Raw genomic sequence first — 52,590 nt, 5'->3', positions numbered from 1 at the left:
ACCGAGCTATTCAATACCCACAGCTTTTTGCAAAGCCTCAAAGATCAGTCGAACCTTGCAGCGCTTCAGGGTTCACAGCAGGGGCGTCATGTATTTATCTCTATCGTTGTGTACCTACAGACACAGGTGCAACGTCTGAGCTCTTATGCAAAATAATCCCCGGAAACAGGCCGCACCGCCTGTCCGGACCCGACCACCCGGACTATCATGCCGATAGCCCAATCCCTTACCGCAAGGAGCCGCTCGGAACGCCGATGCGCCAGATCTGGAAATCTTTTCGAGCCCTTTATTTCGCCTCTTTGATGATGCTGATTGGCTCCGGCCTGCTCAGTACTTACCTGGCCTTGCGCCTGGCGGCAGACAATGTCGACAGTTTGTGGGTCGGTGCGCTGATGGCCGCCAACTATTTTGGCTTGGTACTGGGCGGCAAGATCGGGCATCGCCTGATTGCCCGCGTTGGACATATTCGTGCCTATGCGACTTGCGCCGGAATCGTCGGCGCGGCAGTGCTGGGTCATGGCTTGATTGATTGGCTACCTGCCTGGATCGTGCTGCGGATAATCGTCGGCCTGGGGATGATGTGCCAGTACATGGTTATCGAAAGCTGGCTCAATGAACAGGCGGATGCCAAGCAGCGTGGCGTAGTGTTCAGCGGCTACATGATCGCGTCCTACCTCGGGTTGGTACTGGGGCAGTTGATCCTGGTTATGCATCCTCACCTTGGGCTTGAACTGCTGATGTTGGTCGCGCTGTGTTTTGCGTTGTGCCTGGTGCCTGTGGCCATGACCCGACGCATTCACCCCGCGCCCCTGCACCCGGCCCCGATGGAGCCCCGTTTTTTTATAAAGCGTGTGCCACAGTCTCTCAGTACGGTGCTGGGCGCGGGCTTGATCGTTGGGTCGTTCTACGGTTTGGCGCCGCTCTACGCGTCTCAGCAGGGGCTGACGACTGAGCAAGTCGGCTTGTTCATGGGGAGCTGCATTTTTGCCGGCTTGGTCGTTCAGTGGCCGCTGGGATGGCTATCGGACCGCTATGACCGCGCGCTGTTGATTCGCTGCTTTGCGTTGTGCCTGGCCGTAACAGCGTTGCCGCTGGCGATCATGACTCAAGTACCGCTGGAAGTGCTGTTTGTGGCAGGCTTCTTCTGTTCGCTGGTGCAATTCTGCCTTTACCCATTGGCAGTGGCTTTTTCCAACGATCATGTAGAAGGTGATCGTCGGGTTTCGCTGACGGCCATGTTGTTGGTGACCTACGGCATAGGCGCCAGTATCGGCCCACTGCTGGCGGGCGTAGTGATGAAGTTGTTCGGCAGCCAGATGCTCTACGCGTTTTTCAGTTTGTGTGCGTTGATCCTGGTATGGCGCATCCGCCCCAAAGCAGTGACCAACCTGCACCAGGTCGACGACGCCCCGCTGCATCACGTGGCGATGCCTGACAGCATGTCCAGTTCACCGCTGGTAGCAGCGCTAGACCCACGGGTGGATGAGCAAGTGGTACAGGAGCAGATGCAGGTCACTGTCCCTGACCCGGAACCCGAGCCAGACCCGGTAACTGATGAGCCAGCCAATGAAGAGCCGCAGGAGCCGGTGGACCCGGATGAACATCCCCATGACTTGAGCAGGGCACGCCCCTGAACGAAAAATGGGCAGTTCCTATCAGGAACTGCCCGTTTTTTATTTCAGCGTCCAAACCTTAAAGATCATCGTCCTTGTCGAAGCGCCGAGCCTCGCGCTGCAGCTGGTAGACAAAACGCTCCACCTGGCGCTGCACCAAACCACTCATGTTGTGAAAGCGCACGCCAGCAAAGGTCGTGTTGATCTTGTCTTCGAAGTGCAGGTAGCGCAGTTCGACGGAGGTGGTCATGCTGCCAAAGGGCAGGGCGGCGATAAAGCGGTCATAGACCTGGCCCAACTGCAGGCGCTCGGAGATATCGCCCTCAAAGCGCAATTTGCAGCCGGTGGCGGAAATGTCCAGAAGTTTGCCGCTGATCGGTGCCTTGAGCTTCTCGCCGCCCAGTTCGATATTCACCAATTGCGCAAGTTTCAGCGCGGCGCGAAATGCATTGCGCCGCTGATGGTAAACCACTTCATCAGGCATGCTGCCGCTATAGATACGGTGGCCGTCTTTTTCGCTGATATTCAGCGTGCCATTGCTTTCCCAGGCAACCCGTACACCTTCATGGAAGCCTTCGATACGAAAGGGTTCGCCGTTCTCGAGGTAGCGCTCACCGTCTCGGGGGATCATTTCATCCAGGGCCAGCGTTTTGCTGTCCCGATCAATATCCACCAAATAGCTTTGAAAGCGCTGGCTGCGTTCGTGGAAAGTGATGATCAGCGGATCATGGCTTTCTTGCAGCATCCGTAATGTGCTGGCGACTTCCAGAGGCGTAGTGAGCACCTTCGGTGGCTGCGGTGCATCTTCCGCATTAGGGGCGTTGAACACGGTTCTTCCATCTCCAGACAAAGTACGACTACACGCAAGAACCGGCATTTTGCCAGTATGTAGCGCTCCTTGGATAGGTCGCGCTGTAAACCGGTGTCAGGCTTGGCTGCGGGTACTTGGCTTGACCAGGCGAGAGGTGGAGCCTTGGGCGTTGTACAGGGCCGGAGGCTCACCACCGTGCAGTATGCGCAACTGATTGGCGGTCGTGGCTTGCTGAAGCTGGATTGATTGGCCGTTGAGCAGGTTGGCTTCCTGGCACTGGGCAAGCAATTGATTGAGTTCTTTGCTTTGCGCCAGTAATTGATCACCGACCGAGGAATGGCTGGCCAGTTGTGCCAGGCCTTCGTGATCGGCAGGCAGGCCCAGGCTGATGAGTATCTGGCTGCGCTTCTTGCCGTGTTGTTCGAGCAACACAATCAGCGACTGCTTGCGCGCCAGGATTTCTTCGAGCAAGGGCATGTCCCGGCCGTACAGGGCCAGGGATTCTTCCTTGAGCAGCTCAAGCAACTGGTGCGTGGGCGCCAGATCATCAATGATCAGTTGAAGCAGATGTTCGTCGTGGTGCATGGCTGGCCTTGGGTTTTAAGCGTCCAAAAGCCCTGCGCAGGCTTTTGCCTAGCGCTCGGCTTCGAAGTTAAGCAGCTTACTGGCTACACGGCTGCTGTCGACTTTATAGCTGCCGTCGGCGATGGCCTGTTTCAACTCAGCCACGCGAGCTTTATTGACAACCGGCTGATCACGCAGCGAGTCAGTGACCTTCTGCAACTGTTGAGCCTCATTGCTCAGGTGTACCGATTCCCCGCTCTGGCTGGCGCTGGCCTGCTCTGCCTTGGCGGGCAGGGGCTGGGACTTGGCTTCTACGCTGTCCTTGGCACCGTTGGTGCGCGTATTGCCCGGCAAAGCCTGGGTGCTATTCAAACGACTGAAATCAATGACCATGGTGAAAAAAACCTCTGGGTATTTGGACGCTTGCCATGTTTTCGGCCATACCCGGGCAAACTTTAGGCTCGATTGACAATAAACCTGTACCGCTCGACATCCAATACACAGTGTAGGAAAAGCCGGGCTGTGATTCCAGTGATCTATAAAGCAACTTCGACCTGACCTGGCGCCGTGACCCGCGCCTTGATCACGCGATTGGAGTTGAGGTTCTTGACGCGAATCTGTTCGCTCATGCCGCCGTTGGACAGTGCCTCCCCTGGCATCCTTACGTTCAGCCCGCCACTGCTGGCAGAAATCACCACCTGGTCACCCTTGCGAATCACTTCGGCCTGTTCCAGATGAACCAGTGTGATGACTTGATCGGTGACCATTGGTCGGGTGAGTCTCTGCCCGATAGCCTGATCCACTGAGGTCAGGTAGCCCTGGTTGATCAGGCTGATATCGCGCTCGCGCAGGGCCACATCCTCGTAGCCGATGATGCCGGTGCGTTTCAACGGTCGCGCGACCACTACCACATCGCGGAACAGCTTGACCTGAGCCGGCACGAATACCGTCCAGGGCGAGGCGCCTTCACAGCGAACTTTTACCGTTACGCGTCCGATGGGCTGGGCAGGGCTTTCCAGCGTGGCTGTCAATTCCTTGTCGCACATCGGCATGCGCAAGCGCGGGTCCAACTGGCTGACCTGAATTTCATAACGTCCCGGGGTCTGCGTGGTCGCCAGATAATCTTCTACAGTGAATTCAAGAAAACCCTGGGTGACGCCGATAAGGAGATCAGGCAGGGTGACATTGTCGGCGCGTGCGGTAGCGCCAATGCTCAAGGCAAGCAGCGCCATCACGGTGCTGAACAGCCTGCGGTGGCTAGGGCGTCGGGAAACTGTCGTTTTAATATCCATGTTTAATAAATAGCAAAGCTCGTGCCGTTTAGTGTTGGGTGCGCGTCGTACCCCCAGGATTTAGGAGTCAGGGCATGGCAGGTGTAATGGATTCAGTAAACCAGCGCACACAGCTGGTAGGGCAGAATCGCCTGGAGTTGTTGCTTTTTCGCCTGGATGGCAAGCAGTTGTACGGCATCAACGTATTCAAAGTGCGGGAGGTGCTGCAATGCCCCAAGCTGACGATCATGCCCAAGTCCAGCCCAGTGGTGTGTGGCGTAGCCAACATCCGTGGTGCAACTATTCCCATTCTTGACCTGGCGATGGCCACGGGCTCGGCGGGTTTGCAAGACCGCCAGAACCCCTTTGTGATCATCACCGAGTACAACACCAAGACCCAGGGTTTCCTGGTGCGCTCGGTGGAGCGTATCGTCAATATGAACTGGGAAGAGATCCACCCGCCGCCCAAGGGCACGGGGCGCGATCACTACCTGACGGCGGTGACACGGGTCGATAACCAGTTGGTCGAAATCATCGACGTGGAGAAAATCCTCGCCGAAGTGGCGCCCACTTCGGAAACCATCTCTGTGGGTGTGGTGGATGCCGAGACTGCACACAAGGCGGTGTCTCTGCGCGTATTGACCGTGGACGACTCCTCAGTGGCGCGCAAGCAGGTCACACGCTGCCTGCAGACCGTTGGTGTAGACGTGGTGGCCCTCAATGATGGTCGTCAGGCCTTGGATTACCTGCGCAAGCTGGTGGACGAAGGCAAGAAGCCCGAAGAAGAATTCCTGATGATGATCTCCGACATCGAGATGCCGGAAATGGACGGCTACACGCTCACGGCCGAGATACGCAACGATCCACGCATGCAAAAACTGCATATCATCCTGCATACTTCGTTGTCGGGGGTATTCAACCAGGCAATGGTCAAGAAGGTTGGTGCTGATGACTTTCTGGCCAAATTCCGTCCTGATGACCTCGCATCCCGGGTAGTCGACCGGATCAAGGCAGCAGATCACGGCTAGGGGATTTCCCCCGGCGATCACACGATTTAAGAGGCGGTATCATTGTCTACGGGTAATTTGGATTTCGAACAGTTCCGGGTCTTCCTGGAAAAAGCCTGTGGCATATTGCTCGGTGAAAACAAGCAGTACCTGGTATCCAGCCGTCTCAACAAACTGATGGAACAGCAGGGCATCAAGTCCCTGGGTGAGTTGGTCCAGCGGATCCAGGGGCAGCCGCGCAGCGGGCTCAAGGAAATGGTGGTCGATGCCATGACCACCAACGAAACCCTGTGGTTTCGCGATACCTACCCCTTTGAAGTGCTCAAGAACAAAGTGTTGCCGGAAGCCATCAAGGCCAGTCCTGGCCAGCGCCTGCGTATCTGGTCGGCGGCTTGTTCCTCGGGGCAGGAGCCGTACTCGATCTCGATGTCCATCGACGAGTTCGAGCGAACCAACATGGGCCAGTTGAAAGCCGGCGCGCAAATTGTTGCTACCGACTTGTCCGGCACCATGCTCACCAACTGCAAGACCGGTGAGTACGACAGCCTGGCCCTGGGCCGCGGTTTATCCCAGGAGCGCCTGCAGCGTTACTTCGACCCCAAAGGCGCCGGGCGCTGGGCGATCAAGGCACCGATCAAGAATCGCGTGGAGTTCCGCTCGTTCAACCTGCTCGACAGCTACGCCAGCCTGGGCAAGTTCGACATGGTGTTCTGCCGCAACGTGCTGATCTATTTCTCGGCCGAAGTGAAGAAAGACATCCTGTTGCGTATCCACGGCACGCTCAAGCGCGGCGGTTACCTGTTCCTCGGTGCTTCCGAAGCGTTGAATGGCCTGCCGGACCATTACCAGATGGTGCAGTGCAGCCCGGGGATCATCTACCAGGCCAAGTAAGTCGCACGCAGTTAAAGTGTGGGAGGGGGCTTGCTCCCGATAGCGGTGGTTCAGTTGATGTCTTTATCACTGATACACCGCTATCGGGAGCAAGCCCCCTCCCACATTTGTTTCTGCGGCAACGTTGAAGAAAGCGGCAACTCCCCATTGCCGCTTTACTGTCACTACGTGGAAAACGCTTGCCGCTTTTCTGGCATAGTCGCCGGCAACTACCCTCGAAACCCTTGATATACGGGCCTCCGCAAGATTGGCACGCGCCTTGCTATAACCCTGCTAACGAACAGCAGGTCAGCCTAAAGGTTTCCGCCATGAGCATCAGCTTCGATAAAGCGCTCGGTATCCATGAACAAGCCCTGGGCTTTCGCGCCCAGCGTGCCGAAGTCCTGGCCAATAACATTGCCAACGCCGATACCCCGAACTACAAGGCTCGGGACCTGGACTTCTCTGCCGTGCTCGCCGCACAGCAAGACAAGACCAAGAACGGCACCTTCGCCTTGAACATGACCAACAGCCGTCATATCGAAGCGCAAGGCCTGAGCAAGGGTGACGAGTCGTTGCTGTATCGCACGCCGATGCAGCCGTCGATCGACCAGAACACCGTCGACGCGCAGTTGGAGCAATCGAACTACGCCGAGAACTCGGTGAACTTCCAGGCCAGCTTTACCCTGCTCAACAGCAAATTCAAAGGGCTGATGTCAGCCCTGCGTGGAGAATAAGCCATGTCCCTGTCCAGTGTTTTCAATATTGCCGGCAGTGGCATGAGCGCGCAGACCACGCGTTTGAACACCGTCGCCAGTAACATCGCCAACGCCGAGACCGTCTCTTCGAGCATTGACCAGACTTATCGTGCCCGTCACCCGGTGTTTGCCACCATGTTCCAGGGTGGCCAGGCCGGTGGCAGCGATTCGTTGTTCCAGAACCAGGACGCAGCCGGCTCCGGCGTGCAGGTGCTGGGTGTGGTCGAAGACCAGAGCAACCTGGAGGCCCGTTACGAGCCCAACCATCCGGCCGCGAATGAAAAGGGTTACGTCTACTACCCCAACGTCAACGTGGTCGAGGAAATGGCTGACATGATCTCCGCCAGTCGTTCGTTCCAGACCAATGCGGAAATGATGAACACCGCCAAAGCCATGATGCAGAAGGTCCTGACCCTGGGTCAGTAATAAGGGGCGCCAAATAATGGCCATCGTTGATACGTCAAACAACACGGCAGTCCAGGACCTGTTCAATTCCAAGGTCAAGGACGCTTCGAACAATGTCTCGAATGTTTCCAAAGCGGCCACTGGCAACCAGTCGCTGGGCAAGGACGCATTCCTGCAGTTGCTGGTAACCCAGCTGAAAAACCAGAACCCGCTGTCGCCCCAGGACAACGGCGCGTTCGTGGCCCAACTTGCCCAGTTCAGCAGCCTGGAAGGCATCAACACCCTGAACGACTCGGTGAATAACATCTCCAGCAACTTCAGCTCTTCGCAAGCGCTGCAGGCTTCATCGCTGGTGGGGCGGTCGATCATTATCCAGACCGACAAAGCCATGGTTGATACCAGCAAGAGCATGAACGGTTCGGTAGAGGTGCCATCGGCGGCGGGTAACGTTTCCGTCAAGATCACCGACAAGGACGGCAACGTCGTGCGCACCGTGGATATGGGCGCGCAGAGTGCCGGCAGCCAGAGCTTTATCTGGGACGGCAAGAACGACAAGGGCGAGGTCGCCCCAGCCGGCACTTACACCTTCAATGCCAGCACCAAGAACGACAAGGGTGACTCGGTTTCCCTGGCCACCTCGCTGCCAGCCACCGTAACCAGCGTGACCTTGAGCAAGACCGGCGGCGAAATGCTGCTCAACCTTGCAGGCGGCATGGGCAGCGTCAAGCTGTCGCAAATTCAGACTATCGGTACATAGAGCCGGCTAAATACGGCAGAGGGAGAGAAACATGTCTTTTAATATCGGCCTTAGCGGCCTCTATGCGGCCAACAAACAACTGGACGTGACCGGCAACAACATCGCCAACGTCGCGACCACCGGCTTCAAGTCATCCCGTGCGGAATTCGCCGATATCTACGCGGCTTCCAAGTTGGGCACCGGCCAGAACAGTATCGGCAACGGTGTGAACCTGGCGGCAGTGTCCCAGCAGTTCACCCAAGGCGATGTCAATGGTAGCGGTGGCATCCTCGACATGGCGATCCAGGGCGGTGGCTTCTTCGTGCAGAAGGGCAGCGACGGCTCGCTGGAATACACCCGTAGCGGTGCCTTCCGAGCGGACAAAGACGGCTATATCACCAACAATACCGGCACCTCGCGCCTGCAAGGCTATGCCGCGGACGAGAATGGCAAGATCACCAAGGGTGGCCTGGTCGACCTGCAGCTGAACCTGGCCAACCTGCCCCCGAAGGCGTCTACCAAGGTGGACTCTTCCAGCAACCTGAACTCCTCGTCGCCGGTGATCGATCAGTCCAAGAACCCGTTTGATCCAACCAAATCCGAAACCTTCACCACGCAATACAGCACCACCTTGTACGACTCCCAGGGCAACGCGCACCCGATGGTGCAGTACCTGGTGAAAACCGATGCCAACCAGTGGCAGGCCTACACCTTGATCGATGGCCGCAATCCTGATGGTTCGGCGCCGACCGGTACCGGGGCTGATGTGAAAGCGCCAGTGCCGTCGACCCTGGCTTTCGATGGTGCCGGTAATCTCAAGAGCATCGTGACCGGTGGTGTTGCCGGCAACACCCTGACCATTAAGGATTGGGTACCCGGTACAGTGACCGACGGTGTCTGGAAGGCCAACGATGCGTCAGCGAACAAGGATGGCATCGCTATCAACATGGGCAACGTCACCCAGTACAACTCGGCCAGCTACCGCAACCCGCCGGTCACTGACGGTTATGCCACTGGCCAGATCACCGGCCTGAAAGTCGACGGCAGCGGTGTATTGTTCGCGACCTTCAGCAACCAGCAGAGCAAAGCCATCGGCCAGATTTCCCTGGCCAGCTTCAACAACGAGCAAGGCTTGCAGCCGGCTGGCGGTACTACTTGGAAAGAGACCTTTGCATCGGGCCAGCCGGGTTACGACGCGCCGGAAGCTGGCACGCTGGGTTCTATCAAGGGCTCCTCTCTGGAAGCCTCCAACGTCAACCTGACCAACGAGCTGGTTGACCTGATCAAGGCCCAGAGCAACTACCAGGCGAACGCCAAGACCATCTCCACCCAAAGCACCATCATGCAGACCATCATCCAGATGACCTGATAGGTTAGTGCTTCAAAATGTGGGAGGGGGCTTGCCCCCGATAGCGGTGTATCAGCCAAGTATCCATTGACTGAGACCACCCTATCGGGAGCAAGCCCCCTCCCACATTTGCATCTGCTTCACGCTGCCAATCCAGTTATTGACCGAACCGCAGTACCGCAACAAGGGCTTTATGCCCGCCCAAGAAAAAGCCCCCGATACACCCTAGGTGTATCGGGGGCTTTTCTGCCTTAAGTGGTTAAACCCTCGGCAGGTTCAGCTTATTGGCAAGCTTCGCAATCCGGCTCGTCAATCGCGCAGGCCTTTGGCACAGGTGCCGGACCGGCAGGAGCTGCGAGAACCGAATCATCACCATGGTTGCCGCTGGAAACAGCGTTCAACTTACCGGTGTTGATGGTCGACTTCTCGGTGCTGGTTGCGGCCAGGGCACGGAGGTAGTAAGTGGTTTTCAGGCCACGGTACCAGGCCATGCGGTAGGTCACATCCAGCTTCTTGCCCGAAGCGCCGGCGATGTAGAGGTTCAGCGACTGAGCCTGGTCGATCCACTTCTGACGGCGGCTGGCGGCGTCAACGATCCACTTGGTATCCACTTCGAAGGCGGTTGCGTAGAGCTCTTTGAGTTCTTGCGGGATGCGTTCGATCTGCTGCACGGAACCGTCGTAGTACTTCAGGTCGTTGATCATGACCGAGTCCCACAGGCCGCGGGCTTTCAGGTCGCGAACCAGGTATGGGTTGATCACGGTGAATTCGCCCGACAGGTTCGATTTCACATACAGGTTCTGGTAGGTCGGTTCGATCGACTGCGACACGCCAGTGATGTTGGCGATGGTGGCGGTCGGTGCGATGGCCATGATGTTGGAGTTACGAATACCCTTCTGCACGCGGGCACGAACCGGCGCCCAGTCCAGGGTTTCGTTGAGGTCAACGTCGATGTACTTCTGGCCACGGGCTTCGATCAGGATCTGTTGCGAGTCCAGCGGCAGGATGCCTTTGGACCACAGCGAACCCTGGAACGTCTCGTAGGCGCCGCGCTCGTCGGCCAGGTCGCAGGACGCCTGGATCGCATAGTAGCTCACCGCTTCCATGGATTTGTCGGCGAACTCGACCGCAGCATCGGAACCGTAAGGGATGTGCTGCAGGTACAGCGCGTCCTGGAAGCCCATGATGCCCAGGCCAACTGGACGATGCTTGAAGTTGGAGTTCTGCGCCTGTGGCACCGAGTAGTAGTTGATGTCGATCACGTTATCGAGCATGCGTACTGCGGTGTTGACGGTGCGTTCCAGCTTGGCGGTGTCCAGCTTGCCGTTGACGATATGGTTCGGCAGGTTGATCGAGCCCAGGTTGCAAACGGCGATCTCGTCCTTGTTGGTGTTCAAGGTGATCTCGGTGCACAGGTTCGAGCTGTGGACCACGCCCACGTGCTGCTGCGGGCTGCGCAGGTTGCATGGGTCCTTGAAGGTCAACCAAGGGTGGCCGGTTTCGAACAGCATGGACAGCATTTTGCGCCACAGGTCTTTGGCCTGGATGGTCTTGAACAGCTTGACCTTGCCTGGGTACTCGGTGAGGGCTTCGTAGTACTCGTAGCGCTCTTCGAAGGCCTTGCCGGTCAGGTCGTGCAGGTCCGGCACTTCGGATGGCGAGAACAGGGTCCACTTGCCGTCATCGAAGACGCGCTTCATGAACAGGTCAGGGATCCAGTTGGCGGTGTTCATGTCGTGGGTACGACGACGGTCATCACCGGTGTTCTTGCGCAGCTCGATGAACTCTTCAATGTCCATGTGCCAGGTTTCCAGGTAGGCACACACAGCGCCTTTGCGCTTGCCACCCTGGTTAACGGCGACGGCGGTGTCGTTCACCACTTTCAGGAACGGTACAACGCCCTGGGACTTGCCGTTGGTGCCCTTGATGTAAGAACCCAGTGCGCGCACCGGGGTCCAGTCGTTACCCAGGCCGCCGGCGAATTTGGACAGCATGGCGTTGTCGTGGATCGCGTGGTAGATGCCCGACAGGTCATCCGGCACGGTGGTCAGGTAGCAGCTCGACAGCTGAGGACGCAGGGTGCCGGCGTTGAACAGGGTCGGGGTCGACGACATGTAGTCGAAGGACGACAGCAGGTTGTAGAACTCGATCGCACGGTCTTCTTTGTTCTTCTCTTCAATCGCCAGGCCCATGGCCACGCGCATGAAGAACACTTGCGGCAGTTCGAAGCGGATACCGTCCTTGTGGATGAAGTAACGGTCGTACAGGGTTTGCAGGCCCAGGTAGGTGAACTGCTGGTCGCGCTCGTGGTTGATCGCCTTGCCGAGTTTTTCCAGGTCGAAGGTGGCCAGGATCGGGTTCAGCAATTCGAACTCGATACCCTTGGCGATATAGGCCGGCAGGGCTTTGGCGTACAGGTCAGCCATCTCGTGGTGAGTGGCGCTGTCGGCGACTTTCAGGAAGCCCAGGCCTTCGGCACGCAGGGTGTCCATCAACAGGCGCGCGGTCACGAACGAGTAGTTCGGCTCGCGTTCAACCAGGGTACGGGCGGTCATCACCAGCGCGGTGTTGACGTCGGTCAGGGCCACGCCGTCGTACAGGTTCTTCAGGGTTTCGCGCTGGATCAGGTCACCGTCGACTTCTTCCAGACCTTCGCAGGCCTCGGTGATGATGGTGTTCAGGCGGCCCAGGTCCAACGGGGCAAAGCTGCCGTCAGCCAGGGTGATGCGGATCGACGGGTGCGCTTGTACGGCAGCTTCTTCGGCCGGGGAGCGTACGGCACGTTCCTTGGCGCGCGAATCGCGGTAGATCACGTAGTCGCGGGCCACTTTCTGCTCGCCGGCACGCATCAGGGCCAGTTCAACCTGGTCCTGGATTTCTTCGATGTGGATGGTGCCGCCCGAAGGCATGCGACGCTTGAAGGTCGCGGTGACCTGTTCGGTCAGGCGGGCAACGGTGTCGTGGATGCGCGACGAGGCAGCAGCGGTGCCGCCTTCAACTGCAAGAAACGCTTTGGTGATGGCGACGGTGATTTTGTCATCGGTATAAGGAACGACAGTGCCGTTACGCTTGATCACGCGCAGTTGGCCAGGTGCGGTGGCGGACAGATCCAGATTCGAATCAGCGGCCTGCGGCACGGAGCCTTGCGGGTTCTCGCGAGTTGTGTCGGTTTGCATGGGGGGTTGTCTCCACATTCTATATTTATTTGGGCACCATCAAGGTGCCCACCGTTCCGTCCTGAAGCACTTACAGCAGGCCAGGGCCTGGCATAACAACTTCGGGACAGGAGGAAGGGAGCTCATCGCGCCGCTTCCATGCCGAAGTCTTTGGCTTGGGGCCGGGAGCCCTTCGCCGTATTCCTGCTGGGTGACAGTGGCCTGGTTCAAGCCCTGCAACACCCGTACCGTCTTCAGCCAAGCGGGCTTGAAAACGGCTGCCATCCGCGTGCGCGGTTTGGGCTTTGAAAAAATGCTTTGGTTCAACCAAACGTGAGCAAGAAAGCGCTTGAGTTTCTGGTCTGACTTGTGTTTGGTTTTTTCGCTTAAAACCCTACATGTAGGGTTTTTTTAGCGCCGAGGTACAAGATAATGCGTTTTTGGGGGGTTAGCAACGCACTACCTGTGGATAACGCTGTGAGTAAAATGTGTATGAATCGTGGAACACCCGTGTAGGCCGCATTACTACTGGATCACACCGTTTGTCACCGAATATTCCGAGGTGCAAACCGTTGGTTGGAATTTTGAGGGCGCGAACCCTATCACAAAAAAACGCCATCACCGAATGGAATTCCTGGCTTGTATTTAAGGGTTGGGGCATGGCTACAATCGGGCTTTGTTATGCCCTTAAAACATGACAAACAGGGTATGGGCGGTGGAGGCCGCGTGAGCCAAAGAATTTCTAATAATAATGAGGTGGCGCGTGGAGCAAGATGCCTGGCAGATACTGATCATCGAGGACGACGAGCGACTCGCCGAGTTGACCCGTGAGTACCTGGAAAGCAACGGCCTGCGCGTGTCGGTGGAAAGCGATGGCGCCCAGGCTGCGGCGCGCATCATCGCCGAGCAGCCGGACCTGGTGATCCTCGACCTGATGCTGCCCGGCGAAGATGGCCTGAGCATCTGTCGCAAAGTTCGCGAGCGCTATGAAGGCGTGATCCTGATGCTTACCGCGCGTACCGACGACATGGACCAGGTGCAGGGCCTGGACATGGGCGCTGACGACTATGTGTGCAAGCCCGTGCGCCCGCGCCTGTTACTGGCGCGTATCCAGGCGCTATTGCGGCGCAGCGAGCCGGCGTTACCGGCGGCGGGGGAAAGCCAGCGCCGCCTGCAGTTCGGCCCGCTGGTGGTGGACAACGCGCTGCGCGAAGCCTGGTTGCACGATGGCGGGATCGAACTGACCAGCGCCGAATTCGACCTGCTGTGGCTATTGGTCGCAAATGCCGGGCGCATCCTGTCCCGGGAAGAAATCTTCATTGCCCTGCGCGGCATTGGCTACGACGGCCAGGACCGCTCCATTGATGTGCGCATCTCGCGCATTCGGCCGAAAATCGGCGACGACCCGATCCACCCGCGCCTGATCAAGACCATCCGCAGCAAAGGCTACCTGTTCGTCCCCGAAGCCGCTGCCGACATGCCGCTGTGAATTCGATCTTCCTGCGCATCTACGGCGGCATGTGCGCGGCGCTGATCCTGGTGGCGTTGCTCGGCGCCCTGGCGTTGCATCTGCTCAACGACGTGCGCAGCGGCCAATACCGCGAAAGCCTGGCCCACGGCACCTTTGCCTTGATGGGCGATAACCTGCAAGCCATGAACGCCATCGAACGGCTGCGTGCCTTGGCGGTATGGGAGCGTTTGCTGGGCATTCCGCTGGAGCTGCGCACGTTTACAGAGGCGCAACTGGACCTGGGCCAGCGCAACCGCTTGCAACGCGGCCAGGTGCTGGTGGAACAGACCGGCCCTCATGCGGCGCGGGTGCTGCGACTGGTCAGCGAGCAGGAACAGCTGGTGCTCACCGGTGAAGTGCAGCAGATCAGCGAGCAATTGGCCCGTGCAACTATCTACCTGCTGGCCGACGAACTGGTGCGTTTTCCGGTGGCTGAGCAGCCACAACGCCTGGCCGACATCAAGCAGGCCAAGGGCTTTGGTTTTGAGATGCACTTGATGGCCCTCGACCAGGCCGATATGGACGACGACCAGCGCCGTCGCGTGGCGGAAGGCGATACGGTGATGGCCCTGGGCAAGGGCGGCGATTCGATCCGCGTGTTTGCCGGCATGGTCGGTACGCCGTGGGTGCTGGAAATCGGCCCGCTCTATCAAATGAACCCCTATCCGGCGCAGTGGCTGATTCTGATCACCTTGATCGGCCTGACCCTGATCGGCTTGATCGTTTATCTGCTGGTGCGCCAGCTGGAGCGTCGGCTCAAAGGCCTGGAGGCGGCAGCGACGCGGATCGCCAAGGGCAACCTGGAGGTGCGCGTGCCGGCCCGGGGCGCCGATTCGGTAGGGCGCCTGGCGGCAGCGTTCAATGGCATGGCCGAGCACTTGCAGCAATTGCTGGCGATTCAGCGCGAACTGGTGCGTGCGGTGTCCCATGAGCTGCGCACGCCGGTAGCGCGCCTGCGTTTTGGCCTGGAGATGATTGGTGACGCCGCCACTCCCGAGGCGCGGCGTAAATACCTGGAAGGCATGGACGGCGATATCCAGGACCTCGATGGCCTGGTGGATGAAATGCTCACCTATGCGCGCCTGGAGCAGGGCGCGCCGGAGTTGAATTTCCAGCGAGTGGACCTCGATGCGCTGCTTGACCAAGTGATTGGCGAATTGTCGCCACTGCGCTCGCAGGTCACCGTGACTCGCGGTGTCTGCCTGTCATCGGCCCACTGGGAGGACGCCTGGGTCGACGCTGAGCCGCGTTACCTGCACCGCGCCCTGCAAAACCTTGTCAGTAACGCCATGCGCCACGCCAAGGGCCAGGTGCTGATCAGTTATCAGGTCGGCCAGCTGCGCTGCCGTATTGATGTGGAAGACGATGGCCCCGGCGTGCCGGAGAGTGCCTGGGAGCGAATTTTCACGCCGTTCCTGCGCCTGGACGACAGCCGTACCCGCGCCTCGGGGGGCCATGGCCTGGGCCTGTCGATTGTGCGGCGGATCATCTATTGGCACGGCGGGCGGGCGTTGATCAGCAAGAGCAACAACCTGGGCGGGGCGTGCTTCAGCCTGAGTTGGCCAAGGGATCAAGACAAACCCTGACACCGCTATCGGGACCAAGTCTATCTAGCGCCGATGGCCACCAGGCTCAACAACTGCTCCCCTTCCACCCCAAACTGCCCCTCCAACTCTTTGCCATCACCCCATTCTTCAGAAAGATCCGTGAGCAACCGCAGCCGCACATGGCCCGCCTGTGACCACTCCAACAGCTCGGCATGTTCAAAGTAAAAGCGCTTTTGCACGATGGGGTAGAGCGCCTTGAACAGGCTCTCCTTGATCGAAAACGTCAGCGTCACCAGCAACCCATGCAGCTCACGCGGTATGGTCGCCATACGCTGCAGCTCGTTGGTTGTCAGAATTTCCCCGGCCAGGCGCTCCGCCCGCTCCAGAGTCAGCACATTCTCCAGGTCCATGCCCAGCCCGCGCCATTGCGCCTTATGCCCGACAATCGCTGCGGCGTGCCCGGTGCTGTGGGTGATGGAACCACTGATATGCCCTGGCCAGACCGGCGCGCGGTCTTCACCGATGGCTGGAATGCAGTTGAGGTTATCCAGGCGTTGCAGCGCTTCTCGGGCGCACAGGCGCCCTGCGAGAAACTCCGCCTGACGCTTGGCAACCGAGCGCTGGATGCTCGCCGGCGGCGGCACAGCGCTGCGTTGGAAATCGCCCGCGTCCAATAAGGCCGGATCGAATCGGGTGCTCAAAAATACCGTGCCAGGTAAGGCGACAGGCAGCGGCCAATGGGCATCGAGCGGGGTGCAGCAAGAGGGTAGGGGCGTCATGCGCGGTATTTTGCCGAGTTGGCGCGCCAGTGGATAGTCCGGCGCGGTTCAGGTGTGGTTAAGAGCCTGTTCAGGGGGAGTTCAGGGGCGCCTGCGTAGTCTGGACCTCACAGGCCAAACGCATATGAGGTAATGACCATGACTGCGATCAAGAAGCTGATGTTGGCGTTAACCATGCTCGGTGCCACCGCCGGCGTGCAGGCCAGTGATGGCGCCTTTGCGGCCTTTGGCGGCGAAAAAACCAGGAAATCCGGCAACCTGATCCATCGTGTCAGCTTCGAAGACGTCGGCACCCAGGCCGCGCCGTGGGGTCAGGCCCTGGGCGTTACCGCTGCGCAACCCGACTATCGCAGCGGCTACACGCACCTGACGGGCCAGTACAATGGCATTAAACTGCGCCCGCAAGACGTGCAGGGCCGCTATGATATCCCTCTGTCGGACAGTTGAATTGCCTTGGAGAGCCTTATGAAATTGCTGGTGGTGGAAGATGAGGCGCTGCTGCGTCATCACCTGTTTACCCGCCTGACCGACAGTGGGCATGTGGTCGAAGCTGTGGCCAATGCCGAGGAAGCCCTGTACCAGACCGGCCAGTTCAACCATGACCTGGCGATCATCGACCTTGGCCTGCCCGGCATGGGCGGCCTGGACCTGATCCGCCAATTGCGTACCCAGGCCAAGACTTTCCCGATCCTGATCCTGACCGCTCGCGGCAACTGGCAGGACAAGGTCGAAGGCCTGGCGGCCGGTGCCGACGACTACGTGGTCAAACCCTTCCAGTTCGAAGAGCTGGAGGCGCGCATGAATGCCTTGCTGCGCCGCTCCAGCGGCTTTACCCAGTCCACTATCATCGCCGGGCCGTTGCTGCTGGACCTCAACCGCAAGCAGGCCTCCCTGGATGAACAGCCGCTGGCGTTGACCGCCTACGAATATCGGATCCTTGAGTACTTGATGCGTCATCATCAACAGGTGGTGGCCAAGGATCGCTTGATGGAGCAGCTCTACCCTGATGATGACGAGCGCGATCCGAACGTGATCGAAGTGCTGGTCGGTCGCCTGCGCCGCAAGCTGGAAGGCCCCGCCGGGTTCAAGCCGATCGATACCGTGCGCGGCTTGGGTTACCTGTTCAATGAGCGCTGCCGTTGATTCGCTCGCTACGTGTGCGCCTGATGCTGGCGGCCGCCACCCTGGCCGTGCTGTTTATGCTCGGCCTGTTGCCGGCCATGCAAGGCGCCTTCAGCCTGGCCCTGCAGGATTCCATCGAGCAGCGTCTGGCGTCGGATGTGACCACCCTGATTTCTGCGGCGCGGGTGGAAAATAACCGCCTGCTGATGCCGGCGCAGTTGCCTGACGAACGTTTCAACCTTACCGACAGCCGCCTGCTCGGCTATATCTACGACCGCGAAGGCCATCTGGTGTGGCGTTCGCGGGCGACCCAGGAAGAAAACATCAACTACAAACCGCGTTACGACGGGCGCGGTAATGAGTTTGCGCGCATCCGCGAGGCCAATGGCCAGGAATTCTTCGTGTATGACGTCGAGGTCCGGTTGCTGGGGGGCAAGAGCGCCGCCTTCAGTATCGTCGCCCTGCAACCGGTGCGTGAGTACCAACTGACCCTCGAAGGCTTGCGCGAGAACCTTTACCTTGGATTCGGCGCGGCCCTGCTGGTGCTGTTGACGCTGCTGTGGCTGGGCCTGACCTGGGGCCTGCAAGCCTTGCGGCGCCTGAGCCAGGAACTTGACCAGATCGAAGGCGGTACCCGCGAAAGCCTCAGTGAAGAACACCCCCGCGAACTGTTGCGCCTGACCGGCTCGCTCAACCGTTTGCTGCACAGCGAGCGCGAACAGCGTACGCGCTACCGTGACTCCCTTGATGACTTGGCCCACAGTTTGAAAACCCCGCTGGCGGTCTTGCAGGGGGTGAGCGAAGACATGGCCCAGCGTCCCGAAGAGCGCAGCCAGGCGTGGGTATTGCAATCGCAGATTGAGCGCATGAGCCAGCAGATCGGCTACCAATTGCAGCGTGCGAGTCTGCGTAAAAGCGGGCTGGTGCGTCACCAGGTACGTCTGGAGCCCGTGCTGCAAAGCCTGTGCGATACGTTGGAGAAGGTTTACCGCGACAAGCGTGTCACCGTCACCTTTGATCTGCCACCTGAGTGCGACGTGCCCATCGAGAAAGGTGCGCTGCTCGAAATGCTCGGCAACCTGCTGGAAAACGCCTATCGCCTGTGCCTCAAGCAAGTGCGAATCAGCCTGGTGGAAAACCTGGACGGCCTTGAGCTGTGTATCGAAGATGATGGCCCAGGCGTGCCACCGGACCAGCGCGCCCGGATCCTGCAAAGGGGCGAGCGTCTGGACCGCCAGCACCCGGGGCAGGGCATCGGGTTGGCGGTGGTCAAGGACATCATCGAAAGCTATCACGCGCGTTTGACGTTGGGGGATTCAGCGTTGGGTGGGGCCGCGTTCAGGATTCATTTTCCGGCCTTGTGATCTGCACTGGCCTCTGAATGTATTCACACATCAGATTTTGTAAACCCGATCAATTGTGGGAGCTGGCTTGCCTGCGAAGAGGCCCTCCCAGGCGCTATACCTTTAACTCTCCTGCGCCCTGTAGGCCCCCGGCGTCAACCCCGTCCATTTCTTGAACGCCCGATGAAACGCCGACGGTTCGGAGAACCCCAACTGTTCGGCAATTTCCTGCAAAGACAAATCCGCCCGCCCCAGGTGGTAGATGGCGATGTCTCGCCGTAACTCATCCTTCAGAGCCTGAAAACTGCTGCCTTCTTCGCGCAGGTGCCGGCGCAGGGTTTGCGGGCTGATGTGCAAATGCTGGGCGACGGCTTCCAGGTCCGGCCAGGGCGTGCGGTCGCGGCTGAGCAAGCGGCGCAACTGGCTGCTCAGGCTGTCGCCTTCATCCGGCCGCGACAGCAAGTCGGCAGGGGAGCGCTGCAAAAAATGCTTGAGAGTGCGTTCATCCTGCAACAACGGCAGGCTCAGGTAGCGGCTGGGAAACACCAGGCTGCTGGTCGGTGCACCGAACACCAAGGGGCAGGGAAACAGCAGGTCGTACTCGCCAGCATGGGCCGGCATCGGGTAACTGAAGGTGGCCTGTTGCAGCCGGATTCGCTGGCCGATCAGCCAACTGCCCAAGCGATGCCAGATCACCAGCAGGCATTCACTGAGGAAGTGATCCGGGTCCCATAATTGTGAGTCATCCAGGCTCAGCCGCGCCATATCGCCTTCTTTCGTCAGCTGCCAGCGTGGGCCCTGTGGGAATAGGCTATAAAACAATAAGCCGCGTTCCAGAGCCTTTTCCAGCGTGCGGCAGTGGATCAGGGCGTGGCACATCATGGCGAAGGTGCCACGCTTGCTCGGGCCTTCGGCGAACCCCAGGTATTCGTCATCCAGCCCCAGCCAGAGCATTTGCAGCAACCGCGTAAATTGCTCCGGAGCGATACGGGCGCGGGGCTCGGTCAGCAGTTCGGGGCTGATGCCCACCTGCTGCAACAGCCCTGAGTAGTCGTAACCCACACGACGCGCACCGCCGAGGGCGGCTCGGGCGTAGTGACTGGCGATGGTACGTTCACGCATGAAAGGGCCTCATCCATGGAGTGGCGGATGGTAGTCAGACCCCGGCGCGACGGCAAGGCGGATATCCGCCAAATTGTAGGACGAGACGGGGTGGGCGGGCGGAAATCCGCCACCTTGTTCCACGGCTCAAGCGCGTCAATAAACGCCAAGCCCCGATGTTGAAGGGCCTTCAGGGTGTTTAAGCAAAGTGGCACGCTGTTTGCGATAGGGATTGCAGCGCAGGCTCTCTCCTACAGGCTTCGCAAACAACAAATCCCTCCAGTGCAGGAGGGTTCGCAATTCAAGTGTCGTGGGCAATGGCGGATATTTGCCACACGGGACGATTGAGGAACTTTGCAATGACGACTCGTCAGCCAATCTACAAATCCCTGTATTTCCAGGTGATCGTTGCAATCGTTATCGGTATTTTGCTCGGCCACTTCTACCCGCAGACCGGCGTGGCCCTCAAGCCACTGGGTGACGGCTTTATCAAGCTGATCAAAATGGTCATCGCCCCCATCATCTTCTGCACCGTTGTCAGCGGTATCGCTGGCATGCAAAGCATGAAATCGGTCGGCAAAACCGGTGGCTACGCACTGCTGTACTTCGAAATCGTGTCCACCATCGCCTTGCTGATCGGCCTGGTCGTTGTCAACGTTGTGCAGCCGGGCGCCGGCATGCACATCGACGTCGCCACCCTGGACGCTTCCAAAGTGGCGGCCTACGTCACCGCCGGTAAAGACCAGAGCATTGTCGGCTTTATCCTCAACGTCATCCCGAACACCATCGTCGGCGCCTTTGCCAACGGCGACATCCTGCAAGTGCTGATGTTCTCGGTGATCTTCGGTTTCGCCCTGCACCGTCTGGGTGCCTACGGCAAGCCGGTGCTGGACTTCATCGATCGCTTCGCCCACGTGATGTTCAACATCATCAACATGATCATGAAGCTCGCGCCAATCGGTGCCCTGGGCGCTATGGCGTTCACCATCGGTGCCTACGGTGTGGGTTCGCTGGTGCAGCTGGGCCAGCTGATGATCTGCTTCTACATCACCTGCATCCTGTTCGTCGTGCTGGTGCTGGGCGCAATCTGCCGCGCTCACGGTTTCAGCGTGTTGAAACTGATTCGCTACATCCGTGAAGAGCTGCTGATTGTACTGGGTACTTCGTCTTCCGAATCCGCACTGCCGCGTATGCTGATCAAGATGGAGCGCCTGGGTGCGAAGAAGTCCGTCGTCGGCCTGGTGATCCCAACCGGTTACTCCTTCAACCTCGACGGTACGTCGATCTACCTGACCATGGCTGCCGTGTTCATCGCTCAGGCGACCGACACCCACATGGACATCACCCACCAGATCACCCTGCTGCTGGTGCTGCTGCTGTCCTCCAAAGGCGCTGCAGGTGTGACTGGCTCGGGCTTTATTGTCCTGGCTGCCACCCTGTCGGCTGTCGGCCACCTGCCGGTTGCCGGCCTGGCGCTGATCCTGGGTATCGACCGCTTCATGTCCGAAGCCCGTGCCCTTACCAACCTGGTGGGTAACGCCGTAGCCACCATCGTTGTGGCCAAGTGGGTCAAGGAGCTGGACACCGACAAGCTGCAAAGCGAGCTGGCATCCGGTGGTACCGGTATCTCCGAAACTCGCGAGCTCGATGACCTGGGTGTGGCCGAAGGCCCTGCTCCTGTGGTCAAGTAAGCCGCTGATGGCGTGATCTGACGCTTAGGCAATTGGCAAACGCCCCGACTGGTTCGGGGCGTTTGCGTTTGTGCGCGGCCACTTTTTGATTATTTTGCTTTACAGTAAACGACGATTTTTCAACGCTGGCAGGAAGGTTTGATGGACAGTGTAGATTTGAATGTCCTGCGTAGCGTCCTGGAATGGCGCCGCGCCGGGCAGCGCGTGGTGCTGTACAGCGTGGTACAGACCTGGGGCAGCGCGCCGCGCCCTCCGGGGGCGATGCTGGCCTTGCGTGGCGACGGTGTGGTCATTGGTTCTGTGTCCGGAGGCTGCATCGAAGATGACTTGATCGCACGCCTGCAGGACGGGCGGCTGGCGGACGATGGGCCACCAGTGCAACTGGTGACCTACGGCGTCACCCGCGACGAAGCGGCACGTTTTGGCTTGCCGTGTGGCGGCACGCTGCGCCTGACCGAAGAGCGGGTGGATGATTGGGCCTGGGTCGAGCAACTGTTGGCGCGCTGTGAAGACCACCAGGTCGTCGCACGTGAATTGAACCTGGCCACGGGCGCGGTAACCCTGAGCGCTGCGAGCAAGACTGATGTGGTGAGCTTCGACGGCGAACGCCTGCGCGCCATTTACGGCCCGCGCTGGCGGCTGCTACTGATCGGCGCCGGGCAACTGTCGCGCTACGTCGCCGAAATGGCGCGCTTGCTGGATTTCGAAGTGCTGATCTGCGACCCCCGCGAAGAGTTCGTCTACGGCTGGGAAGAGCAACATGGCCGCTTTGTACCTGGTATGCCCGACGAGGCGGTGTTGAACATCCACACCGATGAGCGCACGGCCATCGTTTGCCTGACCCATGATCCGCGTTTGGATGATATGGCGCTGCTGACGGCGCTGAACTCCGCTGCGTTCTACATCGGCGCCCTGGGGTCGCGGGTCAATACCCAGAAGCGCCGGGAGAACCTGGCGGCGCTGGGCTTGTCGGCGGATGCGATTGCGCGCTTGCACGGGCCGATTGGTTTGCATATCGGCAGCCATACACCGGCGGAGATTGCCCTGTCGTTGATGGCGGAAATTGTCGCGATCAAGAACGGCGTGGCACCGATGCAGAAAAAGCCCCTGGCGGTAGCGGCGCAGTGACCGTTACAGCGATTGTGCTGGCAGCGGGGCAGGGCAGTCGCTTTCGCGCCGAAGCCGGAGCGGATCAAGACAAGTTACTGGCTGCTTGCGTGGGGCTGGATGGCGTTATCCGGCCGGTCATCGAGCAGGTGCTGCGCAACTTGCCTGAGCGTGTTGTAACGCGCTGGCTGGTGACGTCGCCGGGGCGCGGGGAGGTTATCCGCCTGGCAGAGGCTTATGGCTGTCAGGTTGTACTGCTGGACTCGAGCGGGATGGGCGACAGCATTGCGGCCGCGGTCAAGGCCAGCGGTGCAGCGGATGGGTGGCTGGTGGTGTTGGGGGATATGCCGTTTATCCAGTCATCGATTATCGAGCGGATTATTGCCAGCGTGGAGGGCATCACTGTGCCGGTATCTGCCGGGCAGTATGGGCACCCGGTGGCTTTCGATCACACGTTTGGGCCGGCGCTGATGACTCTGAGTGGGGATCGTGGGGCCAAGCCGTTGTTTGCACAAACACAGGTGCGAGAGGTGCAGGTAGATGATCCTGGTGTGCTTTGGGATGTCGATGTGCCGCAACGGTTGAGTTTTACTGCAGGTTAAGTGTGGGAGCTGGCATTCCAAGTAGCCATAAAAAAGCCCCGCCTGATTGCTCAGGCGGGGCTTTTTAGTGGCGGATGGAATCAGACGAGGGGTTTAGGCTCTTCTTCCACGGCCTTGTGCTCTACCGCCTGGGCAGCCGCTGCGGCAGCTGCTTCGGCTTCCTTGCGACGACGACGCACTTCACGCGGGTCGTTCGGCGCACGGCCATTTTCGGTAAGGGCGCTGGCAGGTGCAGCTTCAACCACTGGGGCAGCCACTTCGGCAACCACTGGGGCTTCAACTTCAATCACGGGTGCGGGCTCCACAACCGGCGTCGGCTCAACCACTGGGGCTGGCTCGGCGACGACTTCAGCAACCGGCGTCGGCGCTTCTTCTACCGCAGGGGCAGGCGTTGGCGCTTCAACCGGGGCAGCTGGCTCAGCGGTCCACTGGAAGGCGGTCTGTTCTTCGCGAACTTCACGCACAACCGGGGCGGCTTCTTCGGCAACCGGTGTTTCTACAGCCACTTCAACCACTGGCGCAGGCTCGATAACCGGTGCGGGCTCAACAGCAACCACTTCGGTTTCTGGTTGTGCGTCGCGAACCGGAGCAACTTCCACTTGCGCAACCACTGGGGCTTCGATAGGGGTCGTGGCTTCAACAACTGGCGCTTCCACAACCGGCGCTTCAACCACTGGGGTCTGGACAACGGGTGTTTCTACGGCAGGAGTTTCTTCGACAGCGGCGGTAGCACGCTCGGCTTGCTCGTGAGCCTGGGCTTCAGCAGGTGCGCTGATGACCGAGCTGGCGACGGCAGCGGTAACGGCCAAGCCGGCAGCCAGTTCGGCGCCCGTTGGTTCGTTGCTGGCCGCTTCTGCGTTTTCGCCGGCTTCTTCCGAGCCTTCGATCACGTTGCCGTTGGCGTCACGCTGACGCTCACGACGGTTGCTGCGACGACGCTGGCCACGGGAGCGGCGGCGTGGACGATCGCCTTCGGCGTTGTCCTGGCCGTCTTCCTGCAGTTGCTCTTCGCCGGTCAGTACTTCTTCTTCGCTGGCGGCAGCGGCTTGCTCGGCGCGTGGTTGACGCTCTTCACGCGGCGGGCGCGGCTGGCGCTCTTCACGTGGGGCACGCTCTTCACGCGGCTGGCGCGCCGGGCGTTCTTCGGTGGTTGCGGCAGCGGCAGCAGCGACGGCAGGTGCTGCATCCAGCGGCTCGCGCAGTTCACGCACACGCTCTTCACGCTCGCCACGCGGCTTGCGATCTTCGCGCGGAGCACGCGGGGTACGTGGTGCGCGCTCTTCACGCGGTGCACGTTCTTCACGGGCTACGGCCGGGGCTTCTTCACGGGCTTCGCGAGGAGCGCGCTCTTCACGGGGGGCGCGTTCTTCACGCGGTGCACGTTCTTCGCGTGGCTTGCGTTCTTCGTCACGGCGGCCGTTGCGGTTGCGGCTCTGCTGGCGGCCGTTGCGACGCTCTTCGTTGCGCGCCGGGCGCTCGGTGGCAGGCTTTTCAACCACAACCGGGGCGGCAGGCTCTTCCTTGGTGGCGAACAGGCTGACCAGCGACTTCACCAGGCCCTTGAACAGGCTTGGCTCAGGCAGGGCGGCCGGTGCGGCAACCGGTGCGGCGGCTTCGGTCGGGACCGGTGCGTTGGCACGTGCCGGTGCAGTCTTGACGGCGGCTTCCTGGCGAACCAGGGTGCGGGTCGCGGCCGCTGGCTGAACTTCTTCCACTTCGGCCGCGGCAGCAGCGATTTCATAGCTGGACTGCCCGCTATGGGCTTCCGGGCTGTCATCACGCAGGCGCTGTACTTCGAAGTGCGGCGTCTCGAGGTGATCGTTCGGCAGGATGACGATACGAGCACGGGTGCGCAGTTCGATCTTGGTGATCGAGTTGCGTTTTTCGTTGAGCAGGAAGGCGGCAACCGGAATCGGCACTTGTGCGCGAACTTCGGCGGTGCGGTCTTTCAGGGCTTCTTCTTCGATCAGGCGCAGGATTGCCAGGGACAGCGATTCAACGTCACGGATGATGCCGGTGCCGTTGCAACGCGGGCACACGATACCGCTGCTCTCACCCAGGGACGGGCGCAGGCGCTGACGGGACATTTCCAGCAGGCCGAAGCGCGAGATACGGCCCACTTGTACGCGGGCACGGTCGGCTTCCAGGCACTCGCGGACTTTCTCTTCCACGGCGCGCTGGTTCTTGGCAGGGGTCATGTCGATGAAGTCGATCACGATCAGGCCGCCGATGTCACGCAGGCGCAGCTGGCGGGCGATTTCTTCAGCCGCTTCCAGGTTGGTCTGCAGGGCGGTTTCTTCGATGTCGCTGCCTTTGGTCGCACGTGCCGAGTTGATGTCGATGGACACCAGAGCTTCGGTCGGGTCGATCACGATGGAGCCACCGGAAGGCAGTTCGACCACGCGCTGGAAGGCGGTCTCGATCTGGCTTTCGATCTGGAAACGGTTGAACAGCGGAACGCTGTCTTCGTACAGCTTGATCTTGCTGGCGTACTGCGGCATCACCTGGCGGATGAAGGTCAGGGCTTCGTCCTGGGCTTCAACGCTGTCGATCAACACTTCGCCGATGTCCTGGCGCAGGTAGTCGCGGATGGCGCGGATGATCACGTTGCTTTCCTGGTAGATCAGGAACGGCGCGGAACGGTCCAGGGACGCTTCCTTGATAGCGGTCCACAGTTGCAGCAGGTAGTCGAGGTCCCACTGCATTTCTTCGCTGCTGCGGCCCAGGCCTGCAGTGCGAACGATCAGGCCCATGTCGGCCGGTGCGATCAGGCCGTTCAGCGCTTCGCGCAGTTCGTTGCGCTCTTCGCCTTCGATGCGACGGGAAATGCCGCCGGCACGCGGGTTGTTCGGCATCAGGACCAGGTAACGGCCAGCGAGGCTGATGAAGGTGGTCAGGGCGGCGCCCTTGTTGCCACGTTCTTCTTTCTCGACCTGGACGATGACTTCCTGGCCTTCGCTCAGGACGTCCTTGATGTTCACGCGGCCTTCGGGGGCTTTCTTGAAGTATTCGCGGGAGATTTCTTTGAGGGGCAGGAAGCCGTGGCGCTCGGAGCCGAAATCGACAAAGGCAGCCTCAAGGCTTGGTTCGATGCGAGTAATACGGCCTTTATAGATGTTGGCCTTCTTTTGCTCGCGTGCACCGGACTCGATGTCCAGGTCGTAGAGGCGTTGGCCATCTACCAGTGCAACACGCAACTCTTCGGGTTGAGTTGCGTTAATCAGCATTCTTTTCATGTTGTACCGTCGGTTTCCGGGCTGCCGGAAACGGCGTTCGGCACACACGACTTCTCACGGTCGGTGTCAGGTGCGTCAAGAGTGGTTGGCCACTCCAGTGTCCAGCAAAACCTGCCAATTGGGCCGGTATCGCGACGGACGCGTCCTGCTCGTTAGCGGTGGTGACAAAGGCACCACTTCAACAAAAGCTAAGGTCAGGAGGAGGAATCAACCGGCGACTGTGGACGAGATGAAGCGTCTGAAACAAGCCTAGTGCTACACAGTCCGACGGTTGTGCATCTCCACCCTACACGTATCCCTGATAATTCGGGTGCTGCCGCGCGCAGAATCCGCAGCGGGTTGGCATTTACCGTGGGCTCCAATGGGGAGTCCACGCTCATGGCTAAACAAGACTAGGTGTGGGCGACTGCGCTCTCACTCAGCTCTTAACAGGCGTTGTTTCCGAAGCATCTGCCATGGTCTGGCTCAAGACTGACTGCACTTTGTGAACTGGCCGTAAATATCGGCGCAAAACGCGAGTATTCACTCTGCTTTTTGCACTCGCTTCAGGCCTCATGTCACCTGCGCTTGTTACAATCCCGAGCCTTCCAAGGTGGCCGAAGCCCCGTAGGACGGCCTCGCGTCCTGATGAATTGCGATGGTCAGGGCCGGCAATTTGCCGCATGTCCTCTGCCCAGGCCGCTTTTGGCGGCGTTCGCGACTATAGCAGCAATGATTAAGTGCTTCAATTCCATAAAAAATTGTTATCATCGCGGCCATGACGACTACCACCCCCCCGACCCCCAGCGTCCAGCTGCTTGAGGTCTCGCCGGAATATGCCGGCCAACGCATCGACAATTTTCTCCTGGCCCGGCTCAAAGGCGTGCCCAAGACCTTGATTTACCGCATTTTGCGTAAAGGCGAAGTGCGCGTGAACAAGGGGCGGATCAAGCCTGAGTACAAGTTGCAGGCGGGCGATATCGTCCGTGTGCCGCCCGTGCGCGTGCCTGAGCGCGACGAGCCTGTGCCCTTGGCCCAGGGGCTGTTGCAGCGCCTGGAAGCCTCGATTGTCTTCGAAGACAACAAACTGATCGTGATCAACAAGCCGTGCGGCATCGCAGTTCACGGCGGCAGTGGCCTGAACTTCGGCGTGATCGAAGCCTTTCGCCAGTTGCGCCCGGATGCCAAGGAGCTGGAGCTGGTCCATCGCCTGGACCGTGACACCTCCGGCCTGTTGATGATCGCCAAGAAGCGCAGCATGTTGCGCCACCTGCACACCGCCCTGCGTGGCGACGGTGTGGACAAGCGCTACATGGCGCTGGTGCGTGGCAATTGGGCCAGCTCGATCAAGAGCGTTCGTGCACCGCTGCAAAAGAGCAACCTGCGTTCCGGTGAGCGTATGGTCGAGGTGGACGAGGAGGGCAAAGAAGCCCTGACCCTGTTCAAGGTACTGCGCCGCTTCGGCGACTTTGCCACCATGGTCGAAGCCAAGCCGGTCACCGGTCGTACCCACCAGATACGCGTGCACACACTGCACGCAGGGCACTGCATTGCCGGTGACACCAAGTACGGTGATGAAGGTTTCTCCAAGGAGATCCGCGATCTGGGCGGTAAACGTCTGTTCCTGCACGCCTACATGCTCACTGTGCCGCTGCCCGATGGTGGCGAGCTGAAATTGCAGGCGCCGGTCGACGAGATGTGGGCCAAGACCGTGGAGCGTTTGAGTGTCGCACCCTGACTACAAACTGCTTATCTTCGATTGGGATGGGACGCTGTGCGATTCCATTGGTCGGATTGTCGAGTCGATGCATATGGCTTCGACTCGCTCGGGTTTTGAGTTGTGCAGCGACATCGCGGTCAAGGGCATCATTGGCTTGGGCTTGCCTGAAGCAATCCGCACGCTTTACCCGCAAATTGCCGACGACGAGCTGATAGCGTTCCGCGAGCACTATGCCGATCACTACATTGCGCTGGAGGCCGAGCCTTCGCCGCTGTTCGACGGTGTGGTGCAGTCGCTGGAGGCTTTGCGTGCCGAGGGCTATCAGCTGGCGGTCGCCACCGGAAAAGCCCGTCGCGGGCTGGATCGGGTGCTCAAGGCGCATGGCTGGGAAGACTATTTCGACATTACCCGTGCGGCTGATGAAACCGCCAGCAAGCCCCATCCTCTGATGCTGGAGCAGATCCTGGATCATTGCGGTGTATCGCCGCGCCAGGCATTGATGGTGGGTGATGCGTCTTTCGACCTGATGATGGCGCGCAATGCTGGCATGGACAGCGTGGCGGTCAGCTATGGCGCCCAGGCTGCCGAGGCGTTGCAGCAATACGAGCCGAGGCTCACGATTGATCATTTTTCTGAATTGCAGGCCTGGCTCAGCCGGGCCCGATAAGTCTTTGCTGGGGTTGATGGCATGAGTGACGAGTGGAAAGCGCCCGAAAAGGCCGAAAGCAGTGATGATAAAAGCTGGAAGCTGCTGGAGAAGACCCTCCTGGCCAGTGTCCAGGAACAGCGTCGTTCGCGGCGCTGGGGGATTTTTTTCAAGCTGCTGACCTTTGTTTACCTGCTTGGGATGCTGGCGCTGTTCAGTCCGCTGATGGATATGGAAAAAAGCGCTACCCGCGGTAGTCACTACACCGCCCTGATTGAGGTGCGCGGTGTGATTGCCGACAAAGAGCCCGCGAGTGCCGACAATATCGTCACCAGCCTGCGCGCCGCCTTCGAAGACCCCAAGGTCAAGGGCGTGATCCTGCGTATCAACAGTCCTGGCGGCAGCCCTGTGCAGTCGGGCTATGTGTATGACGAGATTCGCCGGCTGCGCGCACTCCATCCGGATACCAAGCTCTACGCGGTAATTTCCGACCTGGGCGCCTCGGGGGCTTATTACATCGCCAGTGCCGCTGACCAGATCTATGCCGATAAGGCCAGCCTGGTGGGCTCCATTGGTGTGACGGCGGCCGGTTACGGTTTTGTCGGCACCATGGAGAAGCTGGGGGTGGAGCGTCGCACCTACACCTCGGGTGAGCACAAGGCGTTCCTGGATCCTTTCCAGCCGCAAAAGGCGGATGAAACCGCGTTTTGGCAGAGCGTGCTCGATACCACTCATCGCCAGTTCATTGCCAGCGTCAAGCAGGGCCGTGGTGACCGGTTGAAGGATAAGGATCATCCGGAGTTGTTCTCCGGGTTGGTGTGGTCGGGCGAGCAGGCATTGCCGCTGGGCTTGATTGACGGATTGGGTAGTGCCAGCTCGGTGGCGCGGGATGTGGTTGGCGAGAAGGAGTTGGTGGATTTTACGGTCGAGGAATCGCCGTTTGATCGCTTCTCCAAAAAGCTCGGCGCCAGCGTGGCTGAGAAGCTTGCGCTGTACATGGGCTTCCAAGGCCCGACGCTACGCTGATACCCCGAGCCTGCTCTAGATCAAAAGGTGGGAGGGGGCTTTCTCCCTCCCACATTTGGCCGGTGGTGTATTTAAGGGATTTGCACGCCCTCAGCGAGCAGCATATCCACCAGCCGAATCAGCGGCAGCCCGACAAGGCTGGTCGCATCCGGCCCTTCGGTGCTTTGGAACAGGCTCACGCCCAGCCCCTCGGCCTTGAAGCTGCCCGCGCAGTCATAGGGCTGCTCGATCCGCAGGTAGCGCTCAATACGCTCTGCATCCAGCTCGCGCATGGTTACCGTGAAAGGCACGCAGTCGACCTGGCAATGCCCTGTGTTGCTGTTGAGCAGTGCCAGCCCGGTAAGAAAGCTCACACGCTTGCCACTGGCCGCCAACAACTGTTCGCGGGCGTTTTCAAAGGTGTGAGGCTTGCCGATGATCCGGCCTTCCAGTGCAGCGACCTGGTCAGAGCCAATGATTAAATGGCCCGGATGGCTGGCGGCGAGGGCGTGGGCTTTTTCTTCGGCCAGGCGCTTTACCAATTCGATGGCGGATTCGTCCGGGCGGTGGCTTTCGTCGATATCCGGCGAGCTGCAGGTGAAAGGCAGGTGCAGGCGGCTCAGTAATTCCCGGCGATAAACCGAGCTGGACGCGAGTAATAAAGGCAGCATATACGTCTCCTCAAGGCAGTCACCGATTCTAGCGACGCGACCGGCTGACGCACAGGGCTGAATTTCCTTTGACATGGCTGGGTGCATCCCTATAATGCTGCGCCTATGTTGAATGACCCGATTCCACCTCACGTTGACCCGCGCAAATTGGCTGATCGTGGCACCACCCTTCAAGGTGAAGTGCTGCTGGCCGATTTGGAGAGACTCTGCGACCCGCTTTCCGACACTGTCGGTACGGTGCAGGCTAAATTCGTTTTTGAACGAGATGAACGTAAGTCTGTGGTAATCCACAGCTTTATCGACACCGAAGTCAAAATGGTTTGCCAGCGTTGTCTTGAGCTGGTCACCCTGCCGATCCACAGCGAATGCAGTTATGCTGTGGTGAAAGAGGGTGCGAATACCCAGTCGTTGCCGAAAGGTTATGACGTGCTGGAACTGGGCGAAGATCCATTGGATCTGCATGCACTGATCGAGGAGGAGCTTTTGCTCGCCTTGCCCATTGTGCCTGCTCATCATCCGGAAGAATGCCAGCAGCCGGAGGGTCTCGATGACGAGGCCGAGCCGAGCGAGGACGAGGTAACGCGGTCCAACCCGTTCAGTGTATTGGCGCAGTTAAAGCGTGACCCAAACGTTTAGGAGTTAATCAATTATGGCTGTTCAGCAGAACAAAAAATCCCGCTCCGCCCGTGACATGCGCCGTTCGCACGACGCTCTCGAGGCTAGCACCCTGTCCGTGGAAAAGACCACTGGTGAAGTTCACCTGCGTCACCACGTATCGCCAGAAGGCGTATACCGTGGCCGTAAAGTGATCGACAAGGGCGCTGACGAGTAATCACTTGTCTGCCCAAGTCATCGCGATTGACGCAATGGGCGGGGACTTCGGTCCCCGCAGCATTGTTCAGGCCTGCATTGCCAGCCTGTCTGCTACGCCCTCGCTGCACCTGACCCTCGTCGGTCAACCTACCCTTCTTGAAGAACTGATTGCCAGCCATCCGGCGGTGGATCGCGCGCGCCTGACCATTACGCCCGCCAGCGAAACCATCAGCATGGATGAAAAGCCGGCCGCAGCCTTGCGCGGCAAGCCCGACTCTTCAATGCGTGTGGCTCTTGAGCTGCTGCGTGATGGCAAGGTGCAAGCCTGTGTCAGTGCCGGTAATACAGGGGCGTTGATGGCCTTGTCGCGGCATGTGCTCAAGACCTTGCCGGGTATCGACCGCCCGGCGATGGTGGCGGCGATCCCGACGCAGAAGGGCTATTGCCAGTTGCTGGACTTGGGCGCCAATGTCGATTGCAGTGCCGAGCACCTGTTGCAGTTCGCCGTGATGGGCTCGGTGGCCGCTGAAGCGCTGGGCGTAGCCCGGCCAAGGGTCGCCCTGCTGAATATCGGCACCGAGGACATCAAGGGCAACCAGCAGGTCAAGCTGGCCGCCACGTTGTTGCAAGGCGCGCCGGGCTTGAACTACATAGGTTTTGTCGAAGGTGACGGCTTGTACCGTGGTGAAGCCGACGTGGTGGTGTGTGACGGGTTTGTCGGCAACATCCTGCTCAAGTCGAGCGAGGGCTTGGCAACCATGATTGCCACGCGTATCGAAGCCTTGTTCAAGCAGAGCCTGGTATCGCGCATGGTCGGTGCCCTGGCGCTGCCGTTGATGCGCCGCTTGCAGGCCGACCTGGCACCGGCACGGCACAACGGAGCGAGCTTTCTCGGCTTGCAGGGCATTGTGGTCAAAAGCCACGGCTCGGCCGGCGTGCAGGGGTTTCAAAGTGCGATTGCGCGGGCGTTGATCGAGATACAGGAAAACCTGCCGCAACGCCTGCACGGCCGTCTTGAGGATCTGTTGCCTTAGGCGAATTGGCCCGGGAGTGCTTAAATGTGACCGGCCAGTTCAATTGACCATCCAATCTGTCAGTTTCGCGCGCTCCCACCGTTGGAGTGCGCATTTTTGACGACCAGATCATTAGGGGCTTGTTACATGTCTACATCCCTCGCATTCGTCTTTCCAGGGCAGGGTTCGCAGTCCCTCGGCATGTTGGCCGAGCTGGGCGCGCAATACCCGCTGGTTCTGGATACCTTCAAGGAAGCTTCCGATGCCCTGGGTTACGACCTGTGGGCGCTGACCCAGCAGGGGCCGGAAGAGCAGCTCAATCAAACCGATAAAACCCAGCCGGCCATTCTGACCGCTTCGATCGCCCTGTGGCGCTTGTGGCTGGCAGAAGGTGGGGCGCGTCCGGCATTTGTCGCCGGACACAGCCTGGGCGAATACAGCGCCCTGGTGGCGGCGGGCAGTCTGACCCTTGGTGAAGCGGTCAAGCTGGTCGAGCGTCGTGGCCAGTTGATGCAAGAAGCCGTTCCGGCCGGGCAGGGCGGCATGGCCGCGATCCTGGGCCTGGACGATGCGGTGGTAATCGAGGCCTGCGCCGAAGCGGCGCAAGGTGAAGTGGTCAGCGCGGTGAACTTCAACTCCCCGGGCCAGGTGGTGATCGCCGGCGCCAAGGCGGCTGTTGAGCGCGCCATCGAAGGCTGCAAGGCCCGGGGTGCCAAGCGTGCACTGCCGTTGCCGGTGAGCGTGCCGTCCCACTGCGAACTGATGCGCCCGGCTGCCGAGCGCTTTGCCGAGTCTATCGCGGCCATCAACTGGCAGGCGCCGCAGATCCCGCTGGTGCAGAACGTCAGCGCGGCCGTGGCTGCCGACCTCGACACCCTCAAGCGCGACCTGCTGGAGCAACTGTACAAGCCGGTGCGCTGGGTTGAATCGGTCCAGACCCTGGCTGCCAACGGCGCCAACGAGTTGGTCGAGTGCGGCCCGGGCAAAGTCCTGGCCGGCCTGAACAAGCGCTGCGCCGACGGTGTGTCGACCGCCAACCTCAATACCCCTGAAGCCTTCGCTGCCGCTCGCGCGGCACTGGCCTGAATCCCGTACTTAGGAGAAGCCTGCATGAGTCTGCAAGGTAAAGTTGCACTGGTTACCGGCGCTAGCCGTGGCATTGGCCAGGCCATCGCCCTGGAGCTGGGCCGTCAGGGCGCCGTTGTGATCGGCACCGCCACTTCCGCCTCGGGCGCCGAGCGTATCGCCGCGACCCTGAAGGAAAACGGCGTGCAGGGTACCGGCCTTGAGCTGAATGTGACCAGCGATGAGTCCGTGGCTGCCGTATTGGCCGAGATCACTGCACAGTTCGGTGCGCCGGCGATTCTGGTGAACAACGCCGGTATCACCCGTGACAACCTGATGATGCGCATGAAAGACGACGAGTGGTACGACGTGGTCGATACCAACCTGAACAGTCTGTTCCGCCTGTCCAAGGGTGTTTTGCGCGGCATGACCAAGGCGCGTTGGGGCCGAATTATCAATATTGGCTCCGTAGTGGGTGCCATGGGCAACGCAGGCCAAGTAAACTACGCTTCCGCCAAGGCCGGTCTGGAAGGTTTCAGCCGTGCACTGGCACGTGAAGTCGGTTCGCGGTCGATTACGGTCAACTCGGTGGCCCCAGGGTTCATCGACACCGATATGACCCGCGAACTGCCGGAAGCACAGCGTGAAGCGTTGCTGACGCAGATTCCGCTGGGCCGTCTGGGCCAGGCTCAAGAGATCGCGAATGTGGTCACTTTCCTGGCATCCGACGGTGCGGCATACGTGACTGGGGCTACAATCCCGGTGAACGGCGGGATGTACATGAGTTAAATTGTGACGGATCGCTTCAAAAAAATGTCATACGAGCTGTCTAAAATCCGTTATAAAGCTGCAACTTAATTTATAGGCAGGTGGCCGACCGGGTACAGGGTGAAGCTTTCAGTTGAAAAGCTGAAATGGCTTTCTATACACTTACCCACTGGCCAGCTGCCTGAATTTGTCCATTAGGAGTTAAACAAGGTATGAGCACCATCGAAGAGCGCGTCAAGAAAATCGTTGCCGAGCAACTGGGCGTTAAGGAAGAAGAAGTGGTCAACACTGCTTCCTTCGTAGAAGACTTGGGTGCCGATTCCCTTGACACCGTTGAGCTGGTGATGGCTCTGGAAGAGGAATTCGAGACCGAAATCCCGGACGAAGAAGCTGAAAAAATCACTACTGTTCAAGCTGCCATCGACTACGTTACCAGCCACCAGGCGTAATAGTTTGTAGTCGTCGCTTGCTGTCAGGGAAAAACCGCACTGCTGTAACGGCGTGCGGTTTTTTCTTTAGGCGGTGATGAAAAGTAAGCTGCGAATCGAAGTGTCGTCATTAGAAAAAGGAGAGTGCTGTGTCGCGTAGACGCGTCGTAGTCACCGGTATGGGTATGTTGTCGCCACTGGGTACGGATGTGCCGAGCAGTTGGCAGGGCATTCTGGCTGGCCGCAGTGGTATTGGTCTGATCGAACACACGGACCTTTCTGCCTATTCCACCCGTTTTGGCGGCTCGGTAAAGGGCTTCAATGTCGAGGAATATCTCTCGATCAAAGAATCCCGCAAGCTCGACCTGTTCATTCAATACGGCTTGGCAGCCGGTTTTCAGGCGGTGCGCAACGCCGGCCTGGAAGTCACCGACGCCAACCGTGACCGCATCGGCGTGGCCATGGGTTCGGGGATTGGCGGTTTGACCAATATCGAAGAAACCAGCCGCACGCTGCACGATTCCGGCCCGCGTCGAATTTCACCGTTCTTCGTGCCGGGCTCGATCATCAATATGATTTCCGGCTTCCTGTCCATCCATCTGGGTGCACAAGGGCCTAACTACGCCATCGCAACGGCGTGCACCACGGGCACTCACTGCATCGGCATGGCGGCGCGCAACATCGCTTATGACGAAGCGGATGTGATGATCGCCGGTGGCGCTGAAATGGCCGCCTGCGGCCTGGGCATGGGTGGCTTCGGTGCATCCCGTGCGTTGTCGACCCGCAATGACGAACCCACCCGAGCCAGCCGTCCGTGGGACAAGGGCCGTGATGGCTTCGTGCTGTCTGACGGCGCCGGTGCCCTGGTGCTGGAAGAGTTGGAGCACGCCAAGGCGCGTGGCGCCACCATCTACGCCGAGTTGATCGGCTTTGGCATGAGCGGCGATGCCTATCACATGACGTCGCCACCGTCCGACGGTGCCGGTGCTGCGCGCTGCATCACCAATGCACTGCGCGATGCGAAGGTCAATCCTGACCAGGTGCAGTACATCAACGCCCATGGTACTTCGACGCCGACCGGCGACCTGGCGGAAGCCGAAGCCATCAAGTCGGTGTTCGGTGAACATGCCTACAAGCTGGCCGTCAGCTCCACCAAGTCCATGACCGGCCACCTGTTGGGTGCGGCGGGCGCGGTCGAGGCGATCTTCAGTGTAATGGCGATCAAGGATCAGGTCGCTCCGCCGACCATCAACCTTGATGAGCCGGACGAAGGCTGCGATCTGAACTTCGTGCCGCACGAAGCGCAACCGATGCCGATCGACGTGGTGATCTCCAACTCGTTCGGGTTTGGTGGCACCAACGGCTCCCTGGTGTTCCGCCGGTTTGCCGAGTGATGCACAGCTGGGTCGACGGTCAGCCGGCGGGCAGCGTGCCCCTGAAAGATCGTGGCCTGGCGTATGGCGATGGGATATTCGAGACCATCGCCGTCAAGGCCGGGCAGCCGTTGCTGCTCGACCGTCACCTGCAACGCCTGGAAGAGGGTTGCAGGCGCTTGGCACTGGTGGCCGATCACGGGTTGATTCGCAACGAAGTGCTTGGCTTCGCCGCCGCGCTGAGTGACGGTGTCCTCAAGTTGATCCTCACCCGTGGCGACAGCCTGCGCGGTTATGGCATCAACCCTGGCGCCCCGGTGCGTCGTATCTTGCAGGGCAGTGCGCCCGCTGTTTACCCGCCCGCCCATGCAATCGAAGGCATCCGCCTGTTCCCCTGTACCACGCGCTTGGCTGAGCAGCCGCTGCTGGCCGGTCTCAAGCACCTCAACCGCCTGGAGCAAGTGATCGCCCGTGCCGAATGGCAAGATACCGAACATGCCGAAGGCTTGATGCTGGATATGTCCGGACGGGTGATCGAAGGCGTGTTCAGCAACCTGTTCCTGGTGCGCAACGGCTTGTTACTAACCGCTGATCTGACCCGTTGCGGCGTGGCTGGGGTGATGCGCGCCGAACTGCTGGCCCAGGCACAAGCGCTGGGCGTCCCGGTGGTCGTGGCCGACATCAATATTGAGCAGTTGCAGCAGGCCGATGAAGTCTTTGTCTGCAACAGCGTATATGGCATTTGGCCGGTGCGTGGATGCGCTGCGATGAGCTGGCCGGTTGGGCCGCTCACCCGTAAACTGCAGGGTATTGTTCGCGCGCTATTGGATATTTGAGTTGATACGAAAACTGGTGTTACTGCTGCAGATCAGCCTGGTCTCGGCAGCGTTGCTCGTGGGCTTTTCGGCCTGGAAACTCGACTCTGCCCTCAAGCAGCCCCTGAAGCTGCCCCAGGAGCAGTTGCTCGACGTGCCGGCTGGCGCTACCCCAACGGGTACTTTCAATCGTCTGGAAGCCGACGGTGTACTCGACGATGCATTCTGGTTACGCCTGTACTGGCGCTTCAACCTTGAAGGCCAGCCACTGCACAGCGGCGAATACCGCATGACACCCGGCCTCACTGCCGAAGGCTTGATCGGCCTGTGGCAGCGCGGCGAGGTGGTGCAATACAGCCTGACCCTGGTGGAGGGCTGGAATTTCCGCCAGGTGCGCACCGCCCTGGCCAAGCATGAAAAAATCGTGCAGACCCTTCCTGGCCTGACTGACAGCGAAGTGATGGACAAGCTCGGCCATGCGGGTGAGTTTCCGGAAGGGCGTTTCTTCCCTGACACCTACCGTTTTGTACGCGGCATGACCGATGTCGAATTCCTGAAAAAAGCCTACAACCGCCTGGACGATGTGCTCGCCCAGGAGTGGAGCAAGCGTGCCGACGATGCGCCGTACACCGACCCTTATCAGGCACTGATCATGGCGTCCCTGGTGGAAAAGGAGACCGGCGTGCCGCAAGAGCGTGGGCAGATTGCCGGTGTGTTCGTGCGCCGCATGAAGATCGGCATGATGCTGCAGACTGATCCCACCGTGATTTACGGCCTGGGTGAGCGCTACAACGGCAAGTTGACCCGCGCCCACCTCAAGGAAGCCAACCCCTACAACACCTATATGATCGCCGGCCTGCCGCCCACGCCTATTGCGATGGTCGGTCGCGAGGCGATCCATGCAGCGCTGAACCCGGTGCCGGGCAGCAGCCTGTATTTTGTCGCCCGTGGCGACGGTAGCCATATTTTCTCGGATAACCTGGATGCCCATAATGCCGCCGTGCGCGAGTTCCAGCTCAAGCGGCGTGGCGATTACCGCTCCAGCCCGGCGCCGGTGGTGAAACCGCTGGAAGATGCAACCGCACCTGCCGAGGCACCGATTGAGCCCGCGCCGGACAGTACCGCGCCGCAAAGCCCGCAATGACTCTGACTAAGGACTGCCTGTGACTGGCTTGTTTATTACCCTGGAAGGCCCGGAAGGTGCCGGTAAAAGCACGAACCGCGACTACCTGGCCGAGCGCCTGCGTGCGCAGGGCGTCGAAGTGGTGCTGACCCGCGAGCCGGGCGGTACGCCGCTGGCCGAGCGTATACGCGAAGTGCTGTTGGCCCCGGGTGATGAGCCAATGAACCCGGACACCGAGCTGCTGCTGGTATTTGCCGCCCGAGCCCAACACCTGGCCGAAGTGATTCGCCCCGCGCTGGCACGCGGCGCCGTGGTGATTTGTGATCGGTTCACGGATTCCACCTACGCCTACCAGGGCGGTGGCCGAGGCTTGTCAGTAGAGCGTATCGCCACCCTTGAAACCTTCGTACAGGGCGATGTGCGTCCGGATTTGACCCTGCTGTTCGATCTGCCCGTGGAAGTGGGTATGGCCCGCGCCAGCGCTCGCGGTCGCCTGGATCGTTTCGAACTGGAAGGCCCGGTATTTTTCGACGCGGTGCGCAGCGCTTTCCTGCAGCGCGCCAAGGCTGAGCCGGCGCGTTATCACCTGCTCGATGCGGCGCAGCCGTTGAACCAGGTGCAACAGGCCATCGATGCGCTGTTGCCGACTCTGCTGGAGCGCACTCGTGGCTGAGTCCTACCCGTGGCAGGACAGCCTGTGGCAGCAACTGGCCGGTCGTGCCCAGCACGCCCATGCCTATTTGCTGCATGGCCCCGTGGGCATCGGTAAACGTCACCTCGCCGAGCGCTTGATGGCTAGCCTGTTGTGCCAGCGCCCGGTCAATCTGCAGGCGTGTGGCGAGTGCAAATCCTGCCTGCTGCTCAAGGCCGGCAGTCACCCGGACAACTATGTGCTGGAGCCCGAGGAAGCCGACAAGGCGATCAAGGTCGACCAGGTACGCGACCTCGTCAGCTTCGTAGTGCAGACCGCGCAGATGGGCGGGCGCAAAGTGGTGCTGATCGAGCCAGTCGAGGCGATGAACATCAACGCCGCCAACGCCTTGCTCAAAAGCCTTGAAGAACCGTCCGGCGACACCGTGCTGTTGCTGGTGAGCCATCAGTCCAGCCGTTTGTTGCCGACGATTCGCAGCCGCTGCGTACAGCAGGCGTGCCCGTTGCCGAGCGAGGCCATGAGCCTGCAATGGCTGGCGCAGGCGTTGCCGGAGTGCACCGAGCAGGAACGGGTCGAGTTGTTGACCCTGGCGGCCGGTTCACCCCTGGCAGCCGTGAAGCTGCAAGCCCAGGGCGTGCGTGAGCAACGCGCACTGGTTGTGGAGGGTGTGAAGAAGCTGCTCAAGCAGGAGCTGTCCGCCACGCAACTGGCCGAAAGCGCCTGGAAGGATATTCCCCTGCTGCTGTTGTTCGACTGGTTCTGCGACTGGTCCAGCCTGATCCTGCGCTACCAACTGACCCAGGATGAAAACGGCCTTGGCCTGGCGGATATGCGCAAGGTGGTGCAATACCTCGCGCAGAAAAGTGCCCAGGACAAAGTGCTGAACATCCAGGACTGGATTCTTGCTCAGCGCCAGAAGGTACTCGGCAAGGCCAACCTCAACCGCGTGCTGTTGCTTGAGGCGCTGCTGGTGCAGTGGGTTGGCCTGCTCGGGCGCCGTTAATTTCCGGGGCCGACAGGTGTATGGTTGGCCAGACCCTTTTCGTGAATTAAGCCCTGACTTCCTATGCTCGTAGATTCCCATTGCCATCTTGATCGCCTTGACCTTGCCCAGCACGGCGGTTCCCTCGACGCCGCCCTTGAAGCTGCACGCCAGCGTGGGGTAGGGCACTTTCTGTGCATCGGCGTCAGCGCTGAAAACGCCGGCGACGTCAAAGCCCTGGCTGATCGCTACGCCGATGTGGATTGCTCGGTGGGCATCCACCCGCTGGACCTCAAACCCGGCGAAGCCCCGGCTCTGGATTGGCTATTGGGCGAACTCAACCATCCACGGGTGGTGGCCATTGGCGAAACCGGCCTGGACTACCACTACGAGCCTGAAGCCGCCGAGTTGCAGCAGGCCTCTTTCCGCCTGCACTTGCAAGCCGCCCAGCAGACCGGCAAGCCGGTGATCGTCCACACCCGGGGTGCCCGCACCGATACCTTGACCTTGCTGCGCGAAGCCGCGCTGCCGCAGGCCGGTGTGTTGCATTGTTTTACCGAAGACTGGGACATGGCCAAGGCTGCTCTGGACCTGGGGTTCTATATTTCCCTGTCGGGTATCGTCACCTTTCGCAACGCCGATGCGCTGCGCGACGTGGCTCGCCAAGTGCCAGCCGATCGCCTGCTGGTGGAAACCGACTCGCCGTACCTGGCACCTATTCCCCATCGCGGCAAGCCAAACCTGCCTGAATATGTGCGTGACGTGGCCGATTACTTGGCGATGCTGCGCGGCGAGTCGTACGAGCGCTTCGCCGAGCAGACCACCGAAAACTTCAAACGCCTGTTTCCGTTGGCCCATGTAGCCGGATAGTACGGCTGAATCGCAGGCAAAAAAAACCCGGGTTCTGGGGGGTGAATCCGGGCTAAGACCATTAGGAGTAAAACAAGGGCACGCAGTCCGTCGGTACCCAGGTCGTCGCGTCACTTGGGGGAGATGTCGCGGCGACAGTTGAAGTATTGATCAGTATCCGATTCAGTCCAGTCAGATCTGATCGTTTTTTAAACAGATTTGGAATACGCCCGCTTAGCTTGAGTTCTCATTGAGCAGGTGGGCAGCTTCAGGTGGTGCGTCTATTTCTGACTGATATCGATAAAAACGTTGGCGTATTGAAAGTTAAGTGCATCGCGGGTTCACATAGACATTGCCCAACGACCGTTCAGTCGGGATAATCCCTCGCATCGGGTAAATCGTATCGCCACGTATCTGTGGCCCTGCGCAACCCTCCCTATTCCGACCTTTGCAGACTTCTTCCTCATGCACAAAGAACCCCGTAAGGTCCGTGAGTTTCGCCGCCGTGAGCAGGAAATTCTCGACACCGCACTCAAGTTATTCCTCGAACAGGGCGAAGACAGCGTCACGGTAGAGATGATTGCGGATGCCGTGGGTATCGGCAAGGGCACCATCTACAAGCACTTCAAATCCAAGGCCGAGATCTACTTGCGTCTGATGCTCGACTACGAGCGCGACTTGAACGAGCTGCTGCACTCGGCCGATGTCGACAAGGACAAGGAAGCGCTGTCTCGCGCTTACTTCGAGTTCCGTATGCGTGACCCGCAGCGCTACCGCCTGTTCGACCGCCTGGAAGAGAAGGTGGTCAAGGGGCACCAGGTGCCGGAAATGGTCGAGGAGCTGCACAAGATCCGCGCCTCGAACTTCGAACGCCTGACCCTGCTGATCAAGGGGCGCATCAGTGAAGGCAAGCTTGAAGACGTGCCGCCGTATTTCCACTACTGCGCCGCCTGGGCCCTGGTGCATGGCGCCGTGGCGCTGTATCACTCGCCGTTCTGGAGCAATGTGCTGGAGGACCAGGAAGGTTTCTTCCAGTTCCTGATGGACATCGGCGTGCGCATGGGCAACAAGCGCAAGCACAGCACTGAACTGCCTGGCCCTGAAAAAGGTGATGAGACCTCGGCTACGTAAGTTATTCGCTGCAGTGATGGGGCAATGATTTACTGCCAGGGGTATTAACCCAGGAATATACTCAGGCAAGGACCTTGCTAAAAGCTGATTTATGAGTCAGTTTTTAGTGCGCCCGAATTATCTTCTGCCGGAGTGATCCATGATCGTTGATCGTCAAGGCAGGCGTTTTCGCAATTTGCGGATCAGCCTGACCTCAGCCTGCAATTACGCGTGTACCTACTGCGTGCCTGACGGCAAGCGGCTGGTGGCTGCCCAGGACGAACTCTCGGCCGCGGCCATGGCCCGGGGCGTGGCTTACCTGATTGAAGCGGCGGGCATCGAACGCTTGCGCATCACTGGCGGCGAACCACTGGTGAGTCCCAAGCTGGAAGCGTTCATGGACGCGGTAGGGCAGATGGGCCTCAGCGACATCAGCCTCACGACCAACGGCCAATTGCTGGCGCGCAAACTGCCGTTGCTGGTGGATGCCGGCATTCGGCGTATCAATGTCTCCCTCGATACCCTGGATGCCGATGCCTTTCGCAGCATCGCCCGTGGCGGCGACCTGGCCACCGTGCTCGATGGTATGGACCAGGCCAGCGCGGCCGGCATCAAGATCAAGGTCAACATGGTGCCATTGCGTGGCCAGAACCTGGATCAGGTGATGCCTCTGCTTGATTACTGCCTGGAGCGTGGGTACGAGTTGCGCTTTATCGAATTGATGCGCATGGGGCACCTGGCGAAAGACTCCAACGCGTTCCTCCAGCAATTTGTCAGCTTGCAGCAATTGCTCAGCCTGATCGGTGAGCGCCACGAATACCTGCAAGCCAACGCGCCCGTTGACGCTACCGCCGTACGCTACGAAGTACCGGGCAAAGGCTTCTTCGGCGTGATCGCCAACGAAAGTGTACCGTTCTGTCGTACGTGTTCGCGGTTGCGGTTGTCCTCCACGGGCTGGCTGCATGGTTGCTTGTCCTCAAGCAATCGCCACTACGTCGGTGACTTGCTTGATCAACCGCGCCATCAGGCATTGCCGGCCTTGCAGGGCTTGTTGATGAAGGCGCTGGGCGACAAGCAGGAAGTGGCGTTTTCGGGCGGCGCGACGATCATGAAGATCATTGGCGGCTAAGGTCGCGCATGCCTCAATGTGTTGTCCTTCAAGCTGGCGCAGAACCTGCATCTCACGCCCATTCGCCGGTTTTCCGTCACCGGCTTCTGGAGGATTAGGATGCGTAGTCTGGTTTTACTGCTGGCGGCGTTGGCCCTGAGTGGTTGTATGACCGTCAGCGATATGGCCGAAGGCACTCGCTATCAGATGAGCGATGCCGGGCTGCTGGACCATAGCGACACCCGGCGTACGGCCTCGGTGCGCATACAGCCGGATTCCTTTGTATTTATCGCCCAAGGCGCCTTCGTGCCGCCGGGCAGCGCGTACCCGCGACCCAACGTGGTCGCCGAGGAAGCGTTCAACGGTTTCGTCGAATATTTCCCCATGGTCCGTCGTGCCCGCCAACCCGAAGGTCTCGAGCAGGCCATGGCCGAAGCCCGCGAGGCGGGGGCTCACTACCTGCTGTATTGCCGTTTTGCGGCAGCCGATGACCGTATCGGCAATGCCGATGAGTGGACCGACCAGCAAGCTCTGGACCGCCTGGGGCTGGACAGCGGTGTGATCCAGGTCATGTTGATCGAGACCAGCACCCAGTATTTGATTGATACTGCACGTATTCGCAGTCGTGGCGGTTTACTGACGTTCCACGACACATCGCCACAAGATCTGATTGCCCGCCCCCTGGCGCAATACGCCCGAGGCTTGCTGGGCATGAGCAATCAGTAGACCTGAGGAGAACCCCCATGACCGATTCCGCCAAGGCCAATGACCTATTGGCCCAACTGCCCAAGGGCAAGGGGCCGGCACCGGTGCATCTGTGGAATCCGGATTTTTGCGGCAACATCGACATGCGCATTGCCCGCGACGGCACCTGGTTTTACCAGGGCACGCCCATCGGGCGAAAGCCGATGGTCAAGCTGTTTTCCAATATCCTGCGCCGAGACGGCGATGATTATTTCCTGGTGACGCCGGTAGAGAAAGTCGGCATCAGCGTCGATGATGCGCCATTTGTGGCGGTAACCCTGGACGTGCAAGGGCAGGGCGAAAGCCAGGTATTGCGCTTTACCACCAACGTCGACGAGCAGGTCGAGGCCGGCCTCGAACACCCCTTGCGGGTGGTGACGGACCCTGTCACCCAGGAACCTGCACCCTACGTGCGAGTTCGCACCAACCTTGAAGCCCTCGTGCATCGCAACGTGTTCTACCAATTGGTGGAGCTGGCGGTGACTCGTCCGATCAACGGTCAGAACTGGCTTGGCGTATGGAGTGCAGGGGAGTTTTTCCCCATCGGCCTGGAACCCTGAGGCTGATTCTGCCTTCACCCTGAAATAATTTCCTTGCTGTAAATGCCCGCTTTCGGTTATCAATTTGTACATGATTAGACATGTTCGATTTGATAAGAAAAAACGCGTCGTCGACGAGCTCATCCGCCGTATCGAAGGTGGGGTCATGGCCGACGGTTTGCTATTGCCAGGTGAGCACCAGTTGGCCGAGGAGTTTGCGGTCAGCCGTGGCACGCTGCGCGAAGCGCTGGCCGAGCTCAAGCGCCGTAACTATATCGCCACCCAGAGTGGCGTCGGCTCCATCGTCACCTTTGATGGCATGGTCCTCGACCAACGCAGCGGTTGGGCCCAGGCCCTGGCAGACACGGGGGCTCAGGTGAGCACCGACGTGCTGCGTTTCGAAGCGGTGACGCGCCCGGACCTGTTCAGCCGTTTCGGCACCGATCAATTTATTGCCCTGGATCGCCGCCGGAACACGGCCGATGGCGTTGCGGTGTCTCTGGAGCGTTCGTTGATGCCAGCAGTGGGCGGCCTGGAAAGCCTGCCCCGCATTGGCCTGATCGATGATTCCCTGACCATCACCCTGGCGGCCTACGGTTATGTGGGCGCCGAAGGTGACCAGTGGATCGGCGCCGAGCCCCTGAGCGATGAAGATGCTCAATTGCTCGGGCGCGCTGCCGGTACGGTATTTCTCAAAGCTTCGCGCACCACCTACGACCGTCGCGAACGCTTCATGGAGCATGTCGAAAGTTTGCTCGACCCGCTGCACTTTCGCCTGCATCTGCAGTTTGGAGCTGCCAAATGACCCGGGAAGACCGCGCACTCGGTGCCTTCTACGGCTTGGCCCTGGGCGACGCCCTGGGTATGCCCACACAATCCTTGAGCCGCGAACAGGTGAAAGCGCGCTTCGGAGCCATCACCGCCCTGGAAGACGCCGACGCCGACCAGCCCATTGCACCGAACATGCCCGCCGGTTCCATTACCGATGACACCGAGCAGGCCATCCTGGTCGCTGAGTTGCTGGTGCAAGGCCAAGGCCAGATCGAACCTGCCGTGCTTGCGCAGCGCCTGATCGACTGGGAAGCGGGAATGCGCGCCAAGGGTTCCCAGGACCTGCTCGGGCCGTCGACCAAACGGGCGATCGATATGATCCTGGCTGGCCATACGCCGCAAGAGTCCGGACGCTACGGCACCACCAATGGTGCGGCCATGCGCATCACCCCGGTGGGCATCGCCGCCGATGTCAGCGAGACAGCCTCGTTTATCCAGGCGGTGATCCAGGCTTGCCAGGTCACCCATAACACCAGCCTGGGTATCTCCAGTGCCGCGGCCGTGGCGGCGGTGGTCTCCGCCGGTATCAATGGCGTGGACCTCGGCGAAGCCTTGAACATCGGCATTCAGATTGCCCAGCAGGCTGAAAGCCATGGCCACTGGGTGGCCGGTGGACGCATTTCCACCCGCATCAGCTGGGCCCGCACCCTGAGTGTCGGCAGCGATGACAAGGCCCTGTTTGCCGATTTGCTCTACGAATTGATCGGGACGTCTGTTGCCTCGCAGGAGTCGGTGGTGGTGTCGTTCGCCCTGGCGCAGCAAGTCGCGTCCGGCGATATGAATGCCTTCGAAGCACTGTGCCTGGCCGCCAGCCTGGGGGGCGACACCGACACGATCGCCGCGATCCTGGGGGCAATGCTCGGCGCGTGCCTGGGGATGCAGTGCTGGCCAGAGGCGTTGATCGAGCAGGTCAAGCAGGTCAATGGCCTGGACTTGCAGCCGCTGGTCCAAGCGTTATTGGCCTTGCGATAAACACGGAACTAAATGTGGGAGCTGGCTTGCCTGCGACAGCGGTTTTCCAGTGGCTGCTGGGCTGGTTGACACACCCCAATCGCAGGCAAGCCAGCTCCCACATTAAAAAGCGTTGAGTCAGGAAGACTGCATAAAGATTCGACTCGCTGCCACAACCACAACAATACAGGCACCAGGAGCACCCCTTCATGAGCAGCACCTCTAGTGGCCAAAGCGCCGGGCAGTTGGAAACACGCGGTATCGAGCCGGTCCCGGAAGGCGAGTGCAACGGCCATCCGCTGCAACTGTTCTGGGTATGGTTTGCCGCCAATATCAGCATCCTCGGCTTGCCGCTCGGTGCGACGTTGGTCGCGTTTCGGGGCCTGGCCATCTGGCAGGCGATCATCGTCGCAATCCTTGGCGCAGCGGGTTCCTTCGCGGTAGTGGGCATCATCTCCATCGCCGGCCGTCGTGGTCGCGCGCCCAGCCTGACGTTATCCCGCGCTATCTTTGGCGTACGCGGCAATATCGGCCCGACGGTGGTCTCGCTGATGTCGCGCCTGGGTTGGGAAACCGTCAACACCACCACGGCCGCCTTTGTGTTGCTGTCCTTGTGTTCGATCCTGTTCGGTTCGGCGGTAGAGGCGAAAAGCGCCCCCGTACTCACGTTGATCTTCATCGCCATCTTTGTACTGCTGACCCTGGCGGTGTCCGGCCTCGGCCACGCCACGCTGCTGGTGATCCAGAAGTGGGCCACCTATGTATTTGGCGGTTTGAATATCCTGGTGGGCGGCTTTCTGTGTGCCACTATCGACTGGAGCGCGGTGTTCAATGCCACACCTGCGCCGTTGAGCGCGATGATCATCGGCATCGGCACCATGGCCGCCGGCACCGGCATTGGGTGGGCCAACGCCGGTGCCGATATGTCGCGCTACCAGCACCGCAGCGTCAAGGCTGTGCGCCTGGTGGCCAGCGCCGCCTTTGGCGCGGGCATCCCGCTGGTGTTGCTGATTACCCTTGGTGGCCTGCTGTCGGTGGGTAACGACGACCTGGCGTCGGCCACCGACCCCATCATCGCGATCCGCGACATGCTGCCCACCTGGATGGCGGTGCCTTACCTGATCACCGCATTCGGCGGGCTGTTGCTGTCGAACAATCTGTCGGTGTATTCGGCCGGCCTTACCACCCTGACCCTGGGTCTGAAGGTCAAGCGCGTGCACGCGGTGATTGTCGATATCGTGGCGATCTTCGCCGGTTCCATCTATTTCATGCTGATCGCCGACAGCTTCTATGGCCCGTTCATCACCTTCATTTCGTTGCTGGCGGTGCCGATTACGGCGTGGGTCGGGATCTTCGTGGTCGACCTGATACACCGGCATTACTACAGCCCCAAGGACTTGCTGGATGTCAGTCCGAGCAGCGCTTACTGGTATCGCGGCGGTGTGGAGTGGCGTGCCTTCGGCGCCTGGGCCGTGGCTATCGTGCTGGGGTTCTGCTTCACCACCATCGGCACCACCGCGCAAAATATCTGGTTCGCCGGGCCGCTGTCCGACTCCTGGTTGGGCCACAACGGCCTGGGCTGGGTCGTCACCTTCCTGGTCGCAGGCGGCCTTTATGCGGTACTGGGCGGCGCGTCTGATCGTCGCCCGGCTTTGGTAGAGGGTACCCATGCCTAGATTGCTGCATACCGGCCAGGTCATTGTCGACTTGGTCATGGCCCTCGACACCCTGCCGGCAACTGGCGGTGACGTACTGGCCAAATCTGCCAGTTTCGAAGCGGGCGGTGGCTTCAACGTCATGGCGGCGGCGCGGCGCAATGGGATGTCGGTGGTCTACCTTGGGCGCCACGGCAATGGCCGGTTTGGTGACTTGGCTCGCGCCGCGATGCAGGCTGAAAAGATTGAAATGGCATTGACTGCGAGCAACGAGAAGGACACTGGTTTGTGTGTGTCCCTGACCGAGGCCACCACTGAGCGTACGTTCATTTCCCATATCGGCGCCGAAGGCGAATTGAGTGCCGAAGATTTGGCCAGGATCGTCCCGCTCGCCGATGACTACGTGTACGTCAGTGGCTACAGCCTGCTCCTTGAGGGCAAGGCGCAGCCGTTGATCGACTGGCTGCTGGCGCTGCCGCGAGAGATCGTAGTGGTGTTCGATCCTGGACCGCTGGTCAAGGCGCCGGATTCAGTCTTGATGCGTGCGTTGTTGCCACGTATCGATATCTGGACCAGCAATGGCCCGGAAGCTCTGGCGTTTACCGGTGCCCTTGAGATCGCCGCGGCGTTGCCTGCGTTGAGTCGACATCTGCCTGCGCAAACCTTGCTGGTCGTACGTGATGGGCCCAATGGTTGCTGGGTAGGGCGCACAACTGAAATTGAACATGTACCCGGTTTCAAGGTGCAAGCGGTCGACAGCAACGGTGCGGGGGATGCGCACGCAGGGGTGTTTATTGCCGGCTTGGCGCAGGGCTTGAAACCTGTCGAGGCGGCGCGTCGAGCGAATGCTGCGGCGGCGTTGGCGGTGACGCGTTGGGGGCCGGCTACTTGCCCAGGCGCAGCCGAAGTCGATGCACTAGCCAACGAATACACACCAACCTAAATGTGGGAGGGGGCTTGCTCCCGATGCAGTCGTGTCAGTTAAAGATAAGCAAACTGACATGCCACCATCGGGAGCAAGCCCCCTCCCACATTTCGGATCGATGTTTAACCTGCTTTTTTCAGCGCCTGGATCAACTCATCCTTACTCATGGTAGAGCGGACACGAATATCCTTGGCCCGTGCTTCTTTCAACAAACTTTCCTTGGATTGCTTACCTAATGAAGCCCTACTGCTTCGCAGGTACCCCTCACGGTTGGTCGCCGCGCGCTTGGGCGACTCCTTCTGGCCCCGGTCGCAGGGCCAGACCAGAAATGACTTACCGAGGGCCTGCACCGTCGAGCTTGCGGGCCTCATCCACACCCGAGGCGGTGAGCTTGATCGGCAGGTTCAACGAGTATTCACCGGCGTCGTCGGTGGTCACATGCCCATCCTTGATCAGCCCGCGGTCTTGCAGAAACGCCAAGACACTGGCGACTTCTTTCTCACCGCGGTAGTTGTCCAGTACCTCCTTGCCCAAGCCCTGGGGATGAGCGTGCAGCAGGCGGGTGAGGACTTCTTTTTCAAGGTTTCTATCGACGTTCATGCGTACCTCTTCACTGGGAAATGATCGGGTGTCGGTGTTGCCAGGGATGTATCAAGGCGCTGGTTGTTTTGGTGCACCTGGCAGATTCGAGTCGTCGCCTTTATTGATCTTCGGCTCATTGACCGAGGGGCCCATTTTGCCGTTACCGACCGCAGCCGGGGCCTGGCGCTGGGTATCATGGCCCTGGGTGTGAGGGTCGGCGCCGTTGGTGTTGTCGATGATCGCGCCGCCGTTGGTATCCAGGCCAGTGCCCATGGATTTCTGCGATTCAGTCGTCGCGTCGGGCGTCGGGTCGGTGGGGCCGGTCGACGAAGTCGCCGCAAAGGCGCTCAGGGACGCAGCGGACAGGAGGCCGGTGAGGGCGAGGGCAGCAAATTTGGAATTTTTCATGAGGGTGTCTCCATATGATTAATGTCCTTACCCTTTATTGGTCAGCCACCCTTTGCTGTTCGTGCCTTGATGGCGACGAACGGTATCAGTTCACCTGTATCACTTTATGTATCGATACTCGCCGCACGATCAGGCGCGCCACGGTGATCGACCAGTTCAGTGCGGCGATGACCAGTACGCTCAACAGCATCGTCGACAGGCCGAATTCGACAATCATTTTGCCCGCGAGCCATGGAAACCCGAAGACGCCGATAAAGTACGCCAGGCTGAACAGCAATAACGCCTGGGGCATGGTGCCGCTGGGTGCTTCATTGGCCACCAGCCCATTGATCACCGAGTACGTCAGGCCATACCCGACCCCCAGCGTGGCGGCAGCCACCAGATAGCTGAAGTTACCGCGCACCCCGAACGCGAATAGCGCAACCGCGCCAAACATGACGCCGGACAATACGCACGCAGCCTGATAGGCATCACGCTTGACCACAAAGCCGGCGATCAGCAGCCGGCTGGTGATCGCAGCAGTCAGGAAACCTGCGAAGAACAGCGAATAATCCAGCTGATGGGCCAGCGCATAGCTGGTCTGGAATGACGACAACCCACCAAACACGCAGCCACCCAGGCCGACCATCAAGATGGCGAACGCTGCCTTGGACGTCAGCACGCGGCGGCTTGCTGTCCAGGTAATCTTCGACGCCGGCACGTTTGCATGCTGTTTGAACTGCGCGCCCATGCGCCAGAACATCACAACCCCGGCAAGGCTGGACAACCCGGCAATGTAGAACGCTGTCGTCAGGGGCAAGCCCAGCGCGGTGGCGGCGCGCCCCAGCAACGGGCCGGAACCGATCCCGCTCAACATGCTGCCGGACAGCAGGGCAAAATACTTGGCGCGCTGCTGGGGTTGCACCAGTAGGGTCACGATGATCGGCCCCAGGGTATAGAACACGCCCCAGCCCAAGCCCAGGGATAACCCGAACAGCATCAGGCCCTGGCCAAACCCGGGGGACAGGGCAAACCCGAGGCAGGCCACCACCAGCATTACACCCGTGCCCGCAATCGCTCGCGCTGCGCCCAGCGCATCCGCCAGGTGCCCGGAAACGACCACCGCCACAAAAGTGCTGAGCATTGCCGTGGCAATGATACTGCCGGCGTCGTGCTCGTTGCCGCCGCGTGAATGAATCAGCAGCGACAGCAAAAAGGTCGAGCCGTAGGACAGCGACAATAAGAAACTGGCGAGGCAGAACAGCGCGAATGTCTTCGCGCCAACTGCAGACGTGGTGGGCATGAGCAGGACCTGAATGTTGGAATTATGCCGCTTGTTTACCATGGGCGCTCATGGGGATTGTTCTGTGATTACTGGTGCTGGCATTACTCTGGGGCGGAGTAAAAACACTTCGGGCGGCATGAAATTGCGCTGCAATCGGTCATCAAACCGCCTTAGTATGTGGGCTTTGAAATTGCCCAAGGCGCGCCCATGACCATCGAGATTCGCCCCGCCGTACCCAGCGATGCTGCGCAGATCCTGAGTTTCATCACCGAGCTTGCCGAATATGAGAAAGCCCGGCACGAAGTGATCGCCAGCGTGGTGGATATCGAGCGCAGCCTGTTCAGCGAGGGCGCTACCGCCCATGGCCTGATCTGCCTGCGCGACGGTTTGCCGATTGGTTTTGCCGTGTTCTTTTTCAGCTACTCCACCTGGCTGGGCAGCAACTGCCTGTACCTGGAAGACTTGTATATCAACCCGGAACAACGCGGCGGCGGAGCGGGCAAGAAGCTGTTGCGCCACCTGGCGAAGATCGCCTGCGATAACGGCTGTGGGCGTTTCGAGTGGAGCGTGCTGGACTGGAATGAACCAGCGATTGCCTTCTACAAATCCATCGGTGCCCAGCCTCAGGAGGAGTGGGTGCGCTATCGCATGGAAGGCGATGCACTGAGGGATTTTGCCCAAGGCTGACCGACATTCCAAACCGGCTATCAATGGCCGGTTTTTTTTTGCTTTCGCTCACAATATGGGATGCAAATTTATATATTGAGATATTTCAAGGTCTGGGTTTATAGTCGCCTGCATCAGCACTCACTACCAAAAATAAAAAGGTGAAGCGATGCAGGCACAACCGTTGTCCCTACCCGCCGTGCCCGAGCCGATTTACGGCGAGCGGCTGAAGAACAAGGTGGTGATCATCACCGGCGCTGCGCAAGGCATTGGCGAGGCGATCGTGGCTTGCTTCCAGGCCCAGCAGGCGCGACTGGTGATTGCGGACATCCAGGGTGAAAAAGTCGAGAAAGTAGCCGCCTGTTGGCGCGAACGTGGTGCCGAGATTTGCGCACAATCTGTAGATATCACCTCCAAAGAGCAATGGCAGGCGCTGGTCAATCTCGCCATCGAGCGCTTTGGTCGGGTGGACGTACTGGTCAACTGCGCCGGGGTCAATGTGTTTCGCGACCCGCTGGAAATGACCGACGAGGATTGGCGCCGCTGTTTCGCCATCGACCTTGATGGCGCCTGGTACGGTTGCCGTGCGGTGCTGCCGCACATGATCGAGCAGGGCATCGGCAACATCATCAATATTGCCTCCACCCATTCCAGCCACATCATCCCCGGCTGCTTTCCTTATCCTGTCGCCAAGCATGGCCTGCTCGGCCTCACCCGCGCCTTGGGCATCGAATACGCGCCCAAGGGTATCCGCGTAAACGCTATCGCCCCGGGCTATATCGAAACCCAGCTTAACGTCGACTACTGGAACGGCTTCCCCGACCCCCGCGCCGAACGCCAGCGCGCGTTTGACTTGCACCCGCCCAAGCGCATCGGCCAACCCATTGAGGTGGCGATGACCGCGCTGTTCCTGGCGACCGACGAGGCACCCTTTATCAACGCCACGTGCCTGATGATCGATGGCGGGCGTTCGGTGATGTACCACGACTAAATCGTTTTCCAATAACAAGAAAGAGGTGGTTCATGTTCAAGAAGACTCTTGGCGCTGTGGCGCTGGCGATGGTGTTCAGCGGCTTTGTATCGGCCGAAGAAGTGAAGATCGGTTTTCTGGTCAAGCAGGCCGAAGAGCCGTGGTTCCAGACTGAATGGGCCTTCGCCGAAAAAGCCGGCAAGGAGCATGGCTTCACCGTGATCAAGATCGCCGTGCCCGACGGCGAGAAAACCCTCTCGGCCATCGACAGCCTCGCCGCCAACGGTGCCAAGGGCTTTGTGATCTGCCCACCGGACGTGTCCCTGGGCCCGGCCATCGTCGCCAAGGCCAAGGTCAAT

52 protein-coding genes and 2 pseudogenes are annotated in these 52,590 nt (G+C 59.9%); 41 read left to right on the top strand and 13 right to left on the bottom strand.

The genetic code is table 11. From position 1 onward, the window contains the following. Positions 1-254: 254 nt before the first annotated feature. On the top strand, positions 255-1,634 hold the full coding sequence (locus FW800_RS26415) for an MFS transporter (RefSeq protein ID WP_005790600.1): 1,380 nt from the start codon (positions 255-257) through the stop codon (positions 1,632-1,634). Between the two features lie 58 nt (positions 1,635-1,692). On the opposite strand, the gene FW800_RS26410 is transcribed toward FW800_RS26415, so the two are convergent. The 4 genes from FW800_RS26410 to flgA all read right to left on the bottom strand — a co-directional run bounded on the left by FW800_RS26410 (position 1,693) and on the right by flgA (position 4,280). Next, positions 1,693-2,442: a flagellar brake protein gene (locus FW800_RS26410; protein ID WP_005790597.1), complete on the bottom strand. Its 750-nt coding sequence runs from the start codon at positions 2,440-2,442 to the stop codon at positions 1,693-1,695. 96 nt (positions 2,443-2,538) lie between these two features. Further along, positions 2,539-3,009, bottom strand: a complete 471-nt coding sequence (locus FW800_RS26405) for a flagella synthesis protein FlgN (protein ID WP_005790595.1) — start codon at positions 3,007-3,009, stop codon at positions 2,539-2,541. Positions 3,010-3,057: 48 nt separating this feature from the next. Next, entirely contained in the window at positions 3,058-3,381 is a 324-nt protein-coding gene (gene flgM / locus FW800_RS26400) for a flagellar biosynthesis anti-sigma factor FlgM (protein WP_032879838.1), read from the bottom strand. 143 nt (positions 3,382-3,524) lie between these two features. Next, on the bottom strand, positions 3,525-4,280 hold the full coding sequence (flgA, locus tag FW800_RS26395; protein WP_032879840.1) for a flagellar basal body P-ring formation chaperone FlgA: 756 nt from the start codon (positions 4,278-4,280) through the stop codon (positions 3,525-3,527). A gap of 74 nt (positions 4,281-4,354) precedes the next feature. Here flgA and FW800_RS26390 point away from each other — a divergent pair, with 74 nt between their 5' ends. The 6 genes from FW800_RS26390 (at position 4,355) to flgE (ending at position 9,404) form a co-directional block, all read left to right on the top strand. After that, on the top strand, positions 4,355-5,287 hold the full coding sequence (locus FW800_RS26390) for a chemotaxis protein CheV (RefSeq protein ID WP_005790590.1): 933 nt from the start codon (positions 4,355-4,357) through the stop codon (positions 5,285-5,287). 42 nt (positions 5,288-5,329) lie between these two features. Further along, positions 5,330-6,157, top strand: a complete 828-nt coding sequence (gene cheR / locus FW800_RS26385; RefSeq protein ID WP_005790588.1) for a protein-glutamate O-methyltransferase CheR — start codon at positions 5,330-5,332, stop codon at positions 6,155-6,157. Between the two features lie 308 nt (positions 6,158-6,465). Further along, positions 6,466-6,873: a flagellar basal body rod protein FlgB gene (flgB, locus tag FW800_RS26380; RefSeq protein ID WP_003193573.1), complete on the top strand. Its 408-nt coding sequence runs from the start codon at positions 6,466-6,468 to the stop codon at positions 6,871-6,873. A gap of 3 nt (positions 6,874-6,876) precedes the next feature. After that, positions 6,877-7,320, top strand: a complete 444-nt coding sequence (flgC, locus tag FW800_RS26375; RefSeq protein WP_005790586.1) for a flagellar basal body rod protein FlgC — start codon at positions 6,877-6,879, stop codon at positions 7,318-7,320. A 16-nt stretch (positions 7,321-7,336) separates the two neighbouring features. Next, positions 7,337-8,056: a flagellar hook assembly protein FlgD gene (gene flgD / locus FW800_RS26370; protein ID WP_446438808.1), complete on the top strand. Its 720-nt coding sequence runs from the start codon at positions 7,337-7,339 to the stop codon at positions 8,054-8,056. Positions 8,057-8,087: 31 nt separating this feature from the next. Further along, complete coding sequence (gene flgE, locus FW800_RS26365) at positions 8,088-9,404, top strand: flagellar hook protein FlgE (RefSeq protein WP_446438807.1); 1,317 nt, start codon at positions 8,088-8,090, stop codon at positions 9,402-9,404. Positions 9,405-9,664: 260 nt separating this feature from the next. Here the strand turns inward: flgE and FW800_RS26360 are convergent, their stop codons facing one another. Continuing rightward, positions 9,665-12,559 carry a ribonucleoside-diphosphate reductase subunit alpha gene (locus FW800_RS26360; RefSeq protein ID WP_032879843.1) on the bottom strand — a complete coding sequence of 965 codons (2,895 nt, stop codon included), beginning with the start codon at positions 12,557-12,559 and terminating at the stop codon, positions 9,665-9,667. Between the two features lie 742 nt (positions 12,560-13,301). Here FW800_RS26360 and FW800_RS26355 point away from each other — a divergent pair. Both FW800_RS26355 and FW800_RS26350 read left to right on the top strand, forming a co-directional pair. Beyond that, positions 13,302-14,027, top strand: coding sequence for a response regulator (locus FW800_RS26355; protein WP_248131185.1), 726 nt, complete (start codon positions 13,302-13,304; stop codon positions 14,025-14,027). Beyond that, positions 14,024-15,634 carry an ATP-binding protein gene (locus FW800_RS26350; RefSeq protein WP_446438806.1) on the top strand — a complete coding sequence of 537 codons (1,611 nt, stop codon included), beginning with the start codon at positions 14,024-14,026 and terminating at the stop codon, positions 15,632-15,634. The genes FW800_RS26355 and FW800_RS26350 overlap by 4 nt, the downstream gene beginning before the upstream one ends. 20 nt (positions 15,635-15,654) lie before the next feature. Here the strand turns inward: FW800_RS26350 and FW800_RS26345 are convergent, their stop codons facing one another. After that, complete coding sequence (locus FW800_RS26345) at positions 15,655-16,374, bottom strand: 4'-phosphopantetheinyl transferase family protein (RefSeq protein WP_446438805.1); 720 nt, start codon at positions 16,372-16,374, stop codon at positions 15,655-15,657. A 138-nt stretch (positions 16,375-16,512) separates the two neighbouring features. Between FW800_RS26345 and FW800_RS26340 the strand changes: the two genes are divergently transcribed. Genes FW800_RS26340 through FW800_RS26330 form a run of 3 tightly spaced genes read left to right on the top strand, consistent with a single transcriptional unit; the run spans position 16,513 to position 18,860 of the window. Beyond that, positions 16,513-16,821 carry a hypothetical protein gene (locus FW800_RS26340; protein ID WP_005790571.1) on the top strand — a complete coding sequence of 103 codons (309 nt, stop codon included), beginning with the start codon at positions 16,513-16,515 and terminating at the stop codon, positions 16,819-16,821. Between the two features lie 18 nt (positions 16,822-16,839). Next, positions 16,840-17,517, top strand: coding sequence for a response regulator (locus tag FW800_RS26335; RefSeq protein WP_005790569.1), 678 nt, complete (start codon positions 16,840-16,842; stop codon positions 17,515-17,517). Next, positions 17,514-18,860 (top strand): ATP-binding protein, encoded by a 1,347-nt coding sequence (locus FW800_RS26330; protein ID WP_005790567.1) that lies wholly within the window; start codon positions 17,514-17,516, stop codon positions 18,858-18,860. The genes FW800_RS26335 and FW800_RS26330 overlap by 4 nt, the downstream gene beginning before the upstream one ends. A 102-nt stretch (positions 18,861-18,962) precedes the next feature. Here FW800_RS26330 and FW800_RS26325 read toward each other — a convergent pair whose 3' ends face one another. Further along, complete coding sequence (locus FW800_RS26325; RefSeq protein WP_446438804.1) at positions 18,963-19,961, bottom strand: AraC family transcriptional regulator; 999 nt, start codon at positions 19,959-19,961, stop codon at positions 18,963-18,965. Between the two features lie 338 nt (positions 19,962-20,299). On the opposite strand from FW800_RS26325, the gene FW800_RS26320 reads away from it, so the two are divergent. The 3 genes from FW800_RS26320 (at position 20,300) to FW800_RS26310 (ending at position 23,340) form a co-directional block, all read left to right on the top strand. After that, on the top strand, positions 20,300-21,631 hold the full coding sequence (locus FW800_RS26320; RefSeq protein ID WP_003189258.1) for a dicarboxylate/amino acid:cation symporter: 1,332 nt from the start codon (positions 20,300-20,302) through the stop codon (positions 21,629-21,631). Positions 21,632-21,772: 141 nt separating this feature from the next. After that, a complete protein-coding gene (locus FW800_RS26315) occupies positions 21,773-22,759 on the top strand; it encodes an XdhC family protein (RefSeq protein ID WP_078822099.1) in 987 nt (328 codons plus the stop codon). After that, positions 22,756-23,340 carry a nucleotidyltransferase family protein gene (locus tag FW800_RS26310; RefSeq protein WP_446438803.1) on the top strand — a complete coding sequence of 195 codons (585 nt, stop codon included), beginning with the start codon at positions 22,756-22,758 and terminating at the stop codon, positions 23,338-23,340. Before FW800_RS26315 ends, FW800_RS26310 begins: the two co-directional genes overlap by 4 nt. 80 nt (positions 23,341-23,420) lie before the next feature. On the opposite strand, the gene rne is transcribed toward FW800_RS26310, so the two are convergent. Next, entirely contained in the window at positions 23,421-26,567 is a 3,147-nt protein-coding gene (gene rne / locus FW800_RS26305) for a ribonuclease E (RefSeq protein WP_446438802.1), read from the bottom strand. A 766-nt stretch (positions 26,568-27,333) separates the two neighbouring features. On the opposite strand from rne, the gene rluC reads away from it, so the two are divergent. The 3 genes from rluC to FW800_RS26290 are packed head-to-tail and all read left to right on the top strand — an operon-like array spanning position 27,334 to position 29,947. Then, positions 27,334-28,293 (top strand): 23S rRNA pseudouridine(955/2504/2580) synthase RluC, encoded by a 960-nt coding sequence (gene rluC / locus FW800_RS26300; protein ID WP_005790558.1) that lies wholly within the window; start codon positions 27,334-27,336, stop codon positions 28,291-28,293. Next, entirely contained in the window at positions 28,280-28,942 is a 663-nt protein-coding gene (locus FW800_RS26295) for an HAD-IA family hydrolase (RefSeq protein WP_223019106.1), read from the top strand. The genes rluC and FW800_RS26295 overlap by 14 nt, the downstream gene beginning before the upstream one ends. A gap of 21 nt (positions 28,943-28,963) precedes the next feature. Continuing rightward, positions 28,964-29,947: a S49 family peptidase gene (locus FW800_RS26290; RefSeq protein ID WP_078822095.1), complete on the top strand. Its 984-nt coding sequence runs from the start codon at positions 28,964-28,966 to the stop codon at positions 29,945-29,947. Positions 29,948-30,018: 71 nt separating this feature from the next. Here the strand turns inward: FW800_RS26290 and FW800_RS26285 are convergent, their stop codons facing one another. Then, a complete protein-coding gene (locus FW800_RS26285) occupies positions 30,019-30,597 on the bottom strand; it encodes a Maf family protein (RefSeq protein WP_446438801.1) in 579 nt (192 codons plus the stop codon). A 105-nt stretch (positions 30,598-30,702) separates the two neighbouring features. Between FW800_RS26285 and FW800_RS26280 the strand changes: the two genes are divergently transcribed. The 20 genes from FW800_RS26280 to FW800_RS26185 all read left to right on the top strand — a co-directional run bounded on the left by FW800_RS26280 (position 30,703) and on the right by FW800_RS26185 (position 48,359). After that, complete coding sequence (locus FW800_RS26280) at positions 30,703-31,233, top strand: YceD family protein (RefSeq protein ID WP_005790551.1); 531 nt, start codon at positions 30,703-30,705, stop codon at positions 31,231-31,233. A gap of 13 nt (positions 31,234-31,246) precedes the next feature. Further along, positions 31,247-31,429, top strand: coding sequence for a 50S ribosomal protein L32 (gene rpmF / locus FW800_RS26275; RefSeq protein ID WP_003179396.1), 183 nt, complete (start codon positions 31,247-31,249; stop codon positions 31,427-31,429). A 4-nt stretch (positions 31,430-31,433) separates the two neighbouring features. Continuing rightward, positions 31,434-32,444, top strand: coding sequence for a phosphate acyltransferase PlsX (plsX, locus tag FW800_RS26270; RefSeq protein WP_032879860.1), 1,011 nt, complete (start codon positions 31,434-31,436; stop codon positions 32,442-32,444). 126 nt (positions 32,445-32,570) lie between these two features. Then, positions 32,571-33,509: an ACP S-malonyltransferase gene (gene fabD, locus FW800_RS26265; protein ID WP_032879861.1), complete on the top strand. Its 939-nt coding sequence runs from the start codon at positions 32,571-32,573 to the stop codon at positions 33,507-33,509. Positions 33,510-33,533: 24 nt separating this feature from the next. Beyond that, positions 33,534-34,277 (top strand): 3-oxoacyl-ACP reductase FabG, encoded by a 744-nt coding sequence (fabG, locus tag FW800_RS26260; protein WP_005790544.1) that lies wholly within the window; start codon positions 33,534-33,536, stop codon positions 34,275-34,277. A 191-nt stretch (positions 34,278-34,468) separates the two neighbouring features. Then, a complete protein-coding gene (gene acpP / locus FW800_RS26255; protein ID WP_003175607.1) occupies positions 34,469-34,705 on the top strand; it encodes an acyl carrier protein in 237 nt (78 codons plus the stop codon). A 128-nt stretch (positions 34,706-34,833) separates the two neighbouring features. After that, the gene (fabF, locus tag FW800_RS26250; RefSeq protein ID WP_005790527.1) at positions 34,834-36,078 is read left to right on the top strand and encodes a beta-ketoacyl-ACP synthase II; all 1,245 of its coding nucleotides are present in this window, start codon (positions 34,834-34,836) and stop codon (positions 36,076-36,078) included. Beyond that, complete coding sequence (pabC, locus tag FW800_RS26245) at positions 36,078-36,893, top strand: aminodeoxychorismate lyase (RefSeq protein WP_446438800.1); 816 nt, start codon at positions 36,078-36,080, stop codon at positions 36,891-36,893. Before fabF ends, pabC begins: the two co-directional genes overlap by 1 nt. Before the next feature lies 1 nt (position 36,894). Beyond that, positions 36,895-38,016, top strand: coding sequence for an endolytic transglycosylase MltG (mltG, locus tag FW800_RS26240; RefSeq protein WP_032879863.1), 1,122 nt, complete (start codon positions 36,895-36,897; stop codon positions 38,014-38,016). A gap of 19 nt (positions 38,017-38,035) precedes the next feature. Further along, positions 38,036-38,668, top strand: a complete 633-nt coding sequence (tmk, locus tag FW800_RS26235) for a dTMP kinase (protein ID WP_032879864.1) — start codon at positions 38,036-38,038, stop codon at positions 38,666-38,668. Beyond that, on the top strand, positions 38,661-39,650 hold the full coding sequence (locus tag FW800_RS26230; protein ID WP_032879865.1) for a DNA polymerase III subunit delta': 990 nt from the start codon (positions 38,661-38,663) through the stop codon (positions 39,648-39,650). The genes tmk and FW800_RS26230 overlap by 8 nt, the downstream gene beginning before the upstream one ends. A 63-nt stretch (positions 39,651-39,713) precedes the next feature. Then, entirely contained in the window at positions 39,714-40,499 is a 786-nt protein-coding gene (locus FW800_RS26225) for a TatD family hydrolase (RefSeq protein ID WP_446438799.1), read from the top strand. 444 nt (positions 40,500-40,943) lie between these two features. Further along, a complete protein-coding gene (locus FW800_RS26220; protein ID WP_446438798.1) occupies positions 40,944-41,609 on the top strand; it encodes a TetR/AcrR family transcriptional regulator in 666 nt (221 codons plus the stop codon). 139 nt (positions 41,610-41,748) lie between these two features. After that, positions 41,749-42,717, top strand: a complete 969-nt coding sequence (locus FW800_RS26215) for a GTP 3',8-cyclase MoaA (RefSeq protein WP_005790516.1) — start codon at positions 41,749-41,751, stop codon at positions 42,715-42,717. Positions 42,718-42,816: 99 nt separating this feature from the next. Then, the gene (locus FW800_RS26210; protein WP_005790515.1) at positions 42,817-43,422 is read left to right on the top strand and encodes a DUF4823 domain-containing protein; all 606 of its coding nucleotides are present in this window, start codon (positions 42,817-42,819) and stop codon (positions 43,420-43,422) included. Between the two features lie 17 nt (positions 43,423-43,439). Next, positions 43,440-44,000 carry a DUF1285 domain-containing protein gene (locus FW800_RS26205; RefSeq protein WP_032879868.1) on the top strand — a complete coding sequence of 187 codons (561 nt, stop codon included), beginning with the start codon at positions 43,440-43,442 and terminating at the stop codon, positions 43,998-44,000. Positions 44,001-44,070: 70 nt separating this feature from the next. After that, on the top strand, positions 44,071-44,784 hold the full coding sequence (locus tag FW800_RS26200) for a GntR family transcriptional regulator (protein ID WP_078822091.1): 714 nt from the start codon (positions 44,071-44,073) through the stop codon (positions 44,782-44,784). Beyond that, complete coding sequence (locus FW800_RS26195) at positions 44,781-45,782, top strand: ADP-ribosylglycohydrolase family protein (RefSeq protein WP_446438797.1); 1,002 nt, start codon at positions 44,781-44,783, stop codon at positions 45,780-45,782. The genes FW800_RS26200 and FW800_RS26195 overlap by 4 nt, the downstream gene beginning before the upstream one ends. Positions 45,783-45,970: 188 nt before the next feature. After that, positions 45,971-47,437 carry a purine-cytosine permease family protein gene (locus FW800_RS26190; protein WP_446438796.1) on the top strand — a complete coding sequence of 489 codons (1,467 nt, stop codon included), beginning with the start codon at positions 45,971-45,973 and terminating at the stop codon, positions 47,435-47,437. After that, positions 47,430-48,359, top strand: a complete 930-nt coding sequence (locus FW800_RS26185; RefSeq protein ID WP_446438795.1) for a PfkB family carbohydrate kinase — start codon at positions 47,430-47,432, stop codon at positions 48,357-48,359. Before FW800_RS26190 ends, FW800_RS26185 begins: the two co-directional genes overlap by 8 nt. Before the next feature lie 104 nt (positions 48,360-48,463). On the opposite strand, the pseudogene FW800_RS26180 reads toward FW800_RS26185, so the two are convergent. From FW800_RS26180 to FW800_RS26165, 4 genes and pseudogenes are all read right to left on the bottom strand, one after another. Beyond that, positions 48,464-48,643, bottom strand: a pseudogene (locus FW800_RS26180) (termination factor Rho); the annotation flags it as partial. A gap of 31 nt (positions 48,644-48,674) precedes the next feature. After that, a complete protein-coding gene (locus FW800_RS26175) occupies positions 48,675-48,941 on the bottom strand; it encodes a hypothetical protein (RefSeq protein ID WP_005790502.1) in 267 nt (88 codons plus the stop codon). A gap of 51 nt (positions 48,942-48,992) precedes the next feature. Beyond that, a complete protein-coding gene (locus tag FW800_RS26170; protein ID WP_005790501.1) occupies positions 48,993-49,331 on the bottom strand; it encodes a hypothetical protein in 339 nt (112 codons plus the stop codon). Positions 49,332-49,416: 85 nt separating this feature from the next. Next, positions 49,417-50,613 carry an MFS transporter gene (locus FW800_RS26165; protein ID WP_446438794.1) on the bottom strand — a complete coding sequence of 399 codons (1,197 nt, stop codon included), beginning with the start codon at positions 50,611-50,613 and terminating at the stop codon, positions 49,417-49,419. Positions 50,614-50,802: 189 nt separating this feature from the next. Between FW800_RS26165 and FW800_RS26160 the strand changes: the two genes are divergently transcribed. The 3 genes and pseudogenes from FW800_RS26160 to FW800_RS26150 form a co-directional block, all read left to right on the top strand. Further along, positions 50,803-51,282: a GNAT family N-acetyltransferase gene (locus FW800_RS26160; RefSeq protein WP_057704631.1), complete on the top strand. Its 480-nt coding sequence runs from the start codon at positions 50,803-50,805 to the stop codon at positions 51,280-51,282. A 148-nt stretch (positions 51,283-51,430) separates the two neighbouring features. Further along, positions 51,431-52,252: an SDR family oxidoreductase gene (locus tag FW800_RS26155; protein ID WP_446438793.1), complete on the top strand. Its 822-nt coding sequence runs from the start codon at positions 51,431-51,433 to the stop codon at positions 52,250-52,252. Between the two features lie 32 nt (positions 52,253-52,284). Beyond that, positions 52,285-52,590, top strand: a pseudogene (locus FW800_RS26150) (arabinose ABC transporter substrate-binding protein); the annotation flags it as partial.

This window comes from Pseudomonas sp. 910_23, from assembly GCF_052850795.1.
This window is presented reverse-complemented; position numbering and strand designations above follow the sequence as displayed.

What these genes read in the sequence shown, in the direction of transcription:
- FW800_RS26415 (WP_005790600.1), top strand. Translation starts at nt 255, where the DNA reads ATGCGCCAGATCTGGAAATCTTTTCGAGCCCTTTATTTCGCCTCTTTG.
- FW800_RS26405 (WP_005790595.1), bottom strand. Translation starts at nt 3,009, where the DNA reads ATGCACCACGACGAACATCTGCTTCAACTGATCATTGATGATCTGGCG.
- flgM (WP_032879838.1), bottom strand. Translation starts at nt 3,381, where the DNA reads ATGGTCATTGATTTCAGTCGTTTGAATAGCACCCAGGCTTTGCCGGGC.
- flgA (WP_032879840.1), bottom strand. Translation starts at nt 4,280, where the DNA reads ATGGATATTAAAACGACAGTTTCCCGACGCCCTAGCCACCGCAGGCTG.
- FW800_RS26390 (WP_005790590.1), top strand. Translation starts at nt 4,355, where the DNA reads ATGGCAGGTGTAATGGATTCAGTAAACCAGCGCACACAGCTGGTAGGG.
- flgB (WP_003193573.1), top strand. Translation starts at nt 6,466, where the DNA reads ATGAGCATCAGCTTCGATAAAGCGCTCGGTATCCATGAACAAGCCCTG.
- flgC (WP_005790586.1), top strand. Translation starts at nt 6,877, where the DNA reads ATGTCCCTGTCCAGTGTTTTCAATATTGCCGGCAGTGGCATGAGCGCG.
- flgD (WP_446438808.1), top strand. Translation starts at nt 7,337, where the DNA reads ATGGCCATCGTTGATACGTCAAACAACACGGCAGTCCAGGACCTGTTC.
- flgE (WP_446438807.1), top strand. Translation starts at nt 8,088, where the DNA reads ATGTCTTTTAATATCGGCCTTAGCGGCCTCTATGCGGCCAACAAACAA.
- FW800_RS26360 (WP_032879843.1), bottom strand. Translation starts at nt 12,559, where the DNA reads ATGCAAACCGACACAACTCGCGAGAACCCGCAAGGCTCCGTGCCGCAG.
- FW800_RS26345 (WP_446438805.1), bottom strand. Translation starts at nt 16,374, where the DNA reads ATGACGCCCCTACCCTCTTGCTGCACCCCGCTCGATGCCCATTGGCCG.
- FW800_RS26340 (WP_005790571.1), top strand. Translation starts at nt 16,513, where the DNA reads ATGACTGCGATCAAGAAGCTGATGTTGGCGTTAACCATGCTCGGTGCC.
- FW800_RS26335 (WP_005790569.1), top strand. Translation starts at nt 16,840, where the DNA reads ATGAAATTGCTGGTGGTGGAAGATGAGGCGCTGCTGCGTCATCACCTG.
- FW800_RS26325 (WP_446438804.1), bottom strand. Translation starts at nt 19,961, where the DNA reads ATGCGTGAACGTACCATCGCCAGTCACTACGCCCGAGCCGCCCTCGGC.
- FW800_RS26320 (WP_003189258.1), top strand. Translation starts at nt 20,300, where the DNA reads ATGACGACTCGTCAGCCAATCTACAAATCCCTGTATTTCCAGGTGATC.
- FW800_RS26315 (WP_078822099.1), top strand. Translation starts at nt 21,773, where the DNA reads ATGGACAGTGTAGATTTGAATGTCCTGCGTAGCGTCCTGGAATGGCGC.
- rne (WP_446438802.1), bottom strand. Translation starts at nt 26,567, where the DNA reads ATGCTGATTAACGCAACTCAACCCGAAGAGTTGCGTGTTGCACTGGTA.
- rluC (WP_005790558.1), top strand. Translation starts at nt 27,334, where the DNA reads ATGACGACTACCACCCCCCCGACCCCCAGCGTCCAGCTGCTTGAGGTC.
- FW800_RS26290 (WP_078822095.1), top strand. Translation starts at nt 28,964, where the DNA reads ATGAGTGACGAGTGGAAAGCGCCCGAAAAGGCCGAAAGCAGTGATGAT.
- FW800_RS26285 (WP_446438801.1), bottom strand. Translation starts at nt 30,597, where the DNA reads ATGCTGCCTTTATTACTCGCGTCCAGCTCGGTTTATCGCCGGGAATTA.
- FW800_RS26280 (WP_005790551.1), top strand. Translation starts at nt 30,703, where the DNA reads ATGTTGAATGACCCGATTCCACCTCACGTTGACCCGCGCAAATTGGCT.
- rpmF (WP_003179396.1), top strand. Translation starts at nt 31,247, where the DNA reads ATGGCTGTTCAGCAGAACAAAAAATCCCGCTCCGCCCGTGACATGCGC.
- fabD (WP_032879861.1), top strand. Translation starts at nt 32,571, where the DNA reads ATGTCTACATCCCTCGCATTCGTCTTTCCAGGGCAGGGTTCGCAGTCC.
- fabG (WP_005790544.1), top strand. Translation starts at nt 33,534, where the DNA reads ATGAGTCTGCAAGGTAAAGTTGCACTGGTTACCGGCGCTAGCCGTGGC.
- acpP (WP_003175607.1), top strand. Translation starts at nt 34,469, where the DNA reads ATGAGCACCATCGAAGAGCGCGTCAAGAAAATCGTTGCCGAGCAACTG.
- pabC (WP_446438800.1), top strand. Translation starts at nt 36,078, where the DNA reads ATGCACAGCTGGGTCGACGGTCAGCCGGCGGGCAGCGTGCCCCTGAAA.
- FW800_RS26225 (WP_446438799.1), top strand. Translation starts at nt 39,714, where the DNA reads ATGCTCGTAGATTCCCATTGCCATCTTGATCGCCTTGACCTTGCCCAG.
- FW800_RS26220 (WP_446438798.1), top strand. Translation starts at nt 40,944, where the DNA reads ATGCACAAAGAACCCCGTAAGGTCCGTGAGTTTCGCCGCCGTGAGCAG.
- FW800_RS26215 (WP_005790516.1), top strand. Translation starts at nt 41,749, where the DNA reads ATGATCGTTGATCGTCAAGGCAGGCGTTTTCGCAATTTGCGGATCAGC.
- FW800_RS26210 (WP_005790515.1), top strand. Translation starts at nt 42,817, where the DNA reads ATGCGTAGTCTGGTTTTACTGCTGGCGGCGTTGGCCCTGAGTGGTTGT.
- FW800_RS26205 (WP_032879868.1), top strand. Translation starts at nt 43,440, where the DNA reads ATGACCGATTCCGCCAAGGCCAATGACCTATTGGCCCAACTGCCCAAG.
- FW800_RS26200 (WP_078822091.1), top strand. Translation starts at nt 44,071, where the DNA reads ATGATTAGACATGTTCGATTTGATAAGAAAAAACGCGTCGTCGACGAG.
- FW800_RS26195 (WP_446438797.1), top strand. Translation starts at nt 44,781, where the DNA reads ATGACCCGGGAAGACCGCGCACTCGGTGCCTTCTACGGCTTGGCCCTG.
- FW800_RS26190 (WP_446438796.1), top strand. Translation starts at nt 45,971, where the DNA reads ATGAGCAGCACCTCTAGTGGCCAAAGCGCCGGGCAGTTGGAAACACGC.
- FW800_RS26185 (WP_446438795.1), top strand. Translation starts at nt 47,430, where the DNA reads ATGCCTAGATTGCTGCATACCGGCCAGGTCATTGTCGACTTGGTCATG.
- FW800_RS26175 (WP_005790502.1), bottom strand. Translation starts at nt 48,941, where the DNA reads ATGAACGTCGATAGAAACCTTGAAAAAGAAGTCCTCACCCGCCTGCTG.
- FW800_RS26170 (WP_005790501.1), bottom strand. Translation starts at nt 49,331, where the DNA reads ATGAAAAATTCCAAATTTGCTGCCCTCGCCCTCACCGGCCTCCTGTCC.
- FW800_RS26165 (WP_446438794.1), bottom strand. Translation starts at nt 50,613, where the DNA reads ATGCCCACCACGTCTGCAGTTGGCGCGAAGACATTCGCGCTGTTCTGC.
- FW800_RS26160 (WP_057704631.1), top strand. Translation starts at nt 50,803, where the DNA reads ATGACCATCGAGATTCGCCCCGCCGTACCCAGCGATGCTGCGCAGATC.
- FW800_RS26155 (WP_446438793.1), top strand. Translation starts at nt 51,431, where the DNA reads ATGCAGGCACAACCGTTGTCCCTACCCGCCGTGCCCGAGCCGATTTAC.